Origin of the sequence: Ructibacterium gallinarum (assembly GCF_014982785.1) — a bacterium.
Lineage (GTDB): Bacteria > Bacillota > Clostridia > Monoglobales > Monoglobaceae > Ructibacterium > Ructibacterium gallinarum.
The window spans coordinates 1-57,671 of record NZ_JADCKB010000019.1 but is presented as its reverse complement, the minus strand read 5'-3'; the positions used below and the strand labels follow the sequence as shown (position 1 = coordinate 57,671).

40 protein-coding genes and 1 CRISPR repeat array (1 of these 41 running past the window's edge) are annotated in these 57,671 nt (G+C 42.8%); of the genes, 20 read left to right on the top strand and 20 right to left on the bottom strand.

The window, feature by feature from the left end:
* The 5 genes from INF28_RS09310 to INF28_RS09290 all read right to left on the bottom strand — a co-directional run.
* Window positions 1–70, bottom strand: the 5' portion of a protein-coding gene (locus tag INF28_RS09310) for an alpha/beta hydrolase (RefSeq protein ID WP_226393200.1). Its footprint begins 923 nt before the window's first position; the window shows 70 of its 993 coding nt (coding positions 1–70); the start codon lies at window positions 68–70; its stop codon lies off the left edge, out of view.
* A 111-nt stretch (window positions 71–181) separates the two neighbouring features.
* On the bottom strand, window positions 182–472 hold the full coding sequence (locus INF28_RS09305) for an NAD(P)H-dependent oxidoreductase (RefSeq protein ID WP_404815156.1): 291 nt from the start codon (window positions 470–472) through the stop codon (window positions 182–184).
* A gap of 64 nt (window positions 473–536) precedes the next feature.
* Window positions 537–854, bottom strand: coding sequence for a carboxymuconolactone decarboxylase family protein (locus INF28_RS09300; RefSeq protein ID WP_226393199.1), 318 nt, complete (start codon window positions 852–854; stop codon window positions 537–539).
* Between the two features lie 18 nt (window positions 855–872).
* Complete coding sequence (locus tag INF28_RS09295) at window positions 873–1,280, bottom strand: cupin domain-containing protein (protein ID WP_226393198.1); 408 nt, start codon at window positions 1,278–1,280, stop codon at window positions 873–875.
* 12 nt (window positions 1,281–1,292) lie between these two features.
* The gene (locus tag INF28_RS09290; protein WP_226393197.1) at window positions 1,293–1,796 is read right to left on the bottom strand and encodes a flavodoxin; all 504 of its coding nucleotides are present in this window, start codon (window positions 1,794–1,796) and stop codon (window positions 1,293–1,295) included.
* A gap of 119 nt (window positions 1,797–1,915) precedes the next feature.
* Here INF28_RS09290 and INF28_RS09285 point away from each other — a divergent pair, with 119 nt between their 5' ends.
* Window positions 1,916–2,812: a LysR family transcriptional regulator gene (locus INF28_RS09285; protein ID WP_226393196.1), complete on the top strand. Its 897-nt coding sequence runs from the start codon at window positions 1,916–1,918 to the stop codon at window positions 2,810–2,812.
* A 29-nt stretch (window positions 2,813–2,841) separates the two neighbouring features.
* Here INF28_RS09285 and INF28_RS09280 read toward each other — a convergent pair whose 3' ends face one another.
* The 6 genes from INF28_RS09280 to INF28_RS09255 are packed head-to-tail and all read right to left on the bottom strand — an operon-like array spanning window position 2,842 to window position 7,427.
* A complete protein-coding gene (locus tag INF28_RS09280; RefSeq protein WP_226393195.1) occupies window positions 2,842–3,306 on the bottom strand; it encodes a zinc ribbon domain-containing protein in 465 nt (154 codons plus the stop codon).
* Window positions 3,307–3,364: 58 nt separating this feature from the next.
* Window positions 3,365–4,597, bottom strand: coding sequence for a DNA polymerase IV (dinB, locus tag INF28_RS09275; RefSeq protein WP_226393194.1), 1,233 nt, complete (start codon window positions 4,595–4,597; stop codon window positions 3,365–3,367).
* Window positions 4,598–4,616: 19 nt separating this feature from the next.
* Window positions 4,617–5,408 (bottom strand): peptidoglycan editing factor PgeF, encoded by a 792-nt coding sequence (gene pgeF / locus INF28_RS09270; protein ID WP_226393193.1) that lies wholly within the window; start codon window positions 5,406–5,408, stop codon window positions 4,617–4,619.
* A gap of 15 nt (window positions 5,409–5,423) precedes the next feature.
* The gene (locus INF28_RS09265; RefSeq protein ID WP_226393192.1) at window positions 5,424–6,209 is read right to left on the bottom strand and encodes a TIGR00282 family metallophosphoesterase; all 786 of its coding nucleotides are present in this window, start codon (window positions 6,207–6,209) and stop codon (window positions 5,424–5,426) included.
* A gap of 1 nt (window position 6,210) precedes the next feature.
* Complete coding sequence (gene rlmB, locus INF28_RS09260; protein WP_226393191.1) at window positions 6,211–6,960, bottom strand: 23S rRNA (guanosine(2251)-2'-O)-methyltransferase RlmB; 750 nt, start codon at window positions 6,958–6,960, stop codon at window positions 6,211–6,213.
* A 20-nt stretch (window positions 6,961–6,980) separates the two neighbouring features.
* Window positions 6,981–7,427: a DUF4330 family protein gene (locus INF28_RS09255; RefSeq protein WP_226393190.1), complete on the bottom strand. Its 447-nt coding sequence runs from the start codon at window positions 7,425–7,427 to the stop codon at window positions 6,981–6,983.
* Between the two features lie 282 nt (window positions 7,428–7,709).
* Between INF28_RS09255 and adhE the strand changes: the two genes are divergently transcribed.
* A complete protein-coding gene (gene adhE / locus INF28_RS09250) occupies window positions 7,710–10,331 on the top strand; it encodes a bifunctional acetaldehyde-CoA/alcohol dehydrogenase (protein WP_318961755.1) in 2,622 nt (873 codons plus the stop codon).
* A gap of 73 nt (window positions 10,332–10,404) precedes the next feature.
* On the opposite strand, the gene INF28_RS09245 is transcribed toward adhE, so the two are convergent.
* Both INF28_RS09245 and INF28_RS09240 read right to left on the bottom strand, forming a co-directional pair.
* Window positions 10,405–13,563 (bottom strand): DUF4832 domain-containing protein, encoded by a 3,159-nt coding sequence (locus tag INF28_RS09245; RefSeq protein WP_226393188.1) that lies wholly within the window; start codon window positions 13,561–13,563, stop codon window positions 10,405–10,407.
* Window positions 13,560–15,521, bottom strand: a complete 1,962-nt coding sequence (locus tag INF28_RS09240; RefSeq protein ID WP_226393187.1) for a beta-L-arabinofuranosidase domain-containing protein — start codon at window positions 15,519–15,521, stop codon at window positions 13,560–13,562. The genes INF28_RS09245 and INF28_RS09240 overlap by 4 nt, the downstream gene beginning before the upstream one ends.
* A 285-nt stretch (window positions 15,522–15,806) precedes the next feature.
* Here INF28_RS09240 and INF28_RS09235 point away from each other — a divergent pair, with 285 nt between their 5' ends.
* From INF28_RS09235 to ppk1, 16 genes are all read left to right on the top strand, one after another.
* A complete protein-coding gene (locus INF28_RS09235) occupies window positions 15,807–16,772 on the top strand; it encodes an ABC transporter permease (protein ID WP_226393186.1) in 966 nt (321 codons plus the stop codon).
* Window positions 16,773–16,792: 20 nt separating this feature from the next.
* The gene (locus INF28_RS09230) at window positions 16,793–17,671 is read left to right on the top strand and encodes a carbohydrate ABC transporter permease (protein WP_226393185.1); all 879 of its coding nucleotides are present in this window, start codon (window positions 16,793–16,795) and stop codon (window positions 17,669–17,671) included.
* Window positions 17,672–17,768: 97 nt separating this feature from the next.
* Window positions 17,769–19,373, top strand: coding sequence for an extracellular solute-binding protein (locus INF28_RS09225; protein WP_226393184.1), 1,605 nt, complete (start codon window positions 17,769–17,771; stop codon window positions 19,371–19,373).
* A gap of 104 nt (window positions 19,374–19,477) precedes the next feature.
* Window positions 19,478–23,344, top strand: a complete 3,867-nt coding sequence (locus INF28_RS09220; protein ID WP_226393183.1) for an S-layer homology domain-containing protein — start codon at window positions 19,478–19,480, stop codon at window positions 23,342–23,344.
* On the top strand, window positions 23,341–27,081 hold the full coding sequence (locus INF28_RS09215) for an S-layer homology domain-containing protein (protein ID WP_226393182.1): 3,741 nt from the start codon (window positions 23,341–23,343) through the stop codon (window positions 27,079–27,081). The genes INF28_RS09220 and INF28_RS09215 overlap by 4 nt, the downstream gene beginning before the upstream one ends.
* 118 nt (window positions 27,082–27,199) lie before the next feature.
* A complete protein-coding gene (locus INF28_RS09210; protein ID WP_226393181.1) occupies window positions 27,200–29,533 on the top strand; it encodes an AraC family transcriptional regulator in 2,334 nt (777 codons plus the stop codon).
* Window positions 29,534–29,542: 9 nt separating this feature from the next.
* On the top strand, window positions 29,543–31,915 hold the full coding sequence (locus INF28_RS09205) for a glycoside hydrolase family 2 TIM barrel-domain containing protein (protein WP_226393180.1): 2,373 nt from the start codon (window positions 29,543–29,545) through the stop codon (window positions 31,913–31,915).
* A gap of 2 nt (window positions 31,916–31,917) precedes the next feature.
* The gene (locus INF28_RS09200; RefSeq protein WP_226393179.1) at window positions 31,918–33,420 is read left to right on the top strand and encodes a glycoside hydrolase family 31 protein; all 1,503 of its coding nucleotides are present in this window, start codon (window positions 31,918–31,920) and stop codon (window positions 33,418–33,420) included.
* A 2-nt stretch (window positions 33,421–33,422) separates the two neighbouring features.
* Window positions 33,423–35,150: a hypothetical protein gene (locus tag INF28_RS09195; RefSeq protein WP_226393178.1), complete on the top strand. Its 1,728-nt coding sequence runs from the start codon at window positions 33,423–33,425 to the stop codon at window positions 35,148–35,150.
* A 78-nt stretch (window positions 35,151–35,228) separates the two neighbouring features.
* Complete coding sequence (locus INF28_RS09190) at window positions 35,229–36,977, top strand: hypothetical protein (protein ID WP_226393177.1); 1,749 nt, start codon at window positions 35,229–35,231, stop codon at window positions 36,975–36,977.
* 447 nt (window positions 36,978–37,424) lie between these two features.
* Entirely contained in the window at window positions 37,425–41,489 is a 4,065-nt protein-coding gene (gene cas9 / locus INF28_RS09185; RefSeq protein ID WP_226393176.1) for a type II CRISPR RNA-guided endonuclease Cas9, read from the top strand.
* Complete coding sequence (gene cas1 / locus INF28_RS09180) at window positions 41,486–42,364, top strand: type II CRISPR-associated endonuclease Cas1 (protein ID WP_226393175.1); 879 nt, start codon at window positions 41,486–41,488, stop codon at window positions 42,362–42,364. The genes cas9 and cas1 overlap by 4 nt, the downstream gene beginning before the upstream one ends.
* Window positions 42,365–42,368: 4 nt before the next feature.
* Window positions 42,369–42,674 (top strand): CRISPR-associated endonuclease Cas2, encoded by a 306-nt coding sequence (gene cas2, locus INF28_RS09175; protein WP_226393174.1) that lies wholly within the window; start codon window positions 42,369–42,371, stop codon window positions 42,672–42,674.
* A complete protein-coding gene (csn2, locus tag INF28_RS09170) occupies window positions 42,671–43,342 on the top strand; it encodes a type II-A CRISPR-associated protein Csn2 (protein WP_226393173.1) in 672 nt (223 codons plus the stop codon). The genes cas2 and csn2 overlap by 4 nt, the downstream gene beginning before the upstream one ends.
* Window positions 43,343–43,404: 62 nt before the next feature.
* Window positions 43,405–44,034: direct repeats of the CRISPR family, unit length 36 nt; unit sequence GTTTGAGAGCAGTGTAATTTTATAGGGTAGTAAAAC.
* Window positions 44,035–44,748: 714 nt separating this feature from the next.
* Entirely contained in the window at window positions 44,749–44,934 is a 186-nt protein-coding gene (locus tag INF28_RS09165) for a hypothetical protein (protein ID WP_226393172.1), read from the top strand.
* 344 nt (window positions 44,935–45,278) lie between these two features.
* On the top strand, window positions 45,279–47,405 hold the full coding sequence (gene ppk1, locus INF28_RS09160) for a polyphosphate kinase 1 (protein WP_226393171.1): 2,127 nt from the start codon (window positions 45,279–45,281) through the stop codon (window positions 47,403–47,405).
* 106 nt (window positions 47,406–47,511) lie between these two features.
* On the opposite strand, the gene INF28_RS09155 is transcribed toward ppk1, so the two are convergent.
* The 6 genes from INF28_RS09155 to INF28_RS09130 all read right to left on the bottom strand — a co-directional run bounded on the left by INF28_RS09155 (window position 47,512) and on the right by INF28_RS09130 (window position 55,442).
* Complete coding sequence (locus INF28_RS09155) at window positions 47,512–49,599, bottom strand: polyribonucleotide nucleotidyltransferase (RefSeq protein WP_226393170.1); 2,088 nt, start codon at window positions 49,597–49,599, stop codon at window positions 47,512–47,514.
* A gap of 177 nt (window positions 49,600–49,776) precedes the next feature.
* Window positions 49,777–50,040 (bottom strand): 30S ribosomal protein S15, encoded by a 264-nt coding sequence (gene rpsO / locus INF28_RS09150; protein WP_226393169.1) that lies wholly within the window; start codon window positions 50,038–50,040, stop codon window positions 49,777–49,779.
* A 172-nt stretch (window positions 50,041–50,212) separates the two neighbouring features.
* Window positions 50,213–52,207: an NAD-dependent DNA ligase LigA gene (gene ligA / locus INF28_RS09145; protein WP_226393168.1), complete on the bottom strand. Its 1,995-nt coding sequence runs from the start codon at window positions 52,205–52,207 to the stop codon at window positions 50,213–50,215.
* 429 nt (window positions 52,208–52,636) lie between these two features.
* Window positions 52,637–53,500, bottom strand: a complete 864-nt coding sequence (locus INF28_RS09140) for a sugar phosphate isomerase/epimerase family protein (RefSeq protein WP_226393167.1) — start codon at window positions 53,498–53,500, stop codon at window positions 52,637–52,639.
* A gap of 17 nt (window positions 53,501–53,517) precedes the next feature.
* Window positions 53,518–54,585 (bottom strand): Gfo/Idh/MocA family protein, encoded by a 1,068-nt coding sequence (locus tag INF28_RS09135; RefSeq protein ID WP_226393166.1) that lies wholly within the window; start codon window positions 54,583–54,585, stop codon window positions 53,518–53,520.
* Window positions 54,586–54,599: 14 nt separating this feature from the next.
* Complete coding sequence (locus tag INF28_RS09130; protein WP_226393165.1) at window positions 54,600–55,442, bottom strand: sugar phosphate isomerase/epimerase family protein; 843 nt, start codon at window positions 55,440–55,442, stop codon at window positions 54,600–54,602.
* A 136-nt stretch (window positions 55,443–55,578) separates the two neighbouring features.
* Between INF28_RS09130 and INF28_RS09125 the strand changes: the two genes are divergently transcribed.
* The gene (locus INF28_RS09125) at window positions 55,579–56,403 is read left to right on the top strand and encodes an AraC family transcriptional regulator (protein ID WP_226393164.1); all 825 of its coding nucleotides are present in this window, start codon (window positions 55,579–55,581) and stop codon (window positions 56,401–56,403) included.
* A gap of 95 nt (window positions 56,404–56,498) precedes the next feature.
* Window positions 56,499–57,095, top strand: coding sequence for a dipicolinate synthase subunit DpsA (locus INF28_RS09120; protein ID WP_226393163.1), 597 nt, complete (start codon window positions 56,499–56,501; stop codon window positions 57,093–57,095).
* 390 nt (window positions 57,096–57,485) lie between these two features.
* Here the strand turns inward: INF28_RS09120 and INF28_RS09115 are convergent.
* The coding region (locus tag INF28_RS09115) for an integrase core domain-containing protein (protein ID WP_226393162.1) at window positions 57,486–57,671 on the bottom strand (186 nt) is incomplete at its 5' end.

Genomic DNA, 57,671 nt, shown 5'->3' with positions numbered 1-57,671 from the left:
TACAGTGGTCTACCTTGTTGCTTTTAGGAAAGGTTTTATCCCAGTCTGATATTAAATTTAATTCCATCATTATTGTTACCTCCGTTATTTTTTGGGTTGATTTCTTATATCTAACATACTGTTATAGGGGTTTATAAGCTTTTTTCCATTTCATAAGCTTCAGCATAAGCGGGCGTGTCTTTTATTTCTCCAGCTTTCCATGCCCCAACTCGTATATAACACCTGCTTTTTTTGTGCCGGACAGGCAATCCTCTGTAAAGCCGCGGAACGCTTCCAAAGTACGTGTCAGGCTTGTTTTTTCACTGTCTGCGGCAGTCATGATAAAATAAATATCTTGATTTGTGATCTCCTCCGTATACCGTGGGACGGTACGGTCAATCGATGTTTTCATCTGTCCATCTATTGTGCAAAAGTATATCGGTGTTGCAAATACAATCACATCTGCTGCTCCCTGTGCAAATCTGTCACACAATATAACAGAGATGCCGTTTTTTCTCGGGCCTTGCCGAAATAATCAATATATTTTTCTTTTTTAATCACTCCCAAACTTCCTTGGCCATGCGAAACGCTGCCCAAGCCTTTGGCCACCCTGCATAAAAAGCGGTGTGTGTAAGTATTTCTGCAATTTCTTCTTTTGTTACACCGTGCTTTTTTGCGTTAGCCAGATGAAATTTTAATGAGCTGTCCAAAATACCACTTGACATTAAGGCAGTGACAGTAATTATGCACCGGTCCCTTGCGGATAACTTCTCCTCTCTTGACCAAACCTCGCCAAAAAGTATGTCATCATTTAACTCGGCAAACTTTGGAGCAAACTGGCCGAGTTCATCTCTACCTGCTGTTACTTTTGCCATTTTTTCATTCCTCCGTTTTTATAATTTTTCATATTCATTATCAGAGACGGGATCACACCATTCTGTCTCGCAGTTCTCGCCCGGTACTTCGATGGCTAAATGCTGAAACCATGAATCGGCTGATGCGCCGTGCCAGTGCTTGACATTTGCTGGAATATGAACAACATCTCCTGCCTTCAGTTTTTTTGCTGTTTTGCCCCATTCCTGGTACCAGCCCTCTCCCGCTGTCACGAGAAGTATTTGTCCGCCGCCCTTGTCCGCATGATGTATATGCCAGTTATTTCGGCATTTTGGCTCAAAGGTTACGTTCCCAATAGAAACCTGCTTTGTGGAAAGCATGTTTAGATAACTTTGTCCAATAAAGTACTGGGCAAAAGCTTCATTTTTATTCCCTGTTGGGAATACGCTCATTTCTTTTATACGCATCGTCTCTTCCTCCTAAATCCATTTTTCAATATCTTTTTTTACTTGTTCTGCATTGCCACCGCGAATGGCAAAGCCATTTTTTACTTTAGCAGTAGGACATAGTTTTTTAATATCGTTCATACTGCTGCCTAAACCACTGCCTTCGTGTGTGCAGAAAGGTTTAATAATTTTGCCGCTGAAATCAAAATGTTCCAAAAAGGTAAACACAGCCATAGGCATTGTACTCCAGTAATTGGGATAACCGAGGTAAATTACTTCATATCCATCAAGGTTTTTTGGATATTTTTTTAATTCGGGACGGGCATTTCTTTGCTGATCAGCCTGTGCTTGTGCAATACATTCGTTGTAATCCTTGGAATATGGTTTTAATTGCTCAATTTTAAATAAATCTGCATCTGTCAACGCTTGGATAATACCTGCCGCAATCTCTGTGTTGCCTATCGGCAATGTTTTAATCATACCATTTACATAATTTTCATCTGCTCTGGAATAAAATGCAATGAGTGCCTTTGCCATTTTCTATACCTCCATCTTGCTTTCTGCTTACAGTGTAGCACAAATCATCTTGACATGGAATTTCCAATATGTTATTATGGTATTAACTTATGGTTTATACCGATCCGTGGAGGTGGAGTATGTACAATCCCATGTTGAATACGTTGGTAGCCGTTGCGGACTTTGGCAGTTTTACCAAAGCAGCAGAGCATCTTTATATATCCCCGACAGCGGTTATGAAACAGATGAATGTGCTGGAAAATCATTTGAACCTGAAGCTGACTAAGCGAACACCAGCAGGCGTGAGTCTAACCCCTGCTGGCAAAGTAATTTATCAGTCTGCAAAATATATGATTGATTACTCCCAAAAATCAATTGACACTGCCCATGCCGCAGCGCATACTTATGATACTACCTTCTGTGTTGGGACCTCTTTGCTGAATCCAGCCAAACCGTTTATGGATCTGTGGTATCGTGTCAACCAAAGTTTCCCTGATTACAAGCTGCATCTTGTACCATTTGAAGACAATCATGAAGGGATATTATCAGAAATTGAAAAATTGGGAGAAAAATTTGATTTTTTAATCGGTGTTTGTGACTCTAAAGCATGGCTGTCATTGTGCCAGTTTTTACCTCTTGGAAGGTATAAAAAAATGATAGCAGTATCAAGGGAACATCATCTTGTATCTAAAAAATGTATTGATATTGAAGATTTATATGGCGAAACTTTGATGATGGTCAGCCGTGGAGATTCCGGCGTTAATGATTTTATCCGTAATGATTTAGAAAAAAATCATCCTCAAATTCATATTGAAGATACACCGCAGTTTTATGATTTATCGGTGTTTAATCGTTGTGCGGAAACGGGTAATGTTTTGCTTACCATTGAATGCTGGCAGGATGTGCATCCCGGTTTAATCTCTATTCCGGTTAATTGGGATTACAGTATTCCTTATGGTTTGCTTTATAGTCTTGATGCCCCTGAAGATGTTCTTCGGTTTGTTAAAGCGGCAGAAAAATTGGGTTGTAAAAAGTAAAAATTAAATATATCGATTATTTTCAAAATCTATTGTATTTCACTGCAAACCGGATATTTTTCTCCCTTTACGGAGTGTAATGTGTTGTCTGTAGTCTTTTTCGTTTCACTAAATGAGTCCAGCAGCCAAAAACTTATTGAGTTTTTGGCTGCTGGACTAAAAAGGTTGTGGAGGTTAGAAAGTTTGGCATCAAGTACTGCTGTATCCGTTTCTAATTTATTTTGTAAGACTCTTATTTCACTTTCTAATGTCAGTTTTAAATTATTTAAATGATATACATCTCGCATTTCAGGAGTCAGCATGGCGTTGAGTTCATCAATCTTTTTTTGGGCAATTTCTAATTCTCGTTTGTATCTATGGCTCCGGAAAGGGCCTATGAAAGGTGTTTGGTGTTGGGAGACGTTTGTTTTCGTATTTCGTTGCACTTGTGTACCACAAAAATTACAAAAAAATGCATTATCATTTATTTTTTTTCCACATTTTGCGCAAAACATATTTTTATTCCTTTCTAAGCGCTTGATCCTTTTATTCAATAATAAAGTATCAATAATATTATTTTGGAGAAGACTTTGCTTTTTTGTCTCCTATCATTTTTTGCTGTTCGGCGGAAAGATGTTGTTCTGCCAGCATTTCCCGTGCGGTTTTTAATTTATCCAGTCCGTAAGTGTTACGCAGCTCCATAAAAGCAGAATCCAGTTTTTCTTCTCTTTCTTTCCGGGAGATATTCATATCCTGAAAGGATAGTTGTTCATAGCTAGTGTCGGTTAAATTGCCCACTGTGACGCCAATCAGCCTTACCGGAGTGTGATTGAGATGAAGTTCATTAAGTAAATATTGTGCTGTACGATTGATGTCATTAGCTTGACTGATTGGTTTATCAGAATACGATCGGGTTATGCTGTGCATGTCTGCATATTTTAATTTTAATGTAACTGTGCGGCCCATCAATTTTTTCGCTTTTAAGCGGTCGCTGACCTGTCGGCATAGGAGAAGAAGAGTATCAGATAAAATACTTTGATCGGTGATATCACGGGAAAAAGTGGTTTCTTTTCCTATTGATTTTGGCGGAGCATTGGGGGTGACTTTGCGCTCATCAATACCGTGGGCGTAATTCAAAAGTTCTTGTCCTAAATGGCCGAAGACTTGCAGCCGGGAAACTGGCGTATGTGCCAGCTGCCCTATCGTATGGATGCCCATACGATATAATCGTTCCTGGGTCTTTTTTCCAATGCCGTATAAAACGCTGACCGGACGACTGTCCATAAGCAGAGAGAATTCCTCTGGCGTATGAATCACAAAAAAGCCACGGGGCTTTTTTTCTTCACTGGCTAATTTGGCCGTCAGCATATTATACCCAATTCCTACGGAGCAAGTGGTATGCACGGTTTCATAAACCTGTCGTTGAATATTATGGGCAATATCTTCCGCAGAACCAAAAAAGCGTTCGCTGCCAGTAACATCCATATAGCCTTCATCCAGAGATAGAAATTCGATTTGATCAGTATAGTGCTGCATAATTTCATGTACTTGTTCAGATGCTTCTTTGTACCTTGCAAAATGGCATGGAACAAAAACTGCTTGAGGACAGCGCCGATATGCTTCGGCAGAACTCATGGCAGAGTGTACACCATATTTTCGGGCTTCATAGTTACAGGTAGAAACAACCCCCCGGCTTCCCGGGGGGGCTCCTACGATAACAGGCTTCCCGCGAAGCTCGGGATGGTCGCGTTCTTCAATGGATGCATAAAAAGCATCCATATCCAGGTGAATAATCCTGCGGCTCATATATATACCTCCTGCGGCGCTAAGGGCGCAGCATAATGACAGCACCTTGCCGGCCAGTGCGTTCTTTGTGAGTGCGGTAGGAATAATATTGATTGGCATGACAGATGGTACAAATTCTGCTGGTATCAATGTTTTGAGATGGAACGCCGTGTTCTATTAATTGATCCCGGTTCATAGCCCATAAGTCGACCAAAACCTTGTTGTTTTCTTGCTGCGAAAGATATTGAGAGGGAAATAACGATGCATCTGTTGTATCGAATTCGCAGCAACATGGCCCAATGCTTGGGCCTATGGCCGCAAGAATATTTGAAGGATCGCAGTTAAAAAACTGATGCATTTTTTGTATTGCTTTTCCTGCAATCATTTTTAAAGTTCCACGCCAGCCTGCATGAACGGCCGCAATAACCTTTTGTTTTGGATCTAAAAAAAGCAGGGGTACGCAATCAGCGGAAAACACAACTAACGGAATCTCTGGCAGATTTGTGATCAGTCCATCCGTATCCTCAATATCACTTTGACGAGTTAGGCCTTTGCCGGCATCGTCTTTTGTTACAATGCGGATATGATCGGAGTGTGTTTGTTTGGCTAGCACCATATTGTGAAAATTAAGCTGAAGATCTTCAGCTACAAGCCGGTAATTTGCCTTGACGGATTCCGGATTGTCTTGGACGCGAAAGCCTAAATTCAGTCCGGTAATTTTTCCTGTGCTGACGCCGCCCAGCCGACCGGTAAATCCATGTGCGACCAAGTTGGTGCGCAGCAATGGTTCTGATTGCAGATAAATTCGATTTTGATTGTGATATTCAATCATTGTTTGCTCCTTATCCTAAAATTTTTCCTCAGAGGAAAAACGAAGCCGCTGTACAGCGGTGGTTTTTCCGGTTTTAGGATCCACATCAAAAATACATCCGTGAAACCAAACAATGCCTTCTGCTTTTTCGAACCGAAAACGTTTGCCACTGTAATAATAGAAATCAAGAATAATTTCTTTGCGAACCCCTAATACAGAATCCTCTACTCCGGTCATACCAAGATCGCTGATAAAGCCGGTCCCGCCTGGCAGAATACGCTCATCTGCCGTTTGTACATGGGTATGGGTGCCAAATACCGCGCTGACTTTGCCGTCTAAAAAATGTCCCATAGCGATACGTTCGCTGGTTGTCTCAGCATGCATGTCAACAATACAAATATCTGCTTCAATTTCCTTTAGTGCTTTTTCAACAGCATGAAAAGGGCAGTTGGCAGGACTCATATTTACCCGGCCAATGAGATTAATCACTGCAATACGTGTTGTTCCGGTGTCCTTGATGACATAGCCAGTTCCTTCTAATTCGGACGGGAAATTCAGCGGGCGAATAATATTGGGATTTTCATCCAGGACAATCGAAGCTTCCTTATTTGCAAAGGTGTGATTGCCCATGGTGATGACATCTACCCCACGTTCAATCAAAGTGTTTGCAATATCTGCTGTAATGCCGTTGGTATTGGCTGCATTTTCGCCATTGGCTATGCAAAAATCGATATGATATTTTTTTCGGATTTGATTCAAATGATTGTAAACATATTCTCTGCCGTCTTCGGCAACAATATCTCCAATCGCCAAAATACGCATATTATTTTTCCTCCTGTCTTCTTTGCCGCACCGCTTCGTAAAGTAAAATCCCGGCTGCTACAGAGGCGTTGAGCGATTCTATTTCTCCCACCATGGGGATTTTTACTAAAAAGTCACAGGCTTGGCGAACCAGTCGGCTCATCCCCGCGCCTTCACTACCAATCACAATACCAATAGGCCCGGTCAAATCGCAGGCATCGTGCCGTTGCGTTCCGGAAAGATCAGTTCCTACGATCCATAAGCCGTCATCTTTTAGTTTATTCAGTGTTTGGGCAATATTGGTTACCCGTGCTACCAATGTATATTCCACTGCACCGGCTGAAACTTTAGCAACGGTTGCGTTGAGACCCACACTACGGTTTTTGGGTATAATCACACCGTGTGCACCCGCAGCATTGGCAGTACGAATGATACTCCCCAGATTATGCGGGTCTGTAATTCCTTCTGTGATGACCAAAAATGGTGGTTCTTTACGTTGTTTAGCCAGCGCCAATATGTCACTAATCTCGGCATAAGTATGTATTGCTGTCAGGGCAATTACGCCCTGATGGTTTTGACCGCCGCAAAGCTGATCTAGTTTGCGCTTATCCACGGTCTGGCAGCGCAGTCCTTTCTCCTTTGCAAGGTGGTGGATATATCCCAGCTGGGAATGTCGCAGGCCATCTTGTATTAGCAGTTTGTCTATGACGGTTTTTCCGGCTTCCAGCGCTTCAATGACTGGATTTCTACCATATATAATGTCGTCTTTCATTTTTCGCTCCTATTCTATTTTTATTCTTCATCAGGATCTGGGACAGGTTCTATAGCGGATAAATAAACCGAAAAAATCGAGTCCCCTGCCATCAGGTTAAAATATTTTCCTTTCAAATACAACACATCTCCAATCATGATTCCGTGGTCGGCTTTTCGTCCTTCTGCCACAGAAATAAAGATCGCTTTTTGAAATCCCTCTGTTGGCGCAGTGTTATCCGTATCCACTGACTCTATATTTCCCAGAGGTGTGCCGTAATCTCCGTCAGCACAGGGAATACCTGGACTAATTCCTTCAAAAATTTCTTTCGGTGCTTCCTGACAAATATAGGTAAGACGGTAAAAATGCAGTTCTTCTTCGCCTGCGTCCTGTGTGACTTTGTAAAGCAAGGCAATTAGGCTAAGCACTATGACTGCAATAAGAATCAAATCAATGATATTAAACCGCCAAAAAATTTTTTTGTTCATAATGAAAACTCCCGCCGTCACGTTTATTTTAACTAAGCATCATTATTATATCCTAATTTCAGGGAAATAGCAAGACGTCTTTTCAAATTATACAAGAGTGTTAAAAGGAAGCTCTGATTTTTTGTATAAATATTTTTGTTTTTTTTAAAAAAAGAGATTGACATTTTTTTAACACAATAGTATAATGATAAACAGAGGATGTGTTAAAAAATTAACAATTCTCTGAAAGGATTTCCGGCAGCAGAAATGAAAGAGGTTTAGCCGGACAAGAAACAGGATAAAATAAATCCATATAAAAATAATTTGCGGAGGTATGGTAAAATGGCTGAAACGAAAAAAATTGATGTTCAGGCTATGGTGGACGAACTGGTACAAAATGCCCATAAAGCATTGCATGCTTATATGAGCATGAATCAGGAGCAAATTGATGAAATTGTCAAGGCAATGGCACTGGCAGGGCAGGCTGATCATATGCGGCTTGCAAAACTGGCAGTAGAAGAAACCGGCAGAGGTATTTATGAAGATAAAATGACGAAGAATATCTTTGCTACAGAGTATATTTACCATAGTATTAAAAATGAAAAGACAGTAGGCGTGATTTCTGAGAACGACTATGAAGGGTATGAAATGGTTGCAGAACCAATTGGTGTTGTTTGCGGTGTTACTCCGGTGACCAACCCCACGTCTACCACCTTGTTTAAGTCCATTATTTGTACCAAAGCAAGAAACCCGATTATCTTCGGATTTCACCCCAATGCCCAGAAGTGTAGCGTAGAAGCAGCTAAAGTGGTAAGAGATGCTGCCATCAAAGCAGGCGCACCGGAATATTGTATTCAGTGGATTGAATATCCGTCGATTGAAGCAACCAATGCGCTGATGAATCATCCGGGTGTAGCTACGATTCTGGCAACAGGCGGCCCTGGAATGGTAAAGGCTGCATATAGCGCTGGTAAACCGGCTTTGGGAGTGGGTGCTGGTAACGTTCCTTGCTATATTGAAAAAACTGCTAATGTTAAGCGTGCAGCAACGGATCTGATGCTGTCCAAGACCTTTGATAATGGTATGATTTGTGCTTCTGAGCAGGCAGCAATTGTAGATAAAGAAATCGCAAAAGAATTTGAAGAATTTACAAAAGCCAATGGCTGCTATTATGTAAACGAAGAAGAAGCTAAAAAATTGGAAGAGGCGATGTACGATCCGGTTAAGGTTGCAATTAAACCGGCAATTGTAGGTCAGTCTGCGGTAAAAATTGCGAAAATTGCTGGAATTAAGGTGCCGGATGATACCAGAATTTTGATGGTTCCTCTTAAAGGGGTAGGGCTTGACTATCCGTTGTCTCACGAAAAACTTAGTCCTGTTTTGGCATACTATGTTGTCAATAGCGTAGACGAAGGAATTGAGCGCGCGGAACAGATGCTGGAATTCGGTGGCTTAGGTCACTCTGCGGTTGTGCATACCAACGATGACGCGGTTGTTAAGAAATTTGAAACTCAGATGAGAGCCAGCCGTATTTTGGTAAACGCGCCGTCTTCTCATGGTGCTATCGGTGATATTTATAACACAAATATGCCTTCTTTGACTCTTGGCTGCGGAAGTTACGGAAACAATTCCACAACCCAAAACGTTTCCACGTCTAATCTGATTAACGTAAAGAGAGTTGCTAAGAGGAGGGTTAATATGCAGTGGTTTAAAATTCCGGAGAAAATCTATTTTGAAGCAGATTCTACCCAATACCTTGAGAAAATGCCAAATATCCATAAGGCGTTTATTGTTACCGATCCTTCTATGGTAAAATTGGGTTATGTTAATAAAATCTTGTACTATCTGAGAAAACGGGAAGATTATGTACACTGCGAAATTTTCTCTGAGGTTGAGCCAGATCCGTCTTTGAATACCATTATGAAGGGAAAAGAGGCAATGGATGCGTTCCAGCCAGATGTGATTATCGCACTGGGTGGCGGAAGTGCTATGGATGCTGCAAAGGGTATGTGGCTGTTCTATGAATATCCTGATTCTGATTTCCAGAGTATGGCAATTAAATTTATGGATATTCGGAAACGTTCCTATAAGTTCCCGAAACTTGGCAAAAAGGCAAAGATGGTTTGTATTCCTACCACCAGTGGTACGGGTTCCGAGGTAACTTCTTTTGCGGTTATTTCTGATAAAGAAATTAATATGAAATATCCGCTGGCTGACTATGAATTGACGCCGGATATTGCGATTATCGATCCGGAATATGTATACACCGTTCCTGCGGGCATTACAGCGGATACCGGTATGGATGTTTTGACTCATGCTCTGGAAGCCTATGTATCGGTATTTGCATCTGATTATACCGATGCTTTGGCAATGAAGGCTATTCAGCTGGTATTTGAATACCTGCCCAAATCCTATAAAGGTGATAAACTGGCGCGTGAGAAGATGCACAACGCAAGCTGTATGGCTGGTATGGCATTTACAAATGCATTTCTTGGAATTAACCATTCTCTTGCCCACAAACTGGGCGGTGAGTTCCATATTCCGCACGGACGTGCCAATGCAGTTTTGCTTCCGTTTGTCGTAGAATATAATGCCCAGAAGCCCACAAAGTTTATGTCTTTCCCGAAATATGAAACGTTTATAGCAGATCAGAAATATGCAGAGGTTGCGCGGACTTTGGGCTTGCCGGCAAAGACAACGGCTGAAGGTGTGAAATCTTTGGTGAAAGCCATTCGTGATTTGATGAAGGAATTAAACGAGCCGATGAGTCTGAAAGAATGCGGACTTGACGAAAAAGAATACATGGCAATTATCCCGGATTTGGCAGATAAAGCATTTGGTGATCAGTGTACCACAGCAAATCCCAGAATGCCATTGGTATCTGAATTGGAAGAGCTCTACAAAAAAGCATATTATGGAAAATAAAATGAAAAAAATGGGGCTGCCGCTTGTGAGTAAGATCTCACAAGCGGCAGCCCCGTTCCTTTATCTGCGATTTTTAAGAAACGCTGGAAGATAAAGGTGATTTATAAACATAGTATAATGACGTATCGCTGTCAATGTCATCAAAGCTGTCATTGCTCAGAATAGGATTGGTATTTGCGGTTCCGATTCCGATTTGTCCGATAGGATGTCTGCCGCCGTTAAAATAATTTTTATTGGCGAATCTTACGGATGGAACCATACCGCCTTCCGGGTCTAAAATAGAAAGGGAAAGAATGTATTCCTGTGCGGGCAGATCTTCTGGTATGACAAAACTCCCTTTTGCACTGTAAAGCGGTGTATAGCTATAATCATCGTCGGGAAGCCATGTGGTGATATCAAGATCCTTAAAGGTATCTGACCAAACAGGCTGACGGGTCTGCGGATCTAAAAGACTGACTTCCACCGGCCAGTTATAGTAGATGGGAGCGGACCCCGTATTTTTGACACTGAAGCTGATTTCCATGGTTTCGCCGGGATTAACGGTTTTGGGATAGTTGACTTGGTCAAGCACAAAGCGATATCCCAGAATTTTTTGTATTTCAGCCGCGTTAGCGGTTGTGGTAGGGTCTGTCTTGTTATACTCTGAAATCCAGCCAATATATGTACAATGTGTAAAGCGGAAAATTTCAATATAACGGTCCAGATAATTTGCTACAGCGTCATTGGGGTTTTTCCCGACTGGTTCGCCCCAGTCAAAGGCAGTTTCGCCGCCAATGGGGTATTTTTTCCAGATATCTTTGTTTTCATCTGATGCGAAAAAGTCAAATACATGTTGATTGCCCCAATGTCCATAAGAATCCCAGCCAATGCCGACCTTGTTTTCTATCATATATCCAAAACGTACCATGATATTGGTTTGTACCTTTTTATTTTGAAAATATTTGTCAAAAGCATTCCCCAATACCTTTTGCACTTCAAATGAGGGATAGGGGCTTTGCATTTCTCCCCATAGTCCGATCAAGCCTACACGGACATAGGCGACACGGGGATCGTTATCCCAAGCCTCTCCCATCTTGCGAATGAAATTGTCCAGCCTTTGCTGGAATTCCAAACTGGTATAATCTCCGTCTGTCAGGTCAGAGGGCCAATGGGGATCGCCGGGCCATTCCAGCACTACACTGGGAATGACCTTAACATTTAAGGCGGGATAGTCCTTCCATGCTTCATCAGAGGCGGCTATGAATTTGTCCACACCATCATTGACGTTGTCTTCTAATTGATCCCAGTTAAAGCTTCCTGTTGTAACAGCAGTATATTTGTCGCCCACGGTGCCCCGGAACCCTTTTAATGGATTGCGGAATGCGTTGGGATATTCTTCGGGATGAACATTGACCGTTCCTGGTTTGATGCGCCGGCCGGGGATTTGCAGTCGATTCATCATGACAGAGGCTTCTGCCCGGGTGGCGTTTTGTTCCCCGTGGAACAGGCCGTCCTCATATCCCGTCACGATCCCGGCACTGCGCACGGCGGCAACATCGTTTTGAAATGCCGGGTCATCATCGGCAGAGGGGACAGAAGCATCTGGCGTTTCTCCGCGGTAGGTTAGCGCTTTTGCGATGATACGGGCCATTTCATAACGGGTGATTGGACGGTCAAAATCAGAAAAGTCATTTTGTCCAATCAACCCGTTTTTTTCTGCTGCCTGAATATAGGGAGCATCCCATGATGTTTCTTCTGATGCTTGCACACTGATTTGCAAAACAGACAAAACCATTTTGATAAATTCATTGACCGCCACCGAATCTTCCGGCCGGAAAAGGCTGTCAGGATATCCGGACAGCATGTTTTGGCTGGCCAGATAGGAGATATCGTCAGCTGCCCAGTGGCCGTCAATGTCTGTCCATGAGTCCGCAGGGTTTTCTACTGGTTCAAGAAGAGGGACAGGATCAGGACGCGGCCCGATTTCACCGAGTTTTTGGATATTGGACACCTTGACATTGTCTACCAGCATTTTTTCTGCCGCCGCCGGCCGGGTAAAGGACAGACCGCCGGAGAAGGTATCTAAAACCTCTAACTGCATGGAAGGCCAGCTTAGGTCCAGCGGATAGCTAAGTGTGCCTATATAAATAATAATCTGATTTTCAGCAGTATCGATCCGAAAATGTTTGGTTTCGTTCGTGCCAAGAAAGATGCCGCATTGGCCAATCCAGGTTTCAGCGCCATTGACACATTGATAAACATCAATACTGTTCCCTATATTGCTGAAGAGCAGGGAATAATAGTTTTTGTCATCTTTTACAGCAAATTTTATGGGGACAAACGAATCTGGGGTCAGCGTTCGGTTCAGCAGAGTAAAATCAAACTGATAAGAGCAGTTGGTCCAGCTTCTGTCACCGGCCGTAACGGTTTGGCCTACCGAAAGGGCGAGGTTCCCGTCATATTCTTCAATGGTACTGGCCCCGCCGTTTTCATCAATAAACGGTGCCATGTTGTTGTTTTCAAAATTCAAGTCCATGTATATTCCCCCGGACTGATTGTCGGTATGTGGCGGGATGACTTCTGGCTCAAAGGGCTCTGGTGTGGTGATTAAAAGATTGTCAATGTAATAATATTTGCAGCCGCCCAGGAAAAAGCCTAAAGGGCCAGAGTCCAGAGGAGACGGATCCTGATACGTCAGGACCGGTGTGGTGGTGTCGTTGTAATAAACTGAAACTGTGTCACCGGTAATATCCAGCTTAAGATACACCCATTGATCGGTATCAGGAAGAAAATTCAACGGTGAGGAAGCAACGGTCCCCAGGAGATTTTTTTTCAGATTTACCGATTCTTGACCCGGGGCACTTTCAAAGAAAAATTCATACCTTGTTGGCTGTCCCATGGATTTTAGATATACTCCCGGCCAGGCCTGACCAATCGGTTCGGTATTAAATTTTGCATTAAACTCTACGCTGAATTCTTTGAGTAAATTAACATTTTCTACTTCCAGATAATCATAGCCCTGTACGCAGTAGGCTTTGCCCATCGTGTCATCAACTAATACAGGGTCACCGGCAGAAGATGTCCAATCCAAAACATGACCGTCTTCAAAATCTGTTTGATAAAATACGGTTCGGTCTGAATCGGGGGTGGGTATAATCAGGTCGTCTGCGTAAACGGAAGCAGACAGGAGGGTTGCCGTAACAATGAATACCATGCTCAGGAAAAGGGCAAAGAAACGAAATAGTGATTTCATAATGAAACATCCTCCTTTGAAACGGCAGTCGGGAAATAGGTGATGCGCAGATTGGTGCATCCGTATGGTACCAGTTCGATTTGCGTTTCTATTCCGTCGGTGTCCGTTGGATTTTGATATAGATCATGTGTTTTGATTGGATATGGGGGAAACATATGCTTTGCTTTCTCAGCTGTTATTTGCAAAACAATGGGAGCTTCCTCCCATGGATAGGTATAGGCAGTTTCTGTTACTGTTATTTGATCCAATTTTTTTCCCGTCAGGGCATAGTTGAAATCAAATGCTTTTTGTGCTTCATGGTGCAGAAAATTCACGTTTGCAGAAGCTTCATACCAATGCCATCCTTCCGGCAGCGGGGTATAGCCTCGTTCTTGGGTTTCATACCACATAAAGTCTATTTTTTTAGAAAATACAAGAGGCCCGCGTTCTATAAAAACAGGATGTTTATGGTTGTTGTCTGAAAGCACTGATGTATGAACTTTCATAGGAAGCTGCAGGGTAATCGAATCTGATGGTTCCCAAATGCCGTCAATTTCCAAAAAGCCATCTGCATTGACTTCTGCGCTGTGTTTACAGCCGTTTACAAGTAGAGAAGGTTCGCTGCACCAGTCTGGAACCCGTAAAAACAGGGTAAAGGATTTGCCGGACGTATTTTCAAACTGAAAATGGATGGTGTCCCGAAAGGGATATTCGGTTGTAACATGCAGAGAAATTCCTTCATATGAGATATGACAGGGACCGTAAGTAATAAAATATAGATTGTTCTGTTCATCGGTCATGCACATATGGCGTACAAATTCCGGCATAATCCGAACCGAATGAGCCGGACAGCAGGCAATGGGATAGTTGGGAGCATACACCATCATATCTTCTTCAGGACCAAAGGAAGAAGAACGCTTTGTTGCAAACAGCTGATTGCCTGCTGACATATAGGCAATGGCTTTTTCATCTTTTTTTCTGGCGCCTTGTGCTCCATTAAACACAATTCGTTCCACCAAGTCACCGTAATGAGCCTTCCCGGTGACCATGGCCATAGAAGAAAAGGTATAAGCATAAACGGTAAAATTACAGTATTCGGTCTCGTGGTTGGTTACCTTGGGTGAAAGGTATTCAAAATTGCTGGATATGCCACCGTGAGGCATCATACAGTTTTGGATCAGGGATTCCAGGCCTATGCGGGAAGCGTTCAGTTTCTCAGGGGCATTGACAGCACTGTGGAGCAGAGCCGGCAGTATGACATCGATACCGTAGGCGACTGCGTGCATTGAGTTAAAATCTGCATGTCCTTTTTGAAAGATTTTTGTACTGTTGGGCCATAAAGTATTTTGATTTAACCATTCTTCAAATGCAAGGGCATATTCCAAAAGCCGATTATCTCCGGTCAGAATATAAACTGCCAGTGTTGGTTCGATCAATCCTGGGCCGGCATAAAAACTGAATTTTGTCCAGTTTTCTACAAACCAAAGCAAGGCGCGATGAACAGCGTGCAGTACATCTTCCCGTTCTGTTGCTTCATAATAACATAACAGAGCCCTCAGAAGAAGTGCCGTGGACCAGGCGTTATAATCGTCATAGATGTCGTGTTCTTTTTCCCGATAGGTGCCGATATAGCCATCCTCTCTCTGCCTGTTCAAAACACCGTCGACCCATTCTCCTGCCATGGTAATCAAGTCGTTGTCTCGCAATGTAAACGCCAGTTCAATCAAACCATTCCAATAGGTAGAGGAAATTTCTCCGCACCACCCGGCACGGAGCCGGGGATTCATTTTTTCTTCTAACTGCCCTGTGGTCAATGGCTTTCCAATAAGATGTGGTTCCAATTCACCAAGGTGTCCGCCCATTCCTTCTTTGGAACGCAGAAGTTGATCTTTCAGCCATCCGCTGGCAGTAACAGATCCCAGCGGGAGCCGGGTCAGGCGGTTATAACAGGTCGCCTTGGCTTGTTTGCATAGGTTCATTTCTTTCCCTCCAATTTTTCGTTCTTAAAGCAACCAAAGACACAGTGAACGCTGTCGCGTTCCGCTACTATCTTTAGCATAATATGAAGTAGTAAAATTTGCAATAGAAACTTATTAAAAACATCACAAATTATTGCAAATATACCAAAAAAACCGGGAATTGTCTAAAAAAATTCTACCATATGAAAAGATTGCTATTGCAAAATTACAGCAGTATCCCTTAAAATAAAATTAAAGCAAAACCAGACAGCGCTACCAAAATCAATTTAAGAAAGGATGAGATAAGTGAGAAAGAAATCCAAATGCGGTTCCGGAACATCCTGCGGGAATAAAGTGAGTTTTTGGAAGAAATCCGGACTGTATGGGTATTGGAAATATAAATATCTTTCTTTGATGTTTATCCCAGTCGTGGTCTTTTACATTATATTCTGTTATGTACCCATGTATGGAGTCATCATTGCATTTAAGGATTATAATTTTGCAAAGGGGATCATCGGAAGTTCCTGGATCGGATTTGAGAACTTTGAGCGGATGTTCCACAGTGAAAGTTTTGTACAGGTGTTCACCAATACACTTTTGATCAGTCTCTATAAATTGATCACAGGCTTTCCGGCGCCAATTATTTTTGCTCTTCTGTTGAATGAGCTTTGGAATCGGAAATTTAAAAAGGTGGTACAGACCATCAGTTATCTGCCATACTTCTTGTCCTGGGTCGTACTGGGGGGAATGTTTATGCAGTTGCTTTCCCCATCCTCTGGTCCGATCAATGCGGTGCTAAAAAGTATGGGAATCCAGCCAATCTTTTTCCTGGCAGATGTAAAATGGTTCCGTTCCGTTTTGGTTGTTACTTCCTTGTGGAAAGGTGTCGGCTGGGGAAGCATTATTTACTTGGCGGCCTTGACCGGCATTGATCCGGAATTATATGAAGCGGCTATCATGGATGGCGCAGGAAAATGGAAACAGGTGCTCCATATTACCATTCCTTCTTTGATACCAGTCATGACCATTATGTTCATCTTTGCAGTCGGCGGCGTCATCAATGATGATTTTGATCAGATTTTTAATTTATATAATGAAGCTGTTTATTCTGTGGGTGATGTTATCAGTACATATAATTACCGCGTGGGACTTATCAGTAATGAATATGGATATTCGACCGCAGTAGGCTTATTTAAGAATATCATTGCTATTGTTTTGCTGGCGGCAGCCAACTATATAACCAAACGATTCAGTGAATATGGAATCTGGTAATTTAAACAGGAGGTGAAACAATGTATCACAGAACAAAAGCTGAGAAAATTTTTCAGATTTTTAATGTTATAATTATGCTGCTGATCTGTGCCAGCATGGTTTATCCGTTTTTGTATTTGCTGGCACGTTCCTTGAGTTCACCGGAGATCTCCAGTTTGTCTTTCAGTATTATTCCTCAAGGAACGACGCTTGAAAATTTCGGTAAAGTTTTGGGAAATGAAGATATTGCAGTTGGTTTTAAAAACGCTCTTCTGCGGACGCTGTTGGGAACCGCTGTCAATCTGATCATGACAGTTTTTGCAGCATATCCTTTGTCCAAGCGATATTTTCCGCACAGAACTTTCTGGATGGGCTTGGTGATATTCACCATGTTTTTCAGCGGGGGATTGATCCCATCTTATTTGCTGATAAAAAAACTGCATCTATTGAATACGCTTTGGGTCCTTATTATACCGGGAGCGATCAGTACATATAACATGATCATTATGAGAAACTTTTTTATGTCCCTGCCGGAATCTTTGGAAGAAGCTGCTCTGATCGATGGAGCAAATGAAATGCTGGTCCTATTTAGAATAGTGATCCCCATGTCAAAGCCGATTTTGGCAACCATTGCATTGTGGTCTATGGTGGGACATTGGAATGCCTGGTTTGATGCTCTGATTTATAATACAGAGCCTAGCCTCCAGGTATTGCAGGTGGTAATGCGGCGAATTGTGCTGGAGGGAACAGCTCAGATGCTGAATCCCAATGCATCTTCAAACAATTTCCATCAGATTGTGAATCCGGAAAATATCAAAGCGGCCACGATCATGGTCACCACCATTCCAATCATTATGGTATATCCGTTTTTGCAGAAGTATTTTGTGAAAGGAATTTTGGTTGGTTCTTTGAAAGGATAAGAGCCCATAGAAAAACTGTATGTAAATAAAATCATTGATATATTTTCCGGCAGGAAGGATATGATCTGCCGGATAACAAAAGGAAGGAGTTTTTATAATGATGAAATTTTTAAAGCAGGGAACAGCGATAGCGTGTGCAGTGCTTTTGGCAGGGACGTGTCTTGCAGGCTGCGGCGGCAGCAGTGATGATACGGAAGCTGCAAAAGATATTTCTGAATATCAGGCGCAGGACGATAAGGAGTATACCATTTCCTGGACAGCGTGGATTGGTTCTCCGGTAGAAGAAAATGCGGATATGGTCAATTATTGGAACGAGAAATTTAATGTAAAATTTGATGTCTGGAATATTGATCCTTCTAATTATGGAGAAACACTGGGGCTGAAGATTGCCGGCGGGGATGTGCCGGATGTGCTTTGGACGCCGGATTTGTCAGCTTTTTATAAATATGGCAAAGATGGTATTTTAACGCCGCTGACCGATGAGATTTTAAAAACTTGTGCGCCGGAGATGTATGATTATTATATGAGTATGGAGCCCAATGCTTTTAAGTATCGTTCTGTAGACGGCGTTTTATACGGAATCCCCAGCTTGGCAGACCCTGCCCGTCGGCCGCTGGTTTATCGGGGGGACTGGCTGGAAAAAATGGGTGTAGAAAATCTGCCCGATACGCTGGAAGAATTTGAAGATTTGATGTACCGATTTGCCAAAGAGGACCCGGACGGCAACGGAAAAGATGATACCTATGGTATGTCCAACAGCGGATTGCATGCAGTTTATGGGGCATACGGCATGGCAGATGGTTATTGGATCGAGCGGGACGGTAAACTGGTGTATTGCAATATTCAGCCAGAAATGAAAGAGGCACTTGCTCTGCTGAGAAAGTGGTATCAAGATGGCGTGCTGGATCCCGAATTTATTATGGATGAGCGGCAAGTCAGCGGCAGTAATATGTCAAAACCTTTTGTAGAGGGAAGAGTTGGTTTTACTGCCAGCGGAGAAGATTGGCATTATAAACCCAAGTTTGAAAACGGCAAAGAAAAGAATGACTGGGAAGGAGATAATCGGAAGGAACTTCGGAAATTAAATCCTACGGCGGCTGACAGCCTGCGGCTGGGTGTGCCGCTGACCGGCCCTAATGGAAGCAAAGTGATCGATCAGGGGAATATCGTAGGCACGACCAATACAACAATAGGGTTTGGTGCGCAGTTGAAAGATCAGCCTGACAAACTGGCCAAAATTCTGGACATCATCAATCAGCTTGGATTTACCAGCCGTCAGAATTCTTTAGAAGCCAATAATGGTATTGAGGGCGTGCATTGGAAATTTGACGATGAAGGACGTATTGAATATCTTGATCCCAAATATGAGCAATATACTGAACGTGCAAAAATCGGGGGGCATACTGTATTCCAGCTGGTTAAGTCTTTGGAATGGGATAAGATCGGTGATGAAGCATTTCTCCAATGGGAAGAGGATAATAAAGCCATGGAATACGGGCTGCGCAATGAATTAAAGACCATTCTGCCATCTCAGAGCCGTTACGGGGCAGATTTGGATAAAATTGTCTCAGAAACCTACATCGCCATTATTACCGGAGATGAGCCAATCGAATATTTTGACGAGTTTGTAGAAAAATGGAAGAAGGCAGGCGGAGAACAGCTGGAAAAAGAAGCAAATGAATGGTATGCAAGCATTCAGTAAGATGGTAAATACACGCTATCGTTGAGATAAAGTTATTGATTTTCGGCGGCATGGCCTGCCGCAAAAAAACTGCGGCAGGCTATGAAATGAAGAAAGGATGAAATATGAAAAAAAAGATTGCGTTGTTACTGGCATTTTTATGTAGTATTCAAATTGCCGTTGTTTCTGATATAGGACTGGCAGCGTCAACAGAAATCACACCGCAGCCGGATGATTCTGTGCGTGTTTTGGCATATGAGGACTTTGAAAACGGAGACCTCTCTACGTGGACCTGCTGGGATGCGGCGGGAAGAGTACCGGAAATTCAAGAAGGCTCAAACGGCAGCCAGGTACTGTTTCCCAATGCCGATTATGTGTATTATCAGGAAGGAACCAGCTGGAAAGACTATACTCTGGAATTTAATTGGTATGTGGAAAGTTATTCGGCAAAATGGCCGGGAATTTATTTTCAGATAGAGAATGGGAAGAAAAATAATTTATATTTTTCGGACGGCCAGGCACTGGTGCTGGAAACCAGAGACGGAAGAGTGTATGACGCCTCCGAGGATTTTACGGATGACGAAGGAGAGTGGGTTTATTTCCGACTGGAACACTATGGGAATCGGGTCAAGATCTTTTACAATAATAAAACCAAGCCTTTGCTGGATATTGAGGATGAAACGTTCAATGGCAGCGGGTATTTTGGTTTTGTTTCTTCCGGAGCAGGTGTTCGCATTGATAATTTATTGGTTTCAAAACCGCTACGTGAAGTGCCGGTGCCGGTTTTTGATTCTGCTGTCTCAGAATTGATTTACAGCAACGATTTTGAAGATGGGAATACAGAAGGCTGGAGCGGAGGATCCAGTGCGCCGATCATCACAGAACCGGGGGTAGATCACAACGAGGACAATCATGTATATGCGGTTACTGCATATGATAGCTGTCAGTCACAGCTGCTTCAGAATCTGCGCAATTATACCATAGAATTCAATATGAAAATTGAATATCGTGATGCAGAGGGAGCCTGGGGAAATACCTGGCCGGGGCTTTATTTCCGAAGTGCAGATGCCAAACGGTACAATCTGTATTTTTGTACGATTCCTGGAGCGGAGTCCATTACGGTAGAGCGAAATAAAAACGGTCAAAGTACCGGATGGATGGGCAATGCGGATGCAACCGGATTTACAGATGAGAGCGGTTATTGGGCTTATTTTAAAATAGAAGCTTACGGAAATGAAATTAAAATCTATTATATGGATAAAGAGAACCCAGCGCTGATTTTTACGGATACCGATCCAGAGGCGCCAGTGGGAGGAGAACTGATTTTTAATTACGGCGGCGCCTCCATGTATTATCTGGATAATCTATTGATCACTTCAAAAAAAGCAGACCCTGCCGTTTCAGATCCTGTACAGCCTGATCCGGAAAAAGAACTGCTGCTTTTCCAAGATTATGAAAATGGGGAAGCACTCGGCTGGACAGCGGGAGGAAACGTACAAATCATTGGCGGGAATCATGTATTTGCTATTGACCAGCCCGTTTATACGGAAAAAGAGTATGCGGATGATTTTCGCATGGATTTCAATCTATGGGTTGATTATCGAGACAGCGCAGGAAATTTTGCGGCGGCATGTCCAAAGATTTCTTTTTGTGCAAATGATTCGGAAGCATATTATCTGCAGATGAATACACGTTTGTCAAACGGCGGCAATGAACTTGCGCTGATCAAAAAAACCGCAGAAGGTGATGAATGGCTGGCCTGGCCGGTGGTTTGGGTGATGGATGATAATTGTTCCTGGGTCCATATGCGGATTCAAAAGAAGGGGAATGAAATTTTAGTATATTATAAAGACATGGAAACACCGATCATCCAGGCAGTAGACCATGGAACCCCCTGCCCAGGAGGCAAGGTGGGTTTTGATGGTGAAAATGTCCGCAGTTTTTATGTTGATAATTTTTGCATCAATACGTTCCTGCCAAGTTATTTAGCAAACATAGAAGATATGCAGCTGCAGCAAAAGGAAGGACAGATTTCCTGTATGGCGCAGATCGTGAATCTAAACGAAGAACCGATGGATGCTATTGCGGTTTTGGCGGCTTATCGTGGCGGAAGGCTGGCAGGATTGACAGCGCAGGAAGTGAATCTGAAAAGCAATGCGCCGAACGGGAGCACGCCGGAACCGGATGAGGTTACCCTTGCTTTAACAGGTAATCTGACGGATTATGAGCAGGTACAGTTGTATTTGTGGAAAAATTTAGATACCTTGCAGGTGTTGTGTCCGCCGAAGGAGCGGCAGAACCGCAGTCCGGTGCCTGAACCCATAAGCGAACACGGTTTGACGGTACAGGCGGAGTGTCTGCAGGAGGAGGTTTCCATCAGCGGAACGCTGACATCAGGACAGGAAAGGGAAATTTCAGTGCTGGTGTTAAAGCCGGGGATCAATCCTGAAAATTTAAAAGTATCACAGATGAATTTGCAGAACGTAGCAGAACTGCGGCAGATCCCGGTAGACGAGGACGATAGTTTTCATTTTGATTTTATGATGAACGAGACTGAAGCGGAAGGACGGTATGTCGTTTTAGCGGGGAATGAGTATCCGATTACCGAAGAAAAAACGGAGTTTGATTTCATCAGTACAAAGAAAATGGATGAATTCCTGCAAAAAATCAATTTGGCATCAGAACCCAAAGCGCTTTTGGCCGCATTGACGTCTGAGAAATATACGGCGGCAGCCGTTAAATTGAATTTATATCCTGATTTGTTTGCCAAACTGCAAACGGCAGGGAAAAATGCGGCCGGAACACTGATGCTGGACGAAAAGCCGGAAGCGGGATTTTCTGAGTCAAATCTATCTGGGCTGGCAGTGCGTGCTCTCGCAGTCGGCATGGTGAAAGATTGTGTTTCCAAGCAAGATGTAAAAAGCGTTTTTGGTGACAGAAAAGATTTTTATACTTTTTCGTCAGCAGATTGGGAGGCCTATGCGCAGGCGGCTGGCACTCTGCAGGAGGAAATCTGTGACGGTATATATCACAATAAGGGATACTACCAGACTCCGGAAGATATAGCCGCCGATTTTACAGTACAAATTGCCTTGGCAAAAATTTTTCTGGCAAATTATACAGAAATACAGAAGCTTCTGGAAGAAAATGAGGAACTGCTGGGCGTTGATTCCCAAAAAGTTTTAAAATTAGGTTCCTCTTCTCAAAAGAACAAAGTATATACCGGATTGAATCAGCAGAGATGTTTTGATGCCGAAACTTTTGCCAAATTATATCAACAGCTCCTGTCACAGTCAGGTGCCATAGTTACGGGCGGAACCGGGACCTCCGGCGGCGGAGGCGGCGGAAGCTTTGGAGGAAGCAGACTTTCTGGCGGCGGTGCAGTGGTTTCCAAAGAGAATGGGGAAGGGACTTCTGAGAATTTACTGCCTTTGAAAGAGGCTAAATTTTCTGATGTAACAGCTCAGCACTGGGCATATACAGCAATTACAGAATTAGGGAAAAAAGGAATTATTCAGGGATTTGAAGACGGAACGTTTCAGCCTGATGCTACGGTTTCCCGTGCGGAATTTGTTAAAATGCTTATTCTTGCCTTGGACATGGACGTTACGGATGGAGAATCTCCTTTTGAAGATGTTGCTTCTGAGGAATGGTATGCACCGTATATCATAAGTGCAGCTAAGCAAGGGCTGGTTTATGGGGTAAGCCAGAATCAGTTTGAACCGGACAGCAGTATTACCCGGGAAGATATGGCGGTTATTCTTTACCGTGCGGTACAAAATACTCAAATTGCACTGCCTGCGATTTCAGATACCGTGTTTTCTGATGGAGATGAAATCAGCACCTATGCTTTGGAAGCGGTAAAATTCATGGCGGATGCCGGTATCATATGCGGCAGCGAGAATCGGTTTTATCCTAAGGATTCCGCTTTAAGAAGCGAGACAGCACAGATGCTTTATCGTATTTTACAAGCAGACGGGAGGAAACAATGAGAAAATTAAAGAAAATGAAATGGATAGCTGCAGCAGTTTGCCTGATTTTCCTGTTTTCGTTTATGCCGGGAAGTATTGTGATGGGTCAGGAGAAAATAGAGATCAAATTTCAAGATGAGCTGAGCGGATGGAGCAGTGAAGGTCAGGCGGGAGAGATCGTGCAAGATAATGGAGAAAATGTTCTCCGTGTCGGAGATGGTGATTTTTGTCCGGAAATGGAGGATTGGGTCAATTACACCGTTGCATTGAAAGCAAAAATTGATTTCCAAAACGGAAGCTATCCGGGGATTTACATTCGCAGCTCGGAAAACGGAAGATATCGGATTTATTTTGATGCCGCAGCCGGCACGCTGGAACTAGAGCGGCAGACAAATGGCATTTCGATACCGCTGAGCCGCAGTGCGGTTGCATTGCAGGAAAACAGTCAAAAATGGACGGACCTGGAGATCAGTATCAAAAACAAGGAAATCAAAGTTTCTTTTGCTGGAGAACAGGTTCTGGAAGTGGAGGACGCATTGCCTCTGGCAAGCGGCGGAGTGGGCTTCACATCCGGCGGGACTGACTTTTTCCTGAGCAGTTTGGTGATCACGTCTCTTTCCGGAAGCGTGGATATTTCGGACGAACAAGAGGAAGTGCAGCAAACGCAGGAGGAAATTCCCGGGGAAATTATTTATGAATGGGATTTTGAGAATGGAAAAGGAAGCTGGAACAGCTTCGGAAACAAAAGTACGGTAGAATCAGATGGTGATAACCATATATACCATGTACAAAGTTATGATTATGAAGAAAAGTCCCTGGGCTGGGGAGATTTTTCTGCGGAATTTGATATCAAGATTGAATATGGCGCACAGGGAACAACATGGCCTGCAATCTATTTGAAATGGGCGGCCAGCGGCGCCAGATATGATGTTTATTTTGACAGCAATGGGCAGGCTATTTGTGTGGAATATGTACAGGGCGGACAAAAGCGATGGGTCGGAGCAGGAAACACTCCTTTCCTTGCCAATGACGGAGAATGGGTACATATGAAGGCTGTTTGCAAAGGCGGCAACATTAAAATTTATTATGAAGATATGCAGACGCCGGTGGTAGATGTGACCGATGAAACACCCATTGAAATCGGAGGTATTGGGTTTGGTGACGGCGGTGCTCAAGTCTTTGTGGATAACATTGAGGTAAGGGATTTGCCAATGGAAGTGATTCTTCCCGATTTTAATGCACAGGAAAATCAAACGGACTATGCAAACAGCGCATATGTAAAAGAAATCCAGCGGCTGATTGGGTTGAATTTGATACAGGGTGATGAAAACGGAAACATTTCTCCGTCTGCGGATTTGACCAGAGCAGAATTTGCACAGGTGTTATTCCGGGCACGGAATTTGACGCCGATTGCAGCATCTGAATATTCTGATGTTCCGGAAAGTCATTGGGCAAACGGCGTCATTGGTGCGGTTTCTTCCTGCGGATTGATGAATGGCTATGTAGATCATTTATTCCGCCCGGATGAAGAGGTATCGGTTGATGAAGCGGCAAAAGCATTGGTATGTCTTTTGGGATACGAAGCTTTGGCGGAAGAAGAAGGCGGTTATCCGGCGGGATACCGTAAAATTGCATCAAGAAAAAATATTTTACAGGGTATAGAAAGTTTCGGAGATCAGACGCTTACCCGTGAAGAAGCGGCCAAAATGCTTTCCAATGCTATCGACGAAGATATTCTATATCTGCAAAGTTATTCTGCTTCAGAAACAGTATATGGAGAAGAACGCGGCAAAACCGTGCTTTCAGAATATCATAATATTTATAAAGACCGTGGGTTAGTATCAGAAACAGATTCCGGGTCTCTGACAGGAACGTCAGAGCTTGCTGATGGTATGATTCGGATCGACGAAACGATATATCAGGTCGGAAGCAGCGACGCCCAGGAATACTTAGGATATCAGGTATCTTATTACTATCAGGATAATAAAAATGCACAGATACCGGTTTTGCTGTACGCTGAACCGTTTGGAAGCGAAACGCCCCTGAAAGTGGATGCTGAGAATATCGCTTTGTCTGATCAGCTTGAAACATTCTCTTATTATGACGAAAACGGACGGCTGCGCAGTGTTCCTTTATCCAAGAATCTGACCATTCTTTTAAATGGGGCTGCGGCAGAATATAAGGCGGAAAATCTGTGCCCGGAAATTGGAAGCGTCACCCTGCTGAAAACAGGCGGAAGTAGTTCTTATGATCTTGCACTGACAGAAAGCTGGGAAACATGGGTAATTGGGAACATCTCCCGTGATACCGGCATGATCCGTGATTTTTACCGGGATCGAACTTTGTCTTTGGAGCCGGAAAACCCGGAAAACTCTATTCAAATTACAAAAGATGGCATAGAGGCGACCATGGAAGATCTGAATGTGAGAGATGTTTTGCTGGTGAAAAAAACCGAAAGAGCCGATAGTGCGGATTATGAGATTCGAGCTTCTTCCGCAAAGTTCCAGGGGAATATAGAGGCAATCCGCAAGGAAGAAGACGGTACGCAAACCATACAGTCCAGAGAAACAAAATATCGTACTTCCCCGTATTACCGCAGTTTATGTGAGGATAAGCTGATCAAGGAAGTGACAGGCGGAGCATTGGCTATGTTTTATTTTGACGCAATGGGCAATGTGGCCGTTATAGAAGCCAAGGGCAACGATCATATTGTTTTGCTGAATGCAGTTGCTCCGGGAGAAGGGTTTTCCGGATTGTGGCAGGCAGAGGTGCTGGAACCGGATGGAACCTGGACCATTTTGGATTTCCCCCGGGAAATTCAATTCAATGGTGTTGCCTATTCGGTAGAAGAAAATGGGATGCCGGCAGAATTTTACCAAGAGGGCGAATTTGTAAAACAGCTGGTGTATTTGAAGAAAAACAGTCACGATGAAATTCTTTCTCTGGATACAGCACAGCAGGATCAGAATGCCGTACTGCGCATCGGAAGCCAGTATGCCAGCGGTATCCGGTATACAGCAGCTACGGGGTCTTTTGACAGCCAGTCCTATATCGATGGAAATACACAAGTCTTTGCTGTCCCCGCAGAGGAATGGGACAGAAAACAGTATACTGCTGCCAAACAGGCATATTTCCAGGATGACAGGGTGTATGCGGTACAGTGCTACAATGAAAATGAGTTCGAAGTGGCAGAAGCGGTTTTGGTTTTTGAAGGAAAAACCGGTGCGGTGTCCGAGAAACTGGCTCGGCCCTTTGTGGTTGACAGTATTGCAAAGGCGCTGGACGGCGATGAAGAGGTATGGCAGATCAGCGGATATCAGGAAGGTGCGCTGCGGCAGGAAAATACTTTCGAAGAGGATGCGGTGAAAGACCTGGAAAAAGGTGATGTCATCTTAATGCGGCGGGATTTGAATGGAAATATCGTTGGATATACCTATTTGCTTGATCGTTCGAAAGGACGGCAGTACAGCAACAATCCTGTGGTTTCTATGGCTGCGGATCGTATCGTGGTAGAAGGAGATGTGCTGAAATACAGCGCAGGAGAAGGACGGATTTTGCTTTGCATTGGGAAAGACGGAGAAGGGAATGATGTCAACAAGGCATATATGCTTTCTGGAGCACCTGCGATTATGCTTTATGATAAAAACGCAGACCGTATTTTTACGGGTTCGTTAGCAGATATCCAGCCAGGCACTCATATCCTGCTAGAATTTTCCTGGAATACGCTTCGGGATATTGTTTTGTATCCGGATTTATAAAAAATAGCTCCTAAAAGATAGTAAAATGCAAGCCCTTGTGTTAAACTGAAAGGGTCTTGATGAGAAATAACATATCATCATAAAGCATTTTAAATTCTTTGTAAAAGAAGGTGGCGTTTTGTTAAAGCGTTTTCAAACTGTATTTATTAAATTGGTAGCTTCCTATGCGGCTGTTGTTATTTTACTTTCATTATCCATAGGAGCGGTTTCTTATGCGTTCTTTTCTAATATTTTAGAAGAGGAAATCACGGATAATAATGATGAAATGATACAACGTACGGCAAATAGTTTGAAGCAGCAGATTTTTGATCAGGTAGAAAGCTTGTGGATGGAAACGGCGGTTTCAGACGAACAGGTGTCACGTTTTTTCGAAACACCCGAATTAATGACAGCAGTAGATTATTACAATATTTGTCAGCAGCTGCAGAGAACGGTTCGGAATAACAGTACATTTCTTTATTCTATGGATATCTATGTAAAAGAATCCGGTATGGTCATTTCCTCCTCCCAGGGGATCAAGTATTTGCGGGAGGGGGAGCTTGGCCCGGCAGAAGAGTTTAGAGATATTGTGGAAAAAGGTGTTGTGACAAGCAAATGGATCGCACCCAGATTGATTCTTGAAACGGAAAGTCGGGATTCTTCTGAGCAGGGCAGAAGTTATATTACCTTTCTTCGGACAATCCCCTATATCCGCAGTGAAAACATTCCATTTAAGGGATATTTGGCCATCAAAGTCCGGGAAGAGGCTGTATATAATATTATTTGTTCAGCCATCCAAAACCAGAAGTGTGAAATGATGATAGTTGATCAGTCAGGGACTTTGATGAGTCACAGCAACGCAGATCTGTTATTTACAGATATCAGCCAGGAACCTTACATTCAGGATATCATCCATGAAAGCCAGCCGTATCATTTGGAATCGGTGGATGCTGACGGACAGAAAGCCATTGTGACTTCGGTAGATTTGGGTTCCGGCGGTCTTCGTCTGATTCGCAAATTATCTTTCACTGCTTTTTATGAAAAAATAAATACGCTGCGATGGCTCATTGCGCTCATATGTCTTGTTCTGGGCGCTGCAGGCATTGGAATATCTCTCTTGTTTATTCGGGATATTTATGATCCGCTGAAAAACATTGTGAACAACCTGCATCATTTTATTGATAAGCCATATGAACAAAACGAAAAAAACGAGTACAGCCTGATCAACCGTACCTTGACTTCGCTGTCCAAAAAAGTTGTGACGTTAGAAGGGACATTAAAAGAAAATATGCCTGTTATTCGCAGCGGCGTTGTGGAAGAATTGCTGACCATGCAAGAGCAAAACCGCATGGGGTTAAAAAAGCGGCTGGAAGTTTGTGATATCCAGTTTTCCGGGCAGAACTTCATGGCGATTGCCATAACCATTCCCTTGCGTACTGCACAGGAACTGGACGCAAGTTACTTAGAATATTTTCGTTTTGATTTGATCCGCTGTTTCCAGGAAACGCAAACGGAGTTTTGCGTTTATGGAACTACCATCCGTGACCGCAATATGGGAATCATTGTGAATGCAATGCAGAAAAACGATGAAGCAGCAATCAAATTGATTCGAAAGGCGATAGAGTATGCCTGTGAGCAGCACAAAATTAAACCAATTTTTGCGATGGGTAAATGGGTTATTGGAATGGAAGAGATCAGCGTTTCCTATTTGCATGCCGCAGATTGTTTGAAATACGCTTTTCTTATGCCGGAAAAGCAGTGGCTTTCAGTAGCAGAGCTGTCCCGGCGGGAACACAGCATGGAAGCGATTCCGTCCGGTCTCTTAAAAAAATATTATACTGCGATTCGAAGCGGAAACATGGATGAAGTAATCGGCACAGTACATAGAGTGACTTCGGAATTGAAACAAGGGGATTATTCTTATCATTTATGTGAACGCATCCTGAACGAAATGATTTCCTTTCTGCAGGGGTATATTTTGGAAAAAAATATAGATCCCCGGCAGTTTAATGACCAGAATTTTTATGTAATTCAGGAGCAAATTGGGGATATCTATGCGTTTCAGGATTGGCTTATAGAGCAAATCAGGATTTTTTTACAGTATTTAATCCAAAACAGCAAGATAGAGAATTCTGCTTTGATTGAACGTGCACGGCAATATATCGAAGAAAACCTTGACAAGGATATATCGCTTTCTTCTGTGGCAGAAAAATTATATATTACTGCGCCGTACCTGAGCAAGCTTTTCAAAGAAGAGGTGGGCATTAATTTCAATAACTATGTGACCAAGAAGCGGTTGGAAATGGCCAGAGAACTGGTTTTGCATACCAATGCTTCGGTCAATGAAATTACGCAAAAGGTTGGATTTAACAGTTCAACATACTTGATCAAAAAATTTAAAGAGGCGTTTGGAGATACGCCGGTCAATTATAAAAAAAGATGGATCATACAGCAAGAGCAGGAAGAGGAATGAGGTACTGTGATGAAACAAAAATGGAATGAAAACTGGCAGTTTTATAAAAATGAAGAATGGGAAGAAATAATTCTTCCGCACACGCCTCAGATAGAACCTTTGGATGTTGGAATGCATTTTCAGGGTGTCGTTCGGTATCGAAAAAAATTAGAGGTTTGTGATACCTGGGTGGGAAAACAGATTATTTTAGAACTTGAGGCTGTGATGCAGGCCGCACGGGTTTTTATCAACGGCCAATGCATTGCCGAACACAAAGGAGGATATCTGCCGGTCGTTTGTGACGTGACAAAGTGGGTTTCTTTTGAGGGCGATAATTGGGTTGAAGTAGAAGCGGACAATAGGGATGATCCTGATATTCCGCCGGGCAAACCGCTTGCACGGCTGGATTACGGATATTTTGGAGGCATTTATCGCAATGCCTGGCTGATGGTTCAGGAGCCGATCTCTTTTACCCATGAAATTCTTTCTTCAACTTGTGCCGGCGGCGGAATTTTTGCGGTCAGTGATGCGGTGTCAGAAGAAAGCGCCAGGATCAAAGTATTTGCAGAAGTACAGAATTTGACACACCAGGAAAAAGAGGTGTGGGTGACAGCAAAATTGCAAAAGGATAATTGGTGTGCTGCGGCTGAAAAAACCAAGTTGACAGTCATGCCGGGAAGTCAAAAAACGGCAGAATTTGTTCTGGATATCAAGACGCCGCAGTTATGGTCGCCCGACGATCCGCAGCTTTATACTCTGCAGGCAGAGACTGAAACCGATGGTGGTATAACAGATAGCCGTTCTTTCAACATAGGGATACGATCTGTTCGATGCAGCAGAGAAGAAGGCTTTGTGCTGAACGGAAAGCCGATTGTACTTCGGGGTGCAAATCGGCATCAGCAATATCCATACCTTGGATATGCAGCGTCCGATCAGGCACAGTATAGAGATGCGGTAAAATATAAGGAAGGCGGGTTCAATTTTATCCGATTTGCGCATTATCCGCAATCGCCTGCTTTTTTGGAGGCCTGTGACCGTTTGGGCATTTTGGTTATGGAGCCGACTCCTGGCTGGCAGTGGTGTCAGGAAGGCGTTTTCAAGGACCGTGTGAAGGAAAACGTGCGGGACATGATCCGGAGAGATCGGAACCACCCTTGTGTGGTTATTTGGGAGCTCAGCTTAAATGAAACCGGGGATACCGAAGGGACGATTTTTGATAAATGGAGCGGTGCTACGGATGACTTTTATTGCGAAATCAAAGAAACGGCAAAGAAAGAGTTCCCGTTTGGAATATTGACCAGCGGTGATACGTTAGGAAGAAGGAATCCGGTAAAAGTAGGATATGACATACCTTATTCGGTTTTTGATGCTGCAAAAATGAGCGGAACACTTCCTGTGCCAAATCGGCCGGGCATGGTAAGAGAATACGGTGATTTTGAGTTTGGGGGAAACTATTCCACTACGCGCCAAAGCCGAAAAGACGGCCAATTTGCCATGCTTTTGTCCGCTTGGAATTTTCAGTGGTCGCATAACCGCAATCGGGGCTGTGATTGGTGCCTGGGAGATGCAGTGTGGGTTGGTGCGGATTATAACCGCGGATATTTTCCGGAATATCCTATTTGTACCTGCGGTGTTATGGATTTGTTCCGTCTGCCCAAGTTTTCCTATTTCTTCTACCGGAGTCAGCAAAGTCAGACTCCAATGGTTTATATTGCAAATTATTGGTTAGATGCTGCATCGGCCTCCAAACTGGTGGTTTACTCCAACTGTGATGAAGTAGAACTGCGCATAAACGGTAAAAGCATTGTGCGGCAGAAGCCGGATCATGGACCGGATACGTCCTATCAGGTGAATCATGTATATGCTGACCCCAATTATTGGCAGCATCAGACAGAAATTCAGCAGGCGCAGAATCGAAAAGAGGATTTGCAGGATGCGCCGAAATCTTTTGCTGAAGGAAAGATGTTTGACGGAGGAAATTGTCTGCATTTAGAACATCCGCCGTTTACTTTTGAAAATGTTCCGTTCGAACCGGGGACGGTTGAGGCGGTCGGCTGGATCGCAGGAGAGGAAAAAGCTTGTTTTGTTAGAAAAACGCCGGGAGAACCGGCAATGCTCAAGCTTTGTATAGATGATGCCGGAATCAAGCTTTTCAACGACGGCAGTGATTTTGTGTTTGTGCATGCTCTTGTTTGTGATCAGGAAGGCACCGTTGTACCGGAAGCTGACAATCCTATTCACTTTACAGTAGAAAATGGATGTGTTGTAGGCGCTTTGTCAGAAGCGGCGGGCGGTATTGCTTCAGCTATGATCAAGGCGTTGCCTCATGCAGGAGAAGTTGGCATCAAGGTGTCCGCAGAGGGCTTGCAGGGAGATGAATGCACTGTTTGTTGGGAGGAATGACGATGGAATTTTCGCTTCTTGCAAATGAATACTGGTGGGGCGGTATGGTAGAAAAAGGCATAGAGATGCCGTTTCATCAGCAGAGTAAGGTTTGTTTGGATTTGAGGCGGACAGATCACTATAATCAGGTTTCCCCATTTTTTCTGTCAAGCAGGGGCAGGATCCTTTGGAGTCAGAAGCCTTTTTCAGCAACTTTTGACAAAGGAAAGGTATTTGTTGATGGGATCGCACAATTGGAAACAGTTGGGAACTGTCTTCGAGAGGCGTATTTATACGGAGCTTCACATTGCTTCCCTTTTGCATCCAATATTCCTGATGCAATGTTTTTTTCAGCGCCTCAGTATAACACATGGATTGAGCTTATGCACGATCAAAATCAAGAGGCAATTATAGCATATGCCCGGAATATCATCGCCCATGGTATGCCGCCCGGAATATTGATGATCGACGATGGATGGGCGCTTGATTATGGCGAATTTACTTTCCACCCCGGAAAATTTTCTAATCCGAAGAAGATGGTAGAAACATTGCATGAGATGGGATTTTGGGTCATGCTTTGGGTGTGCCCTTATGTTTCGCCGGATTCCCCAGTGTTTCGGGAATTGCAGGCGCAGGACTACCTTATTTTGAGGCAGGATGGAAAACCTGCGGCAGGATGCTGGTGGAATGGTATCAGTGCGGGGATTGATTTGTTTTCAGAAGAAGCTGTGGGATGGTTTACAGGGAAACTGAAAAAAATGATGCAGGAATATGGTATAGACGGTTTTAAATTTGACGGCGGAGATATGGAGTTTTATGCATCAGCAGAAGCCCCGGAAAAACCATGGCACTATACAGAAAAATATGGTTTGCTGGGGGAAGTGTTTGCGTTCAATGAATATCGTGCCGCATGGAATCTGGGCGGAAAGCCGCTGGTCATGCGGCTGAGCGATAAACAGCACAGCTGGACAGAAAATGGCATCAATACTTTGCTTCCCAATTCCTTGGTACAGGGGCTGCTGGGATATACATACCATTGCCCCGATATGATTGGCGGCGGAGAAATTCATAGTTTTCATCAAAACCGTCATTGCCTGGATCAGGAATTGGTGGTGCGTTATGCGCAGGCGAGTGCACTTTGCCCCATGATGCAGTTTTCGGCAGCGCCGTGGCGTGTATTGGATGAGAAACATTTTGAAATGGTTCAGAAAATGGTATCTCTCCATCAGAAAATGGGAGAATATATCGTCGGATTAGCACAGCACAGCGCAAGGACCTGTGAACCCATTATGCGGCATATGGCTTATGAATTTCCTGATGCCGGCTGTGAAACGATTCAGGATCAGTTTATGTTGGGCAGTAAGATATTGGTGGCTCCGATATTAAAAAAGGGAGAAAGAAGCCGATCGGTATACCTTCCCGAAGGCATATGGCGAAGAAACGATAACGCAGTCATGCGAGGAGGCCGGGAAATAACGATGGACGCGCCACTAAATACGTTGCTGTATTTTGAAAGAGGGGAATAGTTATGCCGGTCACACTAAATGCAATCGTGAACATACAAAAAACGGTCTGGGATCTTTTGGACTTTAAGGACCAAACACCGATAAAATTTGTGCAGCGGCAAGGAGCATATGTCAAAATAGAAAACGGTGCCGCATGGATTGGCGGCAGCTGTATTTCGGAATATGGACGTGCATTTGCTTTATATGCCCAATATGTATCGGAAGGGATAAAAAAATGTGAAATTTTTCAAAAGCCGTCTTTTCGGGAGTGCGGTGTCATGATAGAAACCTCTCTCAACACCGCTTTGCGTCCTGCGGCAATCAAAATTTATATCAATCATATGGCTATGCTGGGAATGAACTTCTTTTTGTTTTCATTTGCCTGGGGGCGGGCTTGGACGGTCGGGAAATATATCGAAGAAGAACTGATAGATCTTGCGCATTATGCGGCTTCTTTGGGGATAGAAATGGTTCCGTGCATTTCTGTTCAACCAGCAGACAATATACAGCTTGGCTGGAAAAATGAAAAAGAATCAGGGTATATATCCAGTGATTGGAATGATGAGATATTTTTGCAGCAGCTGCTGTGTTTGATACGGCGGTGCTTTCGCTCTGAGCGGATCTATATCAAAGTCGTTCCGCCGGAAAAAAATGCGGCGGAGGAATACTTAGAATTGGATGACGGTAAACAAATAGAGGCAATGCAGGCTTTGCTTTGGAAGCTGTATCAAAAAAGTATTTATCATGGATTGTCACCTGTACTATGGGCGGATCCCATGGTCCCTTCAGAAAAACAAATGTTTCTCTACGATGATTTTATAAGGGCGGCACGGGAATATAAGCTGGATGCGGCTATGATATGCGCAAATGGTTCTTGTGCCGTTCAAAAAGATTTTTCAAAAAAGATTTTGGCATATTCTAAACAAAATGTTTTCGTTTCTCTTGCGAGCGGAGAAAAAATATGCAGAAGTTTTTTGCCTGACTGCAAGCAAATGATTCAGGAGGCAATTCCTGCGTTGGATTTTTCTGTCAGAAAAGGGATAAACACGGTATTTGCCGTAATACGGATGACCGGAGAATGTACTGCTGATTTCATGTATTTTTTGCCATACTTAATGGCCTATAGTGAATATTGTTATGCAGGCATTGGTACTGCCGAAGAAAAAATATATGAAATGTCCAGATTTTTTTTAAAGCGGGAGAAAAAAGAAATAGAATATTTTTCTTTTTTTCAAAAAAGAAAAGGAACAGAACTCATATGGTGCGATCCTTTTGTTCGTTTGTTTCACAATGAAGAGGAACTGAAAAAAACAAAAGAAATGTTTCAGCAAGCATATCAATATTTTAGCAGCAGGACGGAAGCAGAACGCAATGAGTATGCGGCATTGCTTTTCAAAGTGGCAAAGGAGAAATGTGAATTATGTCAAAATCTTTTTCCTGCCTATTATATTGGAGACCGGAATTATTTATGGCTTGTGGCTGAAGATTTGATCCCCAGACTGCAAAGCGATTATGAAGAACTGCATCATGTGCATAAACAGCTGTGGAGGAAAAATTGTATGACATATGGATGGGAAATCCTGGACGGGAAATACGGGGCAATGCACGCCCGGCTTGCCTCTGTGGGAGAGAGCGTTTTGGCTTATTTGAATGAAGAAATTTCGCAGATAGAGGAATTGACCGAAAAGGGCAGGCTGGAACAAAATCAAAATTTCCTTCCGGCTTTATCGGGATTTTATTATATGAATTGACAGGTGTGCAGAGGGAAAAAAGACCCTCATAACTGCGATGGGATCATAGGAAAGAGATTGAATGAAAGGAGTAGAAAAATGAAAAAAATATGTGCTGTTATAGTAAGCGTATTATGTTTGGGAGGACTGTTCCCGGAATGCTCTTGGGCGGAAAGTGAATTGTGGGATATACCTGTCGATGTCCTGCGTCCTGTGGTAGAAGAAGGAGAAACGATGATCATGCAGGATGATTTTGAAGGAAATCCCGATTTGACATATACAATAGACGGGCAGGAAGCTACCGTTGGATGGAGTGCGGGTGAAGGCGAAAAAGTGGACGTTATTGGCGCTGAGGGAGGCAATCATATTGCCAAACTGGCCGATCCGAATGGCTGGCCAAGTTTGGGATGGGGCAGTTGGTTTTTGGATAACTCGGTCTTAAAATTTAACATGCGGGTGGATTATGATCAGACAGAGGGAGCGGGATGGATTCAAATCGCAAAGCTTCGGATGCGCTGGGGAGATGATTATGCAAAAATCATGCTATATCATGATCCGCAGAATACGAGCGGGGAAGTGATTTATGAGCAGATCTATAAAGCAAACGGCCAAACGCAGAGTTCTAACTGGACAACAGTAACCATCGAGAATTTTGACGAGGTTTTTCGCAATCAATGGAACTATTGGCAGTTTGTCATGTATGAGGATAAAATTGTGGTGTATTTAAATGACACAGAAACGCCATTGATGGTTTGCAATTATTATAATCCCAATGGTATTGCAGGTGCGCTGGGATTTGAAAATGGAAATGCCAATCTTTATATGGACAATTTCCTTGTGGTAAAGAAGGATTATACCAATGCTCCGGTGCCGGAAATCCCGGATGACAGAAAGGTGCTGTACTGGCAGGATTTTGAAGATTATCAAATGGAGCCAGAGGACTTAGGCGGATGCTATAAGCTGGATATTTGGAATGAAATTTGGAGTTTTGGCGGAAGTGTGGTAAATGACGGTTACGGAACAGGAAGCGAAAATGGCGCTTATAATTTTAAAGGGGAGTATATTTCTAAAGATTTGGAACTCTTTGATTTTTGTATGGAATTCAATATAAAAATAGACGCGCCTGCTGCAGCATGGCCTGAGTTTAGCTGGAACCGAATGTGGACGACCGCCGAGAGCAAATACAAATCTTATTTTGATACTTCCGCAGGAATTTTGACACTGCTGAAAGTGGTAAATGGAGCGGAAGATTGGGATACGCTGCAAATGGCACCTGGTCCTGGTATTATGAATGTAAAAGAGATGAATGACAAATGGGCCTATATGAAGATCGAGCGAGTCAGCAATGTTATAAAAATTTATTATAATGACAAAGAAAATCCCTGTCTGATTGTAACAGATCCTGGTGCGACAATCAACAGCGGCGGAATTAAGATCGCCGACGGCGGTGCCAATAAGATGTATATTGATAATTTGCTAATTTCTGTACCCAAGAAAGGTCCGGATTTTGAAATTGCGGAGCATGAGTTTCAGTTTACTGAAGAAACGCCGGGAACAACAACCGTGACTGCAAATCTTTCCGTTTTCAATCGGGGAGAGGATACTGTTGCGTCGGCAGTGTTGCTGGCGGCATATGATGCAGAAAGCGGCATATTGTGTCAGACAGCCCAGGCAGATGTAAATGAGATCCCTGTTACGGAAGAAGATGCGCCTTACGCAGTTCCGGTGTCTATGACGATAGAGGGTTCGGCAGAAGAATATTCTTATCAAATATTTATATGGGATTCTTTAAATGAAATGAAACCGTTGTGGGAGAGTATTCCCTATGGCGCAGAAGAAACTGTTTAAAAAACGTGGGATAAAATATTTTATGCGGGAAGGTAATGGAATAACCTTTTGCATTTCCGTTTGACAGTGCCGGAAAAACGTTAATAAAAGGAAAAGAAGTCTGACAAATCTGATGCATGAATCAGGTTTGTCAGACTTTGTTTTTTTAATTTTGATATTTGACGGTTTAACTTTTTGTTGCACGAATTTATATGAAAAAATATTGCATATTCTGCAAACTTCCTATATAATGTAACCATAAAAGAGTAAATCTTTTGGAAAAATTTTATAAAATTGAAAATAACGGCGAAAAAAATAAAAAAGTCTGCTTTCGCAGACTCAAAGCACCATTGTGCAGGAACGGAAAATCCGAACGATTTGAAAAAATTTTTATTTGAACTCGTAGTGTAATTTATAGGGTAGTAAACCTATGAATATAGGATACCATAACAAAGGAGGAATGTCAAGATGAAGGGGCAATATTTTTTGGGATTAGATATCGGGACCAATTCGCTGGGGTATGCTGTAACAGATGAAAAATATCAAATTCAGCGGGCAAAAGGCAAAGCTATGTGGGGGGCGCAGGTATTTGAGGAGGCAAATCAGGCGGCAGAGCGGAGAATGCAGCGCAGTGCCAGAAGGAGAACGGCACGGGTAAAGCAAAGGGTGAAACTGATTCGGGAATTATTTGCTGCAGGGATTGGAAAAGTGGATGAAATGTTCTATCAGCGATTGGATGAGAGTTTTTTGTATGCCGAAGATAAAACGTTAGACGGTACGAATTCTCTTTTTTCTGATAAAGAATTTACGGACGCGGAATATCATAAGAAATATCCGACCATACATCATTTGATTATGGATCTGATTGATGATCCTCGCCCGCATGATGTGCGGCTGGTTTATTTGGCGGTTTCATATCTGGTTTCACACAGAGGACATTTTTTGTACGATGTCGATAAAGAGGAAATTGACCGGCTTTTATCTTTTGATGACGTGTACCAGTCTTTTGCATCCTGCTGCATGGAGGAATCCATCTGGCGTGCTGTGGATTGTGAAAAAATGGCAGAGGTTTTGATTCAAACCAGGGGTATTAACAATACAAAAAATGCGTTGACCCAGGTTGTTTTTGGAAACGAAAAGCCTGAAAAATATGAAGCGGAAATCATCAAAGCAATGTCCGGAGCGGAATTCAAGCTTTCGGTTTTGTTTGAAAAAGAAGAGTATGCTCAGTTGGAAAAGAACAAAATTTCATTCAAGAAATCAGATGTAGATGATAACATCGAAATGGTTTTGTCAGAAATCGGTGAGGATGCTGATATATTGCTGGCGTTAAAAGGGATTCATGATTGGGCGGCACTTGCAAGAATGATGAATGGCGGACAGGAAAAATATATTTCGCGCATAAAAATACAGCAATATGAAAAGCACAAAAAAGATTTGGCCTTTTTGAAAAAGTTTATAAAAAAGTATCTTCCGGAAAAGTATAATGAAATATTTAAAATTGCAGATGACAAGACGCACAATTATACGGCATATTCAAAAAACATCAAGTCATCGAAAATCCTCAAGCCGGGTTATCAATCTGCCACGGTGGAGGAGTTTTCAGATTATCTTCGGAAATTGCTCAAAGGGGTGACCCCGGAGGAATGTGATAAAGAACAGTATGAGCAGATGATGAAGGAATTGAGTGAATATACCTTTATGCCCAAGCAAAAGAATACGGATAATCGGCTGATACCGCATCAGCTGTTTTGGTATGAATTAAAATCTATTTTAGACAATGCAAAAACTTATCTGGATTTTTTAAACAGCCAGGAAGAGGACGGAATTTCTGCAGCCGAAAAAATATTAAGTGTTTTTGAATTCCGGATCCCTTATTATGTTGGGCCTCTTGGGAAATATAGAAACAAAAATGCGTGGATGATCCGCAAGCAAGAAGGCAGAATTTTGCCATGGAATTTTAGTGATATGGTAGACCTGGACAAGAGTGAAGAAGCGTTTATTCGGAAAATGACCAACCAATGCAGTTATTTGGCGGGTGAAGACGTTCTTGCAAAAAATTCCTTGCTGTATACCAAGTTCATGGTGCTGAATGAGATCAACAAAATCAAGTATGATGAAAAACCAATCTCGGTTGCAATGAAGCAGAAATTGTATCAGGATCTATTTGTAGACAGCAAAAGAAAGGTCAGCAAAAAAGCCATTTTACAGTGGCTGGCGGCACAGGGCATAGCGGCAGAGGCAATTTCCGGGATAGATGATACGGTAAAAACCACCTTGAAATCCTATCATGTGTTTCAAAGAATGTTTGCAGCCAAAATATTATCAGAAAAGGACGCAGAGGATATCATAGCCAGAATGACCATTACTACGGATAAAAAACGTCTGAAAAAATGGCTGAAAACGGAGTATAAACAGCTTTCAGACAGCGATATCGCATATATTGCCGGGCAAAAATTTTCAGACTACGGCAGGCTTTCAAAAAAATTGCTGGATGGTATCGAGGCGGTGCATAAAGAAACAGGAGAGCTGTTGACCGTCATTGGCGCCATGTGGGAAACCAATTTGAATCTGATGGAATTGATGGCGGCAGAGGTAGGCTACAGTGCGCTGATAGAAAAAGCGAATCGGGAATATTACAGCGGCCATAGTTTGACACTGTCAGAAAGATTGGATGAGATGTATGTCTCCAATGCGGTAAAACGCCCTATTTTCAGAACACTAGATGTTGTCAAAGAAATCAAGCATATACAAAAAGGGGATCCCAAGAAAATTTTTATTGAAGTGACACGGAAAGAAGGCGTCAAAGAGAGAACCGTTTCACGCAAAGACCAGCTGATGAAAAAATATCGGGCTATCACGGAACCCGAATATCAGGAGGTTCGTGAACTGCTGGAAAAGGAGGAAGAAACAAGGTTAAAGAGCAAAAAACTATATCTGTATTATACCCAGCTGGGCAGATGTATGTATACAGGCGAGCCGATCCGGCTGGAACTGCTGATGCGGGATCACAGCGCCTATGACATTGACCATATTTATCCGCAGGCAAGGGTCAAGGATGACAGCGTGGATAACATGGTTCTGGTGAAAAAGGAACAAAACGGGAGAAAATCAGATACATATCCCATAGCCGGGGAGATACGCACCAAAATGTATGGGTTCTGGAAAATGCTTTGCGACAAAGGCATGATCACCAAAGAAAAACTGAACCGGCTTGCCCGCTCCACTTCGTTTAAGGATGAAGAACTTTCCGGTTTTATCAATCGGCAGCTGGTGGAAACCAGCCAGGCGATCAAGGCGGTGGCCACTGTGCTGAGCGAGCTGTGTCCGGATTCGGAAATCGTCTATGTCAAGGCCAGGCTGGCGTCGGATTTCCGCCATGTTTTTGATTTTGACAAATGCCGGGAGCTCAATGATCTGCACCATGCCAAGGATGCGTATTTGAATATTGTTATGGGCAATATCTATCATGTGCAGTTTACGCAAAACCCAATTCATTTTATCAAAGAAAAGGAGAAAAACCGCAATTATACGATTAAGCTGACCGATAAGGAAGGGCAGGGACTGCTTGCCCGGGATATTGAGCGCAACGGCGAAATTGCATGGAAAGGCGACGGAAGCTTTTTGGCATTGGTCAAAAAGACCATGGTACGGAACGACATCAACTATGTACGCTATGCGTTCTGCCGCAAGGGACAGCTGTTCAATCTGACACTGCAAAAGGCGCCCAGAGGTGAAAATGAGCTGGTGCCCATCAAAAAAGAGTTGGATCCCGCAAAATACGGCGGATATAACAATACGGCTGCGGCTTTCTTTGCCATGGTGAAGCATACAGTCAAGAAAAAAGAGGTGTTGTCCATTCTGCCGGTGGAACTGATCATTGCGGACCAATTCCGGCAGGACGATGATTTTGCCCTCCGGTATCTTGCCAAAAGATACAAACTGGAAAATCCGCAGTTTGTGTTCGGCCGGAAAATTTTGAAAATCAACACCATGATTGAATTTGAAAACGGTTTCCGGGCAAACATTGCGTCAAAATCAAGTGGTGGTGCCAAAATGGTGTTGGCTTCAGCGGTGCCTTTGCTGTTCAGTCCGGAGCAGGAGCAGTATGCGAGAAAAATTTGCAGCAAAATCACCAAGGCAAAGGAAAAGCGGATTCCGCTGGCGATTTATCCACAGTTTGACCATATTACCAAAGAGGAAAATGCGGCGCTGTACCAGACCTTTGTCCGCAAGACAAAATCCCATGTTTTTGCCGCTGTTTCTGCCTTTTCCAATGTCGGCAAACTGATGGAAGAAAAAGCAGAAGCTTTTGCGAACATGGAATTGGAGGAGCAGTGCCAGCTGATCTATTCGCTGCTTTCCCTGTTTAAGACAGGGCGAACCACAGGGTGCGATATTACTTCCATTGATGGCAGTAAAAACACAGGAATTATTACCATAAGTTCTAAGATAAATAAGAATATCCGTATTATAGACCAAAGCCCCACCGGATTATTGGAGAAAAAATCCGAAAATCTTCTGACACTATGAGCTGGAGAACGGTGGTGATTACCCGGCGGTGCAAGCTGGATTTGAAGATGAATTATTTGGTGGTGCGGGCAGAGGAGGGCGTCAGCCGTGTTTTTCTGGACGAGATCGGGACGCTTTTGATTGAAAATACTGCGGTGTCAATCACCGGATGCCTGCTGGCAGAACTGGCCGCAAAAAAAATCAAGGTGATTTTTTGCGATGGAAAACGGAATCCATGTGCAGAGCTGGTGCCCTGCTATGGCAGTCATGACTGCAGCAGAAAGCTGGAACAGCAGATTGGCTGGAAATCCGCTGTGAAGGATATGATCTGGAGTGAAATTGTGGCGGAAAAAATTCGTAAGCAGGCAATCCATTTGCGGGAGAGAGACAGGCAGGAGGAGGCGGCTCTGCTGGAACGGTATCTGATGGAAATAGAGCCGGCAGATGCCAGCAACCGGGAAGGACATGCCGCAAAGGTGTATTTTAACGCACTGTTCGGCAAAGACTTTACCAGAGCCGAGGACAATGCGGTCAATGCCGCTTTGAACTATGGCTACAGCATTCTTTTGTCTGCCTGCAGCCGGGAGATTGTGGCAAATGGCTATTTGACCCAGCTTGGCATTTTTCATCATAATATGTTTAATGCGTTTAATTTGAGCTGTGATCTGGTAGAGCCTTTTCGGATCTTGGTGGACCGTGTGGTAAAGACGGAGGATTTTCGTATTTTTGATCAAGAGGCAAGAAAGAAATTGGTCAATATTTTAAATGACCAGGTGAAAATTGACGGCACTGTCCAGTATGTCAACCAAGCCATTAAAATCTATTGCAAAAGTGTATTGGATGCGCTGAGCGAAAACGACGTTTCGTTGATAAAATTTTATAGTTATGAGTTATAGATTTATGAGAATTATAGTATTTTTTGATCTGCCCACAGTAACGGCAGAAGAGAGGCGCAGTTATACAAAATTCCGCAAGTTTTTAATTAAGAGCGGATTTGTAATGCTGCAGGAATCGGTGTATTCTAAAATTGTTTTGAATCAAACGGCGGCGCAGGCGGTCTATGGCAGTCTGCGCCGGAACAAACCGCCCGCAGGCATGGTGCAGATCTTGGCGGTAACAGAAAAACAGTTTGAAAAGTCAGAGATTTTGGTAGGAGAATATCAAAGTGAAATATTGAATAACGATGAAAGGCTGGTTTTTTTATGAAGCTCATTTTCCCTTTGCTGCAGGAACAGCTGGATTTGGGACGGGAAGACAAGGTAAATGTTTTGGTGATCGAAAATCCATCTTATTTTGTGCATTTCTTAAATGAAATCTGGAAGGCATCCCAAAAAGAAACCAGCGAAATCGTATTTTCCTCTCAACATGTCCCGCTGGATATGGCAAAAAAGCTGGAGATACTGCAAACCTTTGTACCGTTTGAAACAAACAGAAAAAACCTTGTCACAAAGCTGTATCAGTATGCGGAAAAGGTAATGATGGGCGAGGAGTTCTTTGTATCGACCCAAAAGCTGATGCAGGATCATCTTGACTATATCACAAAAATTGCGCAGAATTTACCTTTTCCTCTTGACTTTTCCGATACCTTTGAGGTATCATATCTTATGAAAGCAGTCGATCTCCGGTTTGATACGGCATATGCCTCCCTCGGGGAACAGGTGGTGGATTATATGGAATCGGTCACCATGCTGGAGGGAGAAAAATGCTTTGTATTGGTCAATCTGCGGGACTATATCAGCGACCGTGAGATGGATGCTTTTTACCAAACCGTATTATATAAAAAATTAAAGGTTTTGGTGGTCAGCGCAAAGGATTATCCTCTGTCAGGGTATGAAACCAAGACAATTATTGACCATACCCTGTGTGTGATATGATTTTGTGGCTGCCTGCCCTATAAAATGACACGGCGTGTAGTGGCGTTTTCTCAAAATTTGAGGTTTGAGAGCAGTGTAATTTTATAGGGTAGTAAAACCTTGACTATGGTATCAGAGAGTTGTCGCAGGTTTGAGAGCAGTGTAATTTTATAGGGTAGTAAAACCTCTGTATTGTCTAATCAGTTCAAGTCCCGAGTTTGAGAGCAGTGTAATTTTATAGGGTAGTAAAACTTCTACATGTCTGCTTAATCCATCTGACTGTTTGAGAGCAGTGTAATTTTATAGGGTAGTAAAACGTGGCCAGTATGGTGGTAGAACACATTCTTGTTTGAGAGCAGTGTAATTTTATAGGGTAGTAAAACACCCGCCACATTGTGGCGGCTGGACAAACAGTTTGAGAGCAGTGTAATTTTATAGGGTAGTAAAACGCGGCACATTGCACAAAACACCGATTGTTGGTTTGAGAGCAGTGTAATTTTATAGGGTAGTAAAACGCGCGCGCCCGTCCAGCGCCGCACGCGGCGGTTTGAGAGCAGTGTAATTTTATAGGGTAGTAAAACTTCCTTGCGGAGGAATACGGAAAAGTTATTGTTTGAGAGCAGTGTAATTTTATAGGGTAGTAAAACTTAGCGCCCCTTGTCCTTCCTATTCCTTCGGTTTGAGAGCAGTGTAATTTTATAGGGTAGTAAAACAAATGACCTGCCGCAATGGTAAAACTTTCAAAAAAGATAGACAGAACTATTATGTTATAGAGGGTGTGACTGATATTAACGCATAGAACCTTGCGTCAGTAAGTGCGTACATAAATAAAGCTCCAATACAGCAGACGGAGAATGTACAAGCCTTTTCCTCAAACGTCCAAAACGCTTCTGTTGATATTGAAACTTCTGATGGTAATATAGCACACGAATCAGATAATGTCACTACCACTGCGAGGGATGTTGTTGAAAGCGTGTAGGATTGCAATAGATGTGTTACACTGATATTAAAAGCCGATAAGATAGCTTTTTTCACTTCGTATATCATTATTGATAATATCATGATTCTGTGGTATAATATTATTAAAAGCTGTACTGCTGGCCGTTTCGGACGTAGAGGAAAGGGGATTTGCATTTTCCGCAGCAGCAAGGCTTTTTTTATGTTTTTATAAGGTAGGAAAAATCAGAGACAATCACAAAAATAACTGAAAGGATAAAAGAAATCGCATTTATGGGCGGGGCGATCATCCTTTTAATCAAATCAGATAAAAAGAGGAATTAATTCCCCCGCCCCTTTTTGGGGATAATATTATCATCCCTCAATCTAAGACAAAATGCAGGGATTCAATTCTATTCCAAGCATGATATCAATGGCTACAAGCATCATTCTGCTGAATGCTGTTTGCCGTTGGAAAAGGAGGAAATAGCATGGATGAACAAAAAGATAAGTATACCGCACAAAAGAAATATCTATCCCAAAAAAAGCAGCTTCGTGTATGGGCTGACACGGATAAATATGAGCGTTTAAAACATGCAGCTTCAGCAAATGGAGATAGCATTTACAGTATAATCACACGTTATATCGACGCGTATCTTGACGAATCAGAGGCTTAACCGCCTCTGTTTTTTTATTTCAGCCAAAATGCAGCCATATACCTTTGTGCGTACCCAATACACTGCCATATACAAGAATTTTGCAGTCCGTTCTCAGACTTGCGCATCGGGCAATGCGGCAGACATAAAAAGTTTATAATTGGATTATTCTGCCCCTTCAACCATTGTTGTTTGGCTTCCTCTTATTCTCTGTTTATGAAAAATTTTACATGAGATTTACCTGGGTTTTATTTTAATTTTACATAAATGCAATATGATATATTTTGAAGTAATTTATTTTTATAAAAAAGCAAAAGGACAGCTAAAGAAGCGGCTTGGAAAAATGGAGGAAAGGAGTAATTCGGGTGCGCGAATTATATAAAAAAGGATTTACGCAAAATCGAGAACTGTCCTGGCTGAAATTTAACGAAAGAGTCTTATGCGAAGCCATGGATGAAACGGTACCGCTGTTGGAGCGTTTAAAATTTATCTCTATTTTTACCAGCAATTTAGATGAATTTTTCATGATAAGGGTAGGCAGTCTGTTTGATATGATGCATGTCAATGAAGAAAGTATTGATAGCAAATCCGGTATGACGCCAGAGGAACAGCTGAAAAAAATCTTTGAGGCAGTAAGACCTCTCTATCAAAAGAAAGAGCAGATATTTCAAGAAGTGGAAGCTTTGCTTCGGGAGCAGGGAATTTATCATTTAGAATATCATGAACTGGAACAAAACGAGCGTAAAAGTGTGAAAAAGTATTTTAAAACCTCCATCGCGCCCATTTTATCGCCGCAGATCATTGATACGCATCATCCATTTCCTCATTTGGCCAATAAGGTGATCCATATTGGCGTAATTCTTCGGCATAAAGGAAAAGAGGTATTTGGCGTGATTCCAGTTTCCGCTACCTTACCAGATATTTTTCAGCTGCCGGGCAGTGCAGTGCGGTATATTCGGATTGAAAATATGATTGCAGAATACACGGATAACATATTTGCGCCTTATACGGTCAGGGAGCAAGTCATTTTTGCTGTCACACGGAATGCGGATGTAAATCCAGATGATGAGGTTTTTGCGGATGAGCCGGATTTTAGAAAGCGCATGAAAAAGGTTTTGGTACAGCGAAGGAGATTAGCGCCGGTGCGGTTGGAATTATCCAATCCGGTAAGTGAAATGTTTTCCGCGTATTTGATCGAAAAACTTCATATTTCTCCTTCTCAGATTTATGTTACCAGTGCTCCTTTGAAGATGGAATATGCATATAGCTTGCCGGGAAAGCTTTCAAATAGTTTGCAGAAGACGTTAAGTTATCCGGATTTTACTCCTGTTTGGCCGGGAACTGTGCGCAGTGATGAAAGCATTCTACGGCAGGTGGAAAAGAAGGATATCCTTCTTTCCTATCCTTTTGAGAGCATGGAGCCTTTTTTAAAGATGATCAAAGAGGCGGCCAATGACTCCATGGTGATTTCTATTAAGATTACCATCTATCGGCTTGCCAGCAATGCAAAGTTGGTAGAATATCTTTGCGAAGCTGCCGAGAATGGTAAAAATGTAACCGTTTTAATTGAACTGCGGGCGCGATTTGATGAACAGAATAATATTGATTGGTCAGAACGTTTGGAAGAAGCTGGATGCACCATTTTATACGGTTTTGAATTTTATAAGGTACATTCAAAAATTTGTTTGATTACCAAAAAAGGCAGAAATGGAATTCAATATATTACGCAGATCGGAACAGGTAACTATAACGAAAAAACGGCAAAATTGTACACAGATCTCTCCTTATTGACTGCGAATCGGCAGATAGCACATGATGCGGTAGAATTTTTTAAGAATATGGCAATCGCCAATTTAGAGGGAAGCTATCAGCATTTACTGGTTGCGCCGGTCTCCTTAAAATCCAGTGTGATCGAACAAATCGGTCAGGAAATGAAAAAAGGGTCTGATGGATATATTTTTATTAAAATTAATTCTCTGACAGATGCAGATATTATTGACAAGTTGTCACAGGCTTCCTGCGCCGGTGTACATATTGATATGATCATTCGCGGGATCTGCTGCATCCTTCCGGGAATCCCAGGGAAAACAGAAAATATTCATATTTACAGTATTGTAGGACGGTATTTGGAACATTCAAGAATATATTGCTTTGGACGGGATGAAGAGGAAAGAATGTATATTTCTTCAGCGGATTTTATGACGCGGAATACGGAAAGGCGTGCGGAAGTGGCGTGCCCAATTTATGATGCTAAGATTCGGGAGAAAATCCATAAAATTATTGAGGCTGAAATGTATGATACGGTAAAACGCCGTGAACTGATGGCAGACGGGAATTATGTTGTTAAGGAGAAAAATCAGGCGCCGGTAGACAGTCAGAAGTTTTTGATGGAAATGGCATATAAACAAGCATTTAAAGACGAGGAAGATAGAAAGGGATTTTCTTTCAAGGCAAGCATACAAAAATTTTTCATGCGGTTCTTTCTTCTATAATTTTGCAGAATCAGATAGGGAAGTTTGAAATAAGTGGTTATGCGCTATAAAAGCCGGTGCAATTTGCACCGGCTTTAAACGTCAGAATATAAAACAGAAGGGCAATTTAATTTTCTAGCCGACGTAAATTTATGCGACCTTTGTCATCGATTTCAATGACTTCTACTTTCACGATGTCTCCTTCTTTGACCACATCGGTTACTTTCTCTACCCGTCCTTTTGCCAGCTTAGAAATATGAATCAGGCCGTCTTTTCCAGGAAGTAATTCAACAAATGCACCAAAATCCATGATACGGACAACTTTCCCTTCATAAATTTCGCCCACTTCCGGCTCTTTTACAATGGCTTCAATCATTCTGCGGGCTTTTTCACCCATTTCTGTATCCACAGCGGCAATATAAACACTACCATCGTCTTCAATATCAATTTTTGCACCGGTTTCGGCTATAATCCCTTGAATGACTTTTCCACCGCTGCCAATTACTTCGCGGATTTTATCAACCGGGACAGTCATATTAATAATTTTTGGAGCATAAGGAGAGAGTTCTTCTCGTGGTTTTGCGATGGCTTTCAGCATAACTTCATCCAAAATATAGCAACGCGCGTTTTTGGTTTGTTCCAAGGCAGTCCGAATAATTGCTGGTGTAAGACCATCTATTTTTAAATCCATTTGAATGGCAGTAATGCCCTTTTTCGTTCCTGCAACCTTGAAGTCCATGTCTCCAAAAAAGTCTTCTACGCCTTGAATATCTACCATGGTGAGGAAGTTGTCTTCATCATCGGGATCAGTAATCAAACCGACCGAAATACCTGCAACAGGGGCTTTTATGGGAACACCAGCATCCATCAAAGCCAGGGTGCTTCCGCAAACGCTTCCTTGTGAGGTAGAGCCGTTGGAACTAAGCACTTCAGAAACCAAACGGATCGCATAGGGAAATTCAGATTCGGAAGGAATGACCGGAACCAGGGCGCGTTCTGCCAATGCTCCATGACCAATTTCCCGACGACCCGGACCGCGGGAAGGACGGGTTTCACCTACACTGTAGGAGGGGAAATTATAATGGTGCAGATAACGGCGGTATTCCTCGTTGTCAAGGCCGTCAATAATTTTGGCTTCTCCTAAAGGCCCTAACGTAGCCACAGTCAGAACCTGGGTTTGACCACGGCTGAATAAACCGCTCCCGTGTGCTCTGGGAAGCAGGCCAACTTCGGCAGATAGAGGACGGAGTTCCAAAATACCTCTGCCGTCTACACGCTTTTTATCATACATCAGCCAGTTGCGCACCACCGTTTTTTGTAATTTATACAGCGCTTCGTCAATTTGAAGCTGATATTCTTCTACCGGATATTGCTCATTAAAATATTCATAAACATTGTCATAAACTACGGCTAAACGGGCATCACGGATTGTTTTATCATCGGTATCCATGGCCTCTTTTACCATATCTTCTGCGTAAGCACGGATGTCATTAAATAGCTGTTCGTCTACTACCATGTGCTCGTATTCAAATTTGGGTTTGCCAATTTCATCCTGAATTTTTTGAATAAAGGCACACAGTTTTTTAATTTCTTCGTGTGCAAACATAATAGCGGCAAACATTTTATCCTCCGGCACTTCGTTTGCACCGGCCTCAATCATTACCACCTTTTTAGCGCTGCCTGCAACAGTAAGATTCATCTCGCTGACTTCGCGCTGTGCTTCTGTAGGATTAATTACAAATTCACCGTCTACCAAACCCACATATACTGCTGCAATCGGCCCGTTAAAAGGAATATCGGATACACAGACGGCAGCGGAGGATCCGATCATTGCGCAGAATTCCGGTGCGTTATCCTGTTCTACAGAAAGAACCGTGGATACAATGGAAACATCATTGCGCAAATCTTTCGGAAAAAGTGGGCGCATAGGACGATCAATGACCCGCGCGGTCAAAATGGCGTTCTCAGAAGGTCTGCCCTCTCGGCGAGTAAAACCTCCGGGAATCTTGCCTACGGCATACATTTTTTCTTCATAATCGATGCTGAGCGGGAAGAAGTCAATACCGTCCCGCGGCTTGTCCGATGCGGTGGCAGCGGTAATTACAACGGTGTCGCCGTAGCGTACCAATACAGAACCGTTGGCAAGACCGGCAACTTTTCCGAATTCCAGTGACAATTTTCTGCCTGCCACTTCTGTTTCATAAATTTTGCTCATAATATAGCCTCCTTTTTATTTTACACCTGAGAGGCCGGACTTTAGCACTTAAAAATATAGGCTTCGCTAATAAAAAATAAAAGCATATATTTTTAACTGCTAAATACAAGCCGTCTCAAGCAATTTTTGCAAATAAAATGCCAAAAGGGCAGTCTAAGCATAGACCGCCCTTTGTTTTTAGTGTCTCAATCCCAGTTTTTCCACGATGGCGCGGTAACGATTGATATCTTTTTTAGCCAGGTAATTCAAAAAGCTTCTGCGAATACCGACCATTTTCAGAAGACCACGTCTTGAATGATGGTCTTTTTTATGAACTTTCAGGTGTTCATTCAGATGATCAATGCGGTAAGACAAAAGTGCAATTTGAACTTCAGGAGAACCAGTATCTCCTTCGTGTGTTGCGTATTTGTTGATAATTTCCTGTTTGATATCCTTATCCATGTGATTTCACCTCCATATATTACAATATCCCCGTATCGCTTGGAAATGGGCGGTGAATCCTCAGCCCCATATCTAAGCCATAGGTTTTACATTAAAGAGGAATCTCTTTAATGTCCGCTGTTCATCATAGCACATTTCAAAGCGGTTGTCAAGCTATAATCCTGTCGGAAAATTAATTTTTTCCTTCCAGCATGGAAAGCAGATCTGCTTCTGAAAGTATGGGAATTTGCAGAGCCTGGGCTTTTTCCAGCTTGCTTCCGGCTTCTTTGCCTGCAACAACAAAATCGGTTTTTTTAGAAACGCTTCCGCTGACTTTCCCTCCCTGAGCTTCGATCCGTTCCTGTGCTTGGCTGCGTTTGAGAGTAGGAAGAGTGCCAGTCAGGACAAAGGTTTTGCCGCTGAGTAGATGCCCATTATTTTTTTGTGTATACTCCATCTTTACGCCTGCATCTTTTAATTTTTGAATCCGTTCTATCGATTGAGGTTCTGAGAAATAATGTGTTACGCTTGCGGCCATTTTTTCACCAATATCTGTAATTTCAGCAATCGTTTTTTCGTCTGCTTGCATCAGATTGTCAATGTTTTCAAATTCGTTGGCGAGTATTTGCGCGGCGCGTGCTCCAATCAAACGGATTCCAAGTCCGAACAGTACCCGGTCTAAGCCGCGTTCCTTTGAGGCATGGATGGCCGAGATCAGATTTTGTGCGGATTTTTCGCCGAAACGATCTAACGCAACGAGATCTTCATAAGTCAACGTATATATATCACCGCAGTCATGAACCAGACCTTTTTCAAGAAGCTGCTGTAAAACAGCAGGCCCCATGCCGTCGATGTCCATAGCAGGACGGGAAGCAAAATGGATTAGGCTTCGCAGCTGCTGGGCAGGACAATTGGAGCTCAGACAGCGGACAGCGGCTTCGCCTTCTTCGCGGAATAACGGCTCTCCACAGGCAGGACAAACCTGCGGCATAGAGAACATTTTTTCCGTTCCGTTCCGTTTTTCGGTGAGCACTTCTACCACTTCGGGAATAATGTCACCGGCTTTTTGAATCAAAACGGTATCACCGATCCGAATATCCTTGTCACGGATATAGTCAATGTTGTGTAGTGTAGCACGGCTGACAGTAGAACCGGCAATATGAACTGGTTCAAGTATGGCGTTGGGCGTAATCACTCCGGTGCGTCCAACTTGCAGTGCAATATCAAGAAGTTTACTTTCGCGGCGTTCTGCCGGAAATTTAAATGCTGTAGCCCAGCGCGGTGTTTTGATGGTAACCCCTAGTACTTGACGCTGGTCAAAACGGTTAACTTTGATTACTGCCCCGTCTATATCAAAGGGCAACTCACCTCGCAGTTCACTAATTCGCTGAATTTCATTCCATACATTTTCCATGCCAATAAAAATTTTCTTTTCAGGGATAGTTTTAAATCCAAGGGAAGCAAGATACTCTATGGATTCTATATGCTCCGATAAATCCTTCCCTTCGATTTGCTGAACATTAAAGACATAAATATCCAGATTTCTCTGTGCGGTTATGCGGCTGTCAAGCTGGCGAAGAGAACCTGCAGCTGCATTTCTGGGATTGGCAAAAAGAGCTTCGCCAATGCTTTCCCGCTGTTCGTTCAGACGGATAAAACTTTGCCGTGGCATAAATACCTCGCCACGTACTTCCAAATAAGGCAGGTTTTCTTTCAGCCGCAGAGGAATACTTTTTACCGTTCGCAGATTTGCGGTAATATCTTCTCCCACGTATCCATTGCCGCGGGTGGAACCGCGGACAAATCTTCCATTTTCATATTCTAGTGAAACGGACAAACCATCAATTTTCATTTCTACTGCATATGGTACCGTATCGGTACCTAAAGAGGAACGTACCCGTTCATCAAAGGCAAGGAGTTCTTCTTTAGAGAAAACGTCGGTCAGGCTTTGCATTTGTACCGTATGCGCAACCTCTGTAAAACCTTCTAAAAGTTGTCCGCCTACGCGCTGGGTGGGAGAATCAGCCGTTTTGAATTCTGGGTGTGCTTCTTCTAGTTCAATCAGCCGGCGCATCAAAGCATCATATTCAAAATCACTGATAGTGGGACTGTCCAAAACATGGTATTCATAATTATACTGCGTCAAACGCTGTTGGAGTTGTTCGATTTCCTGCTTTTGTGTATCCATAACTGCCTCCGTCAATTTGTAAATATCATTACTTTCCATTATTATACTCAAGTTTTCAAAAAGAATCAAGAGTTAGATAAAAATAAGCTGCCGGCATGGCCGACAGCTCAGCGTGTCGATAAAGTATCGACACGCTGGCAGATGCCGAAAAAGGAAAGTTAGATTTTCCGCAATCGCTTTCGTCGGCGTACAAAGGTACGGTAGAGAGTGATTGCGGGAAAAGCAAGCAATGACGCCGGTTTCTCGATGAATCCGGCGTCATTTTATACGACAACATAAAGTTTATGAAAAGGAAGCGCATTTTGCTTTTATCATCTCGCTTGCGGTATAACGACTTTTTCGACAGTCTGAGCTGCCGGCATGGCCGACAGCTGAGGTGGTTTTATCGTAGATTACTTTTTTTATAAGTGAATAAAATTTGTTGGCGTTTTAAATTTCATCCTTCAAGAGTGTTTTTAAATTTTTCAGTCCAATCGCAATACCAGTAAGGGCCGGTTCCATTCCCTCAAATTCTACAGTAATAAATCCATTATAGCCTGCACGGCGCAGAGCATTGAGACATTGACGGACAGGAACAACGCCGTGCCCTATAATGGTTCCGCGCAGATAATTGCCGCCGCGTGTTTGGAAAAATCCATCGCCTGGATGGCCTTCCCTGCCGGATTTTAACAGGAAGTCTTTGGCGTGTACATAAGCGGCATAAGGAGCGATACGGCTGACTGCGGTTACCGGATCTTCATCTACACAGAGAAAGTTTCCTATATCGGCCAGTAGGGAAAAGTTTGGATGATCTACGGCATGGAAAAGTTGTTCCATACGGATGCTGTCCTGACAGATAAATCCGTGGTTTTCGGACATGGTGCGTATGCCTTTGCCTGCGGCATATTCTGCAATAATGCGACAGCCTTCCGCTAAGCGTGGCAGTGCATGGTAAAAGGATCTGTAGTTTCCAAGCTGGTACAAAACATCATGCCGGATGGAGGGAACTTTTAATATGGCAGCAGCGTCAATCATTTTTTTCATTCTCTCGATTTCTGCTTGAAAATCTGCATTGCTTTCGTTGATCAAATCGGCGCCGAACGCCAAATTTGATAAAATTATATCATTTTTTTCTGCCTCTTGGGCAAGTTGTTTGGCATATCCATTCAAATCGTCGCCAGCATAAGCTGCAATATCCACCAATTCCACACCGTCAAATCCAAGTTCTTTCGCTTTTTTTATACAGCCGAGCTGTGTTATTTCACCATTGTTCATCAATTGTGAAAAGCTGTATGTACTAACTGCAAATTTCAAAATATTTCCCGCTCCTTTCAACCGATTATAATCTCGTGGCCTGTGCGGGCAGATTCATAAACGGCGTCTAAAATTTTCATCAGTGTAATACCATCCTCTGCTGGAGATTTGCAGACACTTGCCGCTTCTGTAATACAGTCAACGAAGTGATCAATTTCATTTTCGAACAATCCGCAAAAATCCAACTCGGTTGGAGCCGCAAAACTGATATTCGTTAGATAATGATGATCTTCTCCGTAAATTTCAAGTTCTGGACTGAGCTTGGCTCCAGCCTTGGTACCAAATAATTCAATTTGCCCCATATCGTTTTTTATGTTTAGACTGAAAGAAGCCTCAATAGAAAGAACTTCTCCATTGTCAAACCGAATCATAGCGCTGGCTAGATCTTCCACATCGCAAATATCATGGTCAGTCGCGCTGCTGGCAGTATATTTGGGAGCCCCAATGGCGCCTTTACGGTCAAATAGCTTCTGGAAGGTGGCTCCATATACTGAAACGGGAAGAGGATTCCCCGAAAGATAACGTACCAGGTCAATGACATGTACGCCCAAATCGATCAAAGGACCGCCGCCGCTTCTTGATTTATCGCCAAACCATCCGCCGGGATTCCCATTTCGGCGTAGATAGGTGGCTTTAGCGTAATAGATTTCACCTAATGCGTCATGATTAATAAAGTCTTGTAAAACTTTGCAGTCGTTCCCATAACGGCGTACAAAGCCGATCATCAAAAGTTTTCCGTTTTTTTTGGCGGCGGCATTCATTTCTTCTGCTTCTTTAGCATTCAGTGCCATGGGCTTTTCGCATAAAACATGTTTTCCTGCATTTAATGCGGCTATGGTACAGGGGGCATGTGCACTGTTCCAGGTACATACACTGACTGCATCCAGTTCTTTTAGTTTGAGCATTTCGTCTTTATCCGTAAAAAGACGGGTTACACCGTATTTTTTGCCCGTGTTTTTTAATCGTTCTTCGTCAATATCACAGAAAGCGTACAACTCTACATTGGGATTTTTTTGATAGGCCGCAATATGATTGCCTGCAATGTTTCCGGTTCCGATGATTCCGACTTTTAATTTTTCAGTCATGATAAGCATCTCCTTTATTTCATTTGTTTTCTCAAATATTCTACTGCTAAAGCGATATCCGCTGCGGGATTTTCTCCTACCTCGCGTTCAATGGTCAAAAACCCTTGATATCCTATATCAGTAAGTGCATTTAAATATTCGGGGAAGGGAACCTTGCCTTGTCCAAGAGGAACTTCTTGGAAAGCCTGACCCTCTTGTATTACATCTTCGATAATCCCATAAATAATTTCCGGATCTCTGTCTAACAACTTAACTCCATCTTTTGCATGGGTGTGTACAATATAGTCTTTTAGATTATAAACAGCCTGTACGGGGTCGTCGCCGGTTACCATGACTAAATTGGCCGGATCTAGATTTACAGCTACACCACGCGAACCTAAGGAATCCAAAAATTTTTTTAATGTCAGGGAAGTTTCCGGTCCAGTTTCTATAGCAAAATGCGCGTTGAGTGAATCCGCGTACCGGGATAGTTCTGCGCAGGCATCCTGCATAATCTGATATCTGGGATGATTGCTGTCTTGCGGTACAACGCCGATATGCGTTGTCACAACATCTGTTTCCAAATCTTTTGCTAAATCTAAAATTCGCTTTGATTTTTCGATCAACTCCGGATTCTTTTCTGCATTGCCAAAGCCCATTCCCAAATCGCCGCACAGAGCTGAAAAAACCAACCCGTTGGATTTCATCATATCAAGCAGTTCCCGCCGCTGCTGCTTCGTCATATTTTCTGGGGCATGTTCGCCACGGGTAGCGTACATCTGCATGCCTTGCACTCCAAGTTGTGCTGCTTTTTCGATTGCCTCACGAGTATCCAGCCGAAAAGAATCCATTAATACTCCAATGGGAAATTGATACATATGGTTTCCTCCTTGTATTTTAATATACTTGCTCTTTTCTTAAAAGTATTGTATAATGCAGAAAGAAAAAAGTAAAGAAAGTATGTTGCGGGCTTTTAACACAATATTGCTTTTCGTAAAGAGAGATGAAAAGAGGATGAATGCTAGCAGTTATGAACAGCATTATTATGAAGATCCAAAATTCCCAATTATTTTTCACAGGGATACCATTGTTCAGAAAGAAGTCTTTGTGCCTCATTGGCATCAAAGTATAGAAATACTGTATTTTTTAGAAGGAAATGCAGTTGTTATGGCAGATACAGAGGAAATTAAGGTAGAAGCAGAAGATGTGGTTGTGGTACCGCCCAACGCACTGCATAAGATCTCCTGTACCAGTTCCAGGGCGGTTTATTATTGCCTGATTGTTGGGTGGGAATTTTGTGAAGCTATGGGGCTCCCCATGGATTATTTATGTTTTAAGCGCAGGATAACAGATGTATTACTTTGTAAAAAAATTGCGGATTTGGCTTTGGAGTTTGAACAGAAGCAGGAGTATTATAAGACCCGAATTTTATCTCAGACACTTGATATTATGGTTCTTATAGCGAGAAAACATTCGGCAGAATCGGCGTTTTTGCTGAGCGACAGACAATGTGTGCAGTTGGAAAAGATAAAAAAGGTTTTTCGGTTTATTGAACAGCATTATGCAGAAGACTTGACGCTTCTTCGGCTAGCAGAACATGTGGGGTTTAATAAATACTATTTTTGCCATATTTTTAAGGAATTTACAGGCATGACGCCGGTTGAATATATTAACTATATTCGATGCCGGAAAGCTAAGGAGTATTTATCCGCCAAGGGTTGCAATGTCAGTGAAACCGCGGCTCTGTGTGGATTTGATAATTTATCCTATTTTACAAAGATATATAAAAAAATTAACGGCGAATTACCGTCACATACACAAAATAAAAATATTCGTTAATATTCCTCGCATGGCGAAAGCTGGAATAAAGAAAGCAAGGTTTTATTGCACCAAAAGGATTGGTTTTTCATACACTATATTGCGAGGTGTTTGAAGTGAATCAAATCTTGACGTTTGCTTTTATAGGCGGAGACTTAAGACAAGTGCGTGCAATTTCTGGTTTGGTGCACCAAGGGCACAAAGCACGCGTGTTTGGATTAGAAGGTATTTCTTTTCCACATGACATTGAAATTTACAAAAGCAAAGATGTGCCGGATTGTATATCTGGTGCAGATGTGGTGGTGCTTCCTGTTCCGTATCACAATGGGGAAGAAACGCTGAATGCACCGTTTTCGTCCGGGAAAATATACTTAAATGAAATTATGGACGCCATGCATTCCAATCAAATTCTGCTGGCGGGTAAAGTGGATGCGTATATCCAAGCGCAGGCGGAGAGCAGGGGAATTTCTTTGACGGATTATATGAAGCGGGAGGAAATGTCGGTTTTAAATGGTATTCCTACTGTAGAAGGGGCAATCGAAATTGCTATGGCAGAAACTGCACATACCATTCATGGAAGCCGTTGCCTGGTGCTTGGATACGGGCGGATTGGAAAACTGCTGGCACAGACATTGAAAGGATTGGGGGCTGAGGTGTATGTCGCTGCACGAAAATGCAGTGATCTTGCATGGATAAAGGCAAACATTGGATAAATAAATGGTGTAAATACGTGCTTTTTGGTAATTGTATTACTGATTTTACCACTTTTTTACCACTTTTCAAATTTAATTGAGATAACTATAATATGTATTAATAAACCGTCACTGCTTAATGCAATGACGGTTATTTCTATTATTTACAGTTTTGTATCAGCGAATATGACATTATATATTGCTAAATTTTATTTGTGGAATATCAATCCAATGGGTAGCAGAATTTCTATCGCTTCCTTTTTTCTTGGATTATCGAAACAATTATATTTTTGATGTACTTTAGAAAAAAAAACAATATTATAAATACATAATTGATCTTTATCAAAATAATCATCTGGATGTTGTGGTCAAGCATTTTTGTAACACAACAACCTAATTTTGCCACAGAACTTATACAGCTTCATAGCGTGCCTCGAAAGGTGTTTTGTAATTATTATAAGAATGCGGACGTACATGATTGTAATGCACATACGCAAATTCTTCTATAGCTGCGTAAAGCTCCTGCTCAGTATGGTAATAATGTTGATATATCAAATCATTCTTCAAAGTATTGAAATATCTTTCCATTGGAGCATT

Excerpts from the sequence above, each read along its gene's own strand:
- cas9 (WP_226393176.1), top strand. The coding sequence starts at position 37,425 with ATGAAGGGGCAATATTTTTTGGGATTAGATATCGGGACCAATTCGCTG.
- INF28_RS09265 (WP_226393192.1), bottom strand. The coding sequence starts at position 6,209 with ATGCGTATTTTGGCGATTGGAGATATTGTTGCCGAAGACGGCAGAGAA.
- INF28_RS09225 (WP_226393184.1), top strand. The coding sequence starts at position 17,769 with ATGATGAAATTTTTAAAGCAGGGAACAGCGATAGCGTGTGCAGTGCTT.
- INF28_RS09300 (WP_226393199.1), bottom strand. The coding sequence starts at position 854 with ATGGCAAAAGTAACAGCAGGTAGAGATGAACTCGGCCAGTTTGCTCCA.
- cas1 (WP_226393175.1), top strand. The coding sequence starts at position 41,486 with ATGAGCTGGAGAACGGTGGTGATTACCCGGCGGTGCAAGCTGGATTTG.
- INF28_RS09130 (WP_226393165.1), bottom strand. The coding sequence starts at position 55,442 with ATGTATCAATTTCCCATTGGAGTATTAATGGATTCTTTTCGGCTGGAT.
- INF28_RS09155 (WP_226393170.1), bottom strand. The coding sequence starts at position 49,599 with ATGAGCAAAATTTATGAAACAGAAGTGGCAGGCAGAAAATTGTCACTG.
- INF28_RS09295 (WP_226393198.1), bottom strand. The coding sequence starts at position 1,280 with ATGCGTATAAAAGAAATGAGCGTATTCCCAACAGGGAATAAAAATGAA.
- INF28_RS09135 (WP_226393166.1), bottom strand. The coding sequence starts at position 54,585 with ATGACTGAAAAATTAAAAGTCGGAATCATCGGAACCGGAAACATTGCA.
- INF28_RS09205 (WP_226393180.1), top strand. The coding sequence starts at position 29,543 with ATGAAACAAAAATGGAATGAAAACTGGCAGTTTTATAAAAATGAAGAA.
- INF28_RS09285 (WP_226393196.1), top strand. The coding sequence starts at position 1,916 with ATGTACAATCCCATGTTGAATACGTTGGTAGCCGTTGCGGACTTTGGC.
- INF28_RS09125 (WP_226393164.1), top strand. The coding sequence starts at position 55,579 with ATGAATGCTAGCAGTTATGAACAGCATTATTATGAAGATCCAAAATTC.
- INF28_RS09290 (WP_226393197.1), bottom strand. The coding sequence starts at position 1,796 with ATGGCAAAGGCACTCATTGCATTTTATTCCAGAGCAGATGAAAATTAT.
- INF28_RS09190 (WP_226393177.1), top strand. The coding sequence starts at position 35,229 with ATGAAAAAAATATGTGCTGTTATAGTAAGCGTATTATGTTTGGGAGGA.
- csn2 (WP_226393173.1), top strand. The coding sequence starts at position 42,671 with ATGAAGCTCATTTTCCCTTTGCTGCAGGAACAGCTGGATTTGGGACGG.
- rlmB (WP_226393191.1), bottom strand. The coding sequence starts at position 6,960 with ATGAAAGACGACATTATATATGGTAGAAATCCAGTCATTGAAGCGCTG.
- INF28_RS09240 (WP_226393187.1), bottom strand. The coding sequence starts at position 15,521 with ATGAACCTATGCAAACAAGCCAAGGCGACCTGTTATAACCGCCTGACC.
- INF28_RS09255 (WP_226393190.1), bottom strand. The coding sequence starts at position 7,427 with ATGAACAAAAAAATTTTTTGGCGGTTTAATATCATTGATTTGATTCTT.
- pgeF (WP_226393193.1), bottom strand. The coding sequence starts at position 5,408 with ATGATTGAATATCACAATCAAAATCGAATTTATCTGCAATCAGAACCA.
- INF28_RS09165 (WP_226393172.1), top strand. The coding sequence starts at position 44,749 with ATGGATGAACAAAAAGATAAGTATACCGCACAAAAGAAATATCTATCC.
- INF28_RS09245 (WP_226393188.1), bottom strand. The coding sequence starts at position 13,563 with ATGAAATCACTATTTCGTTTCTTTGCCCTTTTCCTGAGCATGGTATTC.
- INF28_RS09215 (WP_226393182.1), top strand. The coding sequence starts at position 23,341 with ATGAGAAAATTAAAGAAAATGAAATGGATAGCTGCAGCAGTTTGCCTG.
- INF28_RS09220 (WP_226393183.1), top strand. The coding sequence starts at position 19,478 with ATGAAAAAAAAGATTGCGTTGTTACTGGCATTTTTATGTAGTATTCAA.
- dinB (WP_226393194.1), bottom strand. The coding sequence starts at position 4,597 with ATGAGCCGCAGGATTATTCACCTGGATATGGATGCTTTTTATGCATCC.
- INF28_RS09230 (WP_226393185.1), top strand. The coding sequence starts at position 16,793 with ATGTATCACAGAACAAAAGCTGAGAAAATTTTTCAGATTTTTAATGTT.
- INF28_RS09280 (WP_226393195.1), bottom strand. The coding sequence starts at position 3,306 with ATGTTTTGCGCAAAATGTGGAAAAAAAATAAATGATAATGCATTTTTT.
- ligA (WP_226393168.1), bottom strand. The coding sequence starts at position 52,207 with ATGGATACACAAAAGCAGGAAATCGAACAACTCCAACAGCGTTTGACG.
- INF28_RS09195 (WP_226393178.1), top strand. The coding sequence starts at position 33,423 with ATGCCGGTCACACTAAATGCAATCGTGAACATACAAAAAACGGTCTGG.
- rpsO (WP_226393169.1), bottom strand. The coding sequence starts at position 50,040 with ATGGATAAGGATATCAAACAGGAAATTATCAACAAATACGCAACACAC.
- INF28_RS09200 (WP_226393179.1), top strand. The coding sequence starts at position 31,918 with ATGGAATTTTCGCTTCTTGCAAATGAATACTGGTGGGGCGGTATGGTA.
- cas2 (WP_226393174.1), top strand. The coding sequence starts at position 42,369 with ATGAGAATTATAGTATTTTTTGATCTGCCCACAGTAACGGCAGAAGAG.